The sequence below is a fragment of the Amphritea sp. genome (assembly GCF_016744155.1).
GTDB lineage: Bacteria > Pseudomonadota > Gammaproteobacteria > Pseudomonadales > Balneatricaceae > Amphritea.
In genome coordinates this window covers 1-55347 of the sequence record NZ_JADGEW010000028.1, presented here as the reverse complement: position 1 = coordinate 55347, position 55347 = coordinate 1, and the positions used below count along the sequence as shown (strand labels likewise).

49 protein-coding genes are annotated in these 55347 nt (G+C 48.0%); 25 read left to right on the top strand and 24 right to left on the bottom strand.

What is annotated here, in order from left to right; genetic code table 11:
• A partial coding sequence (locus tag QZZ54_RS16940; protein ID WP_290704684.1) for a hotdog domain-containing protein occupies window positions 1-252 on the top strand: 252 nt, incomplete at its 5' end.
• Between the two features lie 66 nt (window positions 253-318).
• Here QZZ54_RS16940 and QZZ54_RS16935 read toward each other — a convergent pair.
• Genes QZZ54_RS16935 through QZZ54_RS16925 form a run of 3 tightly spaced genes read right to left on the bottom strand, consistent with a single transcriptional unit; the run spans window position 319 to window position 2079 of the window.
• Window positions 319-891: a YceI family protein gene (locus QZZ54_RS16935; protein ID WP_290704681.1), complete on the bottom strand. Its 573-nt coding sequence runs from the start codon at window positions 889-891 to the stop codon at window positions 319-321.
• Window positions 888-1454 carry a cytochrome b gene (locus tag QZZ54_RS16930; protein ID WP_290704678.1) on the bottom strand — a complete coding sequence of 189 codons (567 nt, stop codon included), beginning with the start codon at window positions 1452-1454 and terminating at the stop codon, window positions 888-890. The genes QZZ54_RS16935 and QZZ54_RS16930 overlap by 4 nt, the downstream gene beginning before the upstream one ends.
• Before the next feature lie 49 nt (window positions 1455-1503).
• Window positions 1504-2079: a flavodoxin family protein gene (locus tag QZZ54_RS16925; protein WP_290704675.1), complete on the bottom strand. Its 576-nt coding sequence runs from the start codon at window positions 2077-2079 to the stop codon at window positions 1504-1506.
• Window positions 2080-2179: 100 nt separating this feature from the next.
• Here QZZ54_RS16925 and QZZ54_RS16920 point away from each other — a divergent pair, with 100 nt between their 5' ends.
• Window positions 2180-3091 carry a LysR family transcriptional regulator gene (locus QZZ54_RS16920; protein WP_290704673.1) on the top strand — a complete coding sequence of 304 codons (912 nt, stop codon included), beginning with the start codon at window positions 2180-2182 and terminating at the stop codon, window positions 3089-3091.
• Window positions 3092-3181: 90 nt separating this feature from the next.
• On the top strand, window positions 3182-5296 hold the full coding sequence (locus QZZ54_RS16915) for a 4Fe-4S binding protein (RefSeq protein ID WP_290704670.1): 2115 nt from the start codon (window positions 3182-3184) through the stop codon (window positions 5294-5296).
• 80 nt (window positions 5297-5376) lie between these two features.
• On the opposite strand, the gene QZZ54_RS16910 is transcribed toward QZZ54_RS16915, so the two are convergent.
• On the bottom strand, window positions 5377-5973 hold the full coding sequence (locus tag QZZ54_RS16910) for a LysE family translocator (RefSeq protein WP_290704667.1): 597 nt from the start codon (window positions 5971-5973) through the stop codon (window positions 5377-5379).
• A 158-nt stretch (window positions 5974-6131) separates the two neighbouring features.
• Complete coding sequence (locus QZZ54_RS16905; RefSeq protein WP_290704664.1) at window positions 6132-7046, bottom strand: LysR family transcriptional regulator; 915 nt, start codon at window positions 7044-7046, stop codon at window positions 6132-6134.
• Window positions 7047-7171: 125 nt separating this feature from the next.
• Here QZZ54_RS16905 and QZZ54_RS16900 point away from each other — a divergent pair, with 125 nt between their 5' ends.
• A complete protein-coding gene (locus QZZ54_RS16900) occupies window positions 7172-7453 on the top strand; it encodes a peptidylprolyl isomerase (RefSeq protein WP_290704661.1) in 282 nt (93 codons plus the stop codon).
• Here QZZ54_RS16900 and QZZ54_RS16895 read toward each other — a convergent pair.
• On the bottom strand, window positions 7450-8229 hold the full coding sequence (locus QZZ54_RS16895) for a ChaN family lipoprotein (protein WP_290704658.1): 780 nt from the start codon (window positions 8227-8229) through the stop codon (window positions 7450-7452). The two genes, QZZ54_RS16900 and QZZ54_RS16895, sit on opposite strands and share 4 nt — an antisense overlap.
• Before the next feature lie 263 nt (window positions 8230-8492).
• Here QZZ54_RS16895 and QZZ54_RS16890 point away from each other — a divergent pair, with 263 nt between their 5' ends.
• Window positions 8493-8732, top strand: a complete 240-nt coding sequence (locus tag QZZ54_RS16890; RefSeq protein WP_290704655.1) for a hypothetical protein — start codon at window positions 8493-8495, stop codon at window positions 8730-8732.
• Window positions 8733-8745: 13 nt separating this feature from the next.
• Here QZZ54_RS16890 and QZZ54_RS16885 read toward each other — a convergent pair whose 3' ends face one another.
• Window positions 8746-9168 (bottom strand): PilZ domain-containing protein, encoded by a 423-nt coding sequence (locus QZZ54_RS16885; RefSeq protein WP_290704652.1) that lies wholly within the window; start codon window positions 9166-9168, stop codon window positions 8746-8748.
• Window positions 9169-9486: 318 nt separating this feature from the next.
• Between QZZ54_RS16885 and QZZ54_RS16880 the strand changes: the two genes are divergently transcribed.
• The 7 genes from QZZ54_RS16880 (at window position 9487) to QZZ54_RS16850 (ending at window position 14221) form a co-directional block, all read left to right on the top strand.
• Entirely contained in the window at window positions 9487-10458 is a 972-nt protein-coding gene (locus QZZ54_RS16880) for an MBL fold metallo-hydrolase (protein ID WP_290704649.1), read from the top strand.
• 157 nt (window positions 10459-10615) lie between these two features.
• Window positions 10616-10738, top strand: a complete 123-nt coding sequence (locus QZZ54_RS16875) for a hypothetical protein (RefSeq protein ID WP_290704646.1) — start codon at window positions 10616-10618, stop codon at window positions 10736-10738.
• Between the two features lie 286 nt (window positions 10739-11024).
• The gene (locus tag QZZ54_RS16870; RefSeq protein ID WP_290704643.1) at window positions 11025-11990 is read left to right on the top strand and encodes a bifunctional helix-turn-helix transcriptional regulator/GNAT family N-acetyltransferase; all 966 of its coding nucleotides are present in this window, start codon (window positions 11025-11027) and stop codon (window positions 11988-11990) included.
• Window positions 11991-11992: 2 nt separating this feature from the next.
• The gene (locus QZZ54_RS16865; protein WP_290704640.1) at window positions 11993-12745 is read left to right on the top strand and encodes an AzlC family ABC transporter permease; all 753 of its coding nucleotides are present in this window, start codon (window positions 11993-11995) and stop codon (window positions 12743-12745) included.
• Window positions 12738-13058 (top strand): AzlD domain-containing protein, encoded by a 321-nt coding sequence (locus QZZ54_RS16860; protein WP_290704637.1) that lies wholly within the window; start codon window positions 12738-12740, stop codon window positions 13056-13058. Before QZZ54_RS16865 ends, QZZ54_RS16860 begins: the two co-directional genes overlap by 8 nt.
• A gap of 228 nt (window positions 13059-13286) precedes the next feature.
• Entirely contained in the window at window positions 13287-13760 is a 474-nt protein-coding gene (locus tag QZZ54_RS16855) for a peroxiredoxin (protein WP_290704636.1), read from the top strand.
• A gap of 59 nt (window positions 13761-13819) precedes the next feature.
• The gene (locus QZZ54_RS16850; protein WP_290704633.1) at window positions 13820-14221 is read left to right on the top strand and encodes an SMI1/KNR4 family protein; all 402 of its coding nucleotides are present in this window, start codon (window positions 13820-13822) and stop codon (window positions 14219-14221) included.
• Between the two features lie 41 nt (window positions 14222-14262).
• On the opposite strand, the gene QZZ54_RS16845 is transcribed toward QZZ54_RS16850, so the two are convergent.
• Window positions 14263-15456 (bottom strand): YbfB/YjiJ family MFS transporter, encoded by a 1194-nt coding sequence (locus tag QZZ54_RS16845; RefSeq protein ID WP_290704630.1) that lies wholly within the window; start codon window positions 15454-15456, stop codon window positions 14263-14265.
• A 151-nt stretch (window positions 15457-15607) separates the two neighbouring features.
• Here QZZ54_RS16845 and QZZ54_RS16840 point away from each other — a divergent pair, with 151 nt between their 5' ends.
• Window positions 15608-16468, top strand: a complete 861-nt coding sequence (locus tag QZZ54_RS16840; RefSeq protein ID WP_290704628.1) for a LysR substrate-binding domain-containing protein — start codon at window positions 15608-15610, stop codon at window positions 16466-16468.
• A 55-nt stretch (window positions 16469-16523) separates the two neighbouring features.
• On the opposite strand, the gene QZZ54_RS16835 is transcribed toward QZZ54_RS16840, so the two are convergent.
• The gene (locus QZZ54_RS16835; protein WP_290704625.1) at window positions 16524-18314 is read right to left on the bottom strand and encodes a DEAD/DEAH box helicase; all 1791 of its coding nucleotides are present in this window, start codon (window positions 18312-18314) and stop codon (window positions 16524-16526) included.
• Window positions 18315-18506: 192 nt separating this feature from the next.
• Here QZZ54_RS16835 and QZZ54_RS16830 point away from each other — a divergent pair, with 192 nt between their 5' ends.
• Window positions 18507-19316: a mechanosensitive ion channel domain-containing protein gene (locus QZZ54_RS16830; RefSeq protein WP_290704622.1), complete on the top strand. Its 810-nt coding sequence runs from the start codon at window positions 18507-18509 to the stop codon at window positions 19314-19316.
• Window positions 19317-19403: 87 nt separating this feature from the next.
• On the opposite strand, the gene QZZ54_RS16825 is transcribed toward QZZ54_RS16830, so the two are convergent.
• From QZZ54_RS16825 to QZZ54_RS16815, 3 genes are all read right to left on the bottom strand, one after another.
• Window positions 19404-21674, bottom strand: a complete 2271-nt coding sequence (locus QZZ54_RS16825; RefSeq protein WP_290704619.1) for a hypothetical protein — start codon at window positions 21672-21674, stop codon at window positions 19404-19406.
• A 91-nt stretch (window positions 21675-21765) separates the two neighbouring features.
• Window positions 21766-22053, bottom strand: a complete 288-nt coding sequence (gene yidD, locus QZZ54_RS16820) for a membrane protein insertion efficiency factor YidD (RefSeq protein ID WP_290704616.1) — start codon at window positions 22051-22053, stop codon at window positions 21766-21768.
• A gap of 101 nt (window positions 22054-22154) precedes the next feature.
• The gene (locus tag QZZ54_RS16815; RefSeq protein WP_290704612.1) at window positions 22155-23540 is read right to left on the bottom strand and encodes a PhoH family protein; all 1386 of its coding nucleotides are present in this window, start codon (window positions 23538-23540) and stop codon (window positions 22155-22157) included.
• A gap of 126 nt (window positions 23541-23666) precedes the next feature.
• Between QZZ54_RS16815 and cobB the strand changes: the two genes are divergently transcribed.
• The gene (gene cobB, locus QZZ54_RS16810; protein ID WP_290704609.1) at window positions 23667-24374 is read left to right on the top strand and encodes a Sir2 family NAD+-dependent deacetylase; all 708 of its coding nucleotides are present in this window, start codon (window positions 23667-23669) and stop codon (window positions 24372-24374) included.
• Between the two features lie 169 nt (window positions 24375-24543).
• Entirely contained in the window at window positions 24544-25926 is a 1383-nt protein-coding gene (gene ppnN / locus QZZ54_RS16805) for a nucleotide 5'-monophosphate nucleosidase PpnN (protein WP_290704606.1), read from the top strand.
• Window positions 25927-25940: 14 nt separating this feature from the next.
• On the opposite strand, the gene putA is transcribed toward ppnN, so the two are convergent.
• The gene (gene putA / locus QZZ54_RS16800) at window positions 25941-29087 is read right to left on the bottom strand and encodes a bifunctional proline dehydrogenase/L-glutamate gamma-semialdehyde dehydrogenase PutA (protein ID WP_290704603.1); all 3147 of its coding nucleotides are present in this window, start codon (window positions 29085-29087) and stop codon (window positions 25941-25943) included.
• A gap of 162 nt (window positions 29088-29249) precedes the next feature.
• Window positions 29250-30434, bottom strand: coding sequence for a beta-ketothiolase BktB (gene bktB / locus QZZ54_RS16795; protein WP_290704600.1), 1185 nt, complete (start codon window positions 30432-30434; stop codon window positions 29250-29252).
• Window positions 30435-30595: 161 nt separating this feature from the next.
• On the opposite strand from bktB, the gene QZZ54_RS16790 reads away from it, so the two are divergent.
• The 8 genes from QZZ54_RS16790 to QZZ54_RS16755 all read left to right on the top strand — a co-directional run bounded on the left by QZZ54_RS16790 (window position 30596) and on the right by QZZ54_RS16755 (window position 40961).
• The gene (locus QZZ54_RS16790; protein ID WP_290704597.1) at window positions 30596-31537 is read left to right on the top strand and encodes an AEC family transporter; all 942 of its coding nucleotides are present in this window, start codon (window positions 30596-30598) and stop codon (window positions 31535-31537) included.
• Window positions 31538-31565: 28 nt separating this feature from the next.
• A complete protein-coding gene (locus QZZ54_RS16785) occupies window positions 31566-32315 on the top strand; it encodes a TIGR00266 family protein (RefSeq protein WP_290704594.1) in 750 nt (249 codons plus the stop codon).
• Between the two features lie 117 nt (window positions 32316-32432).
• Window positions 32433-33458: a peptidoglycan DD-metalloendopeptidase family protein gene (locus QZZ54_RS16780; protein WP_290704591.1), complete on the top strand. Its 1026-nt coding sequence runs from the start codon at window positions 32433-32435 to the stop codon at window positions 33456-33458.
• Window positions 33398-33859, top strand: a complete 462-nt coding sequence (locus QZZ54_RS16775) for a polymer-forming cytoskeletal protein (protein WP_290704588.1) — start codon at window positions 33398-33400, stop codon at window positions 33857-33859. Before QZZ54_RS16780 ends, QZZ54_RS16775 begins: the two co-directional genes overlap by 61 nt.
• A 3-nt stretch (window positions 33860-33862) precedes the next feature.
• Window positions 33863-34657, top strand: a complete 795-nt coding sequence (locus QZZ54_RS16770; RefSeq protein ID WP_290704585.1) for a class II glutamine amidotransferase — start codon at window positions 33863-33865, stop codon at window positions 34655-34657.
• A 34-nt stretch (window positions 34658-34691) separates the two neighbouring features.
• A complete protein-coding gene (hrpA, locus tag QZZ54_RS16765; protein WP_290704582.1) occupies window positions 34692-38627 on the top strand; it encodes an ATP-dependent RNA helicase HrpA in 3936 nt (1311 codons plus the stop codon).
• A 463-nt stretch (window positions 38628-39090) separates the two neighbouring features.
• Complete coding sequence (locus QZZ54_RS16760) at window positions 39091-40035, top strand: porin (RefSeq protein ID WP_290704579.1); 945 nt, start codon at window positions 39091-39093, stop codon at window positions 40033-40035.
• Window positions 40036-40256: 221 nt separating this feature from the next.
• On the top strand, window positions 40257-40961 hold the full coding sequence (locus tag QZZ54_RS16755; RefSeq protein WP_290704576.1) for a VacJ family lipoprotein: 705 nt from the start codon (window positions 40257-40259) through the stop codon (window positions 40959-40961).
• 85 nt (window positions 40962-41046) lie between these two features.
• On the opposite strand, the gene tal is transcribed toward QZZ54_RS16755, so the two are convergent.
• From tal to QZZ54_RS16740, 3 genes are read right to left on the bottom strand one after another with little or no spacing between them, the layout of a single operon-like run.
• Entirely contained in the window at window positions 41047-42003 is a 957-nt protein-coding gene (gene tal, locus QZZ54_RS16750) for a transaldolase (RefSeq protein ID WP_290704574.1), read from the bottom strand.
• A gap of 20 nt (window positions 42004-42023) precedes the next feature.
• Complete coding sequence (gene dusA, locus QZZ54_RS16745) at window positions 42024-43013, bottom strand: tRNA dihydrouridine(20/20a) synthase DusA (protein ID WP_290704571.1); 990 nt, start codon at window positions 43011-43013, stop codon at window positions 42024-42026.
• Between the two features lie 19 nt (window positions 43014-43032).
• The gene (locus tag QZZ54_RS16740; protein WP_290704568.1) at window positions 43033-43248 is read right to left on the bottom strand and encodes a hypothetical protein; all 216 of its coding nucleotides are present in this window, start codon (window positions 43246-43248) and stop codon (window positions 43033-43035) included.
• 494 nt (window positions 43249-43742) lie between these two features.
• On the opposite strand from QZZ54_RS16740, the gene QZZ54_RS16735 reads away from it, so the two are divergent.
• On the top strand, window positions 43743-44138 hold the full coding sequence (locus QZZ54_RS16735; RefSeq protein ID WP_290704565.1) for a diacylglycerol kinase: 396 nt from the start codon (window positions 43743-43745) through the stop codon (window positions 44136-44138).
• A gap of 6 nt (window positions 44139-44144) precedes the next feature.
• On the opposite strand, the gene QZZ54_RS16730 is transcribed toward QZZ54_RS16735, so the two are convergent.
• The 7 genes from QZZ54_RS16730 to QZZ54_RS16700 form a co-directional block, all read right to left on the bottom strand.
• Complete coding sequence (locus QZZ54_RS16730; protein WP_290704562.1) at window positions 44145-46799, bottom strand: nitrate reductase; 2655 nt, start codon at window positions 46797-46799, stop codon at window positions 44145-44147.
• 54 nt (window positions 46800-46853) lie between these two features.
• The gene (gene nirD / locus QZZ54_RS16725) at window positions 46854-47189 is read right to left on the bottom strand and encodes a nitrite reductase small subunit NirD (protein WP_290704560.1); all 336 of its coding nucleotides are present in this window, start codon (window positions 47187-47189) and stop codon (window positions 46854-46856) included.
• Between the two features lie 16 nt (window positions 47190-47205).
• The gene (gene nirB, locus QZZ54_RS16720; protein ID WP_290704557.1) at window positions 47206-49752 is read right to left on the bottom strand and encodes a nitrite reductase large subunit NirB; all 2547 of its coding nucleotides are present in this window, start codon (window positions 49750-49752) and stop codon (window positions 47206-47208) included.
• Entirely contained in the window at window positions 49749-51185 is a 1437-nt protein-coding gene (locus QZZ54_RS16715) for an FAD-dependent oxidoreductase (RefSeq protein ID WP_290704554.1), read from the bottom strand. Before QZZ54_RS16715 ends, nirB begins: the two co-directional genes overlap by 4 nt.
• A 391-nt stretch (window positions 51186-51576) precedes the next feature.
• Window positions 51577-52467, bottom strand: coding sequence for an ABC transporter ATP-binding protein (locus QZZ54_RS16710; RefSeq protein ID WP_290704551.1), 891 nt, complete (start codon window positions 52465-52467; stop codon window positions 51577-51579).
• 32 nt (window positions 52468-52499) lie between these two features.
• Window positions 52500-53483, bottom strand: a complete 984-nt coding sequence (locus QZZ54_RS16705) for an ABC transporter permease (RefSeq protein ID WP_290704548.1) — start codon at window positions 53481-53483, stop codon at window positions 52500-52502.
• 118 nt (window positions 53484-53601) lie between these two features.
• A complete protein-coding gene (locus QZZ54_RS16700) occupies window positions 53602-55011 on the bottom strand; it encodes a CmpA/NrtA family ABC transporter substrate-binding protein (RefSeq protein ID WP_290704545.1) in 1410 nt (469 codons plus the stop codon).
• Window positions 55012-55347: the final 336 nt, after the last annotated feature.

The following is a 55347-nucleotide window of genomic DNA, read 5'->3' as shown; positions in this document are numbered from 1 at the left end:
AAGTGCAGGGTAGTAACCGTAGCGGTAGATGCGATGACGTTTCTTAAGCCCGTTTATATTGGCGATGATGTGAGTTGCTTTTGTAGTGTTGTGCGTTACGGCAAGACTTCACTGGTCGTGCATGTAGAGACCTGGGTGCAACGCCATCATAGTGAGCTGATTGAAAAAGTGACTGAAGGTAATTTTACTTTTGTTGCTATTGATGCTGATGGGCAGTCAACGCCCATAGTAAGAACGGATGAAGAGAACTGAAAAAGGGGCTTAACAAAATGTTAAGCCCCTTTTTTAAAGGAAATCGCGGGGGGACTTTTTCCTGTGTTACTTACGTACGCCTTCTACGTTGAGATCCAGAAAAACGCTGGCGGAAGCAGGCCCCAGATTGTAGTTGATATCAAAATCTTTTAACTTCAGTTCGGTAGTGCCGCTGAAACCAGCACGGTAGCCGCCCCATGGGTCTTTACCTTCACCTATTGTTGTTACAGTGATATCGACGGGTTTAGTCACACCGTGCAGAGTCAGGTTTCCGCTCAGTACTGCAGTGCCGTCAGCTGCAGGAGTGAATGCGGTACTTTCAAACTTAGCTTCCGGGAAGTCTTCTACTGCCAGGAAATCATCGCCGCGAAGGTGCTTGTCTCGCTTGGCATGGTTGGAATCTACACTTGGTGTTTTGATTGTGACGGATACAGTCGATGCTTCCGGGCTGGCTGCATCGTAGCTGAAGTTGCCATCGAATTCGTTAAAGCGTCCTTGTACCCAGCTGTAGCCTAAGTGTTGAATACGGAAGTTGATTGATGCGTGAGCACCTTGGGTGTCAATTACGTAGTCTGCGGCCTGAGCAGCGGTGAAAGAGCCCGCCAGAATAGTGCCAGCGATAATAGCTTTAAGATTCATTGTTTAGCCTCCGATTGCACGCTTAGCATGCGGGTTAGGGTTTTATCTTTATCAATGTAATGGTGTTTTAAAGCAGCCAGCGCATGTAGCCCCGCCAAGCTGATCATAAAGGTCGCAACCCAGAAGTGTACTTCGCCTGCCAGATCTTCCTGGTTATCACTGATTGCAGGAAGCGCAGGTACTTCAAACCAGTTGAATACTGATATCGGGCGGCCATCTGCAGTTGTGATCATATACCCTGACGCCACAGTGATGACCGGTAATAGATAAAGTAGCAGATGTACTGCTTTAGTGATTAGCAGGACTGGTTTAGGCTGCGGCAGAGGGGCCGGTGCTTTGTTTATTGCCCGCCAGAGAAAACGCATTGCCAAAAAAGCGAGCAGAATTATACCGATGCTTTCATGCCAGGCCGGGACGATATTGTATGCCTCATCATAATAGGTCAGGCTATCGATATAGAGGCCTAGCGGGTACATGCCAATAATAGTTAATGCGATAACCCAGTGCAGCAGAATTGACCCCAATCCAAACGTGCTTGAGTTGTCTTTAATGGGTGATGCCATAGATGCTTTTCTCTAAAAACAGGCGACCAGGCCGCCTGTTGCTTAAAAATTATTGTTTCCAGCGCTTCGCTGCAGTTGCAACCCGAGCTCCAAGAGCCTGAGCGGTATCCCGATCACATTGTGGTGGCGCAACATCCGGGCCTTCATCGGCATTACTTTGTGCCATAGCACCCAGATAACCGCCGATACGGTTTAGGCTTTGTGGATCGCCTTGACTGCTGTTATTACCGTTTGCTACACCCAGGCTTACCCAGTTCATTCCTTGCTGAGCAGCATAGACCGACATCTGGATCAGGGTGTTCAGTTTGTCACCACTAAGGCTGGACGAGTTAGTGAAACCTGCAGCCAGTTTATCTTTCCAGCCCTGCTCAAACCATATTTTAGAAGAGGCATCCATAAAGCACTTAAACGGGCCGCTGACTGAGCCCATATAGGTAGGCGAGCCGAAAATAATTGCATCAGCTTCAGCCAGAGCGTCCCAGTTAATCGTCTCAAGGTCAGCAACTGAGATCGTTATCGCTGTTGCACCAGCGTTTTCGACTCCTGCAGCAACAGCCTGCGCTAATACTTCAGTATGCCCATAACCACTGTGATAAGCGATTGCAACTTTGACCTGATCAGACATGGAATGTTCCTCAAAATTTAACAGCCGGATTTTTCCGGTGGCAGGCGTTAATGTAATAGGTAATAATGAATTCACCTAATGCATTATTGTGATTATTGTTATGCGCGAAGTGAATTTAAGGTCCGTAGACCTTAACCTGTTAGTGGTACTACAGAAATTATTGGAAACCCGTCATGTTACCCGGGCCTCAGAACAGCTGCATATGAGCCAGTCTGCTGTCAGCAGAGCGTTGCAAAGACTGCGGGATACCTTTGATGATCCGTTGCTGGTGAGAACGTCTCAGGGGTTTGATCTTAGTTCCCGGGGAACTGAAATTCTGCCAAGGCTTCAGGTTCTCATCAGTGGAATGGAACAGCTAATTGCTGAGCCTGCTTTCAACCCGGCAGATGCGGAAGATGTGGTGAGAGTTTACGGTCTTGATCTTGAAGTGGCCTGCTTTGTTTCTCCTTTGCTCAAGGTTTTGCGATCTGACGCGCCGAAAATGCGTTTAGAAGTAAGAAGCGAGCCTAGGGATCATTTTGAGCTATTGGAGAAGGGTGAGGTACATTTCTGTTTGTCCGGGATGGCGCCTCGAACCGGTGAAGGAGAATATCGACGGTTATTGATTGCCCAGTCTGGAGTTGTCTGCATGATGTCGGCGGATCATCCGCTTGCTTCTGAGAAATTATCTTTTGAATCATATCTGTCCGCTAGTCATGGGTTGGTCTCTATGACGGGGCAGGGCCCTGGCCATATTGATGATCGCCTGGCTGAATTGGGTCATAAACGCCATCTTGCGCTGCGGTTGTCTAACTTCATGACTTCTGCAGATTTTTGTGAGAACTCTGATCTGCTATTTATCCTGCCTGAAATTGTCGCACGACGTATTGCTCAAGGGAGAAACATTGCCCTGAGATCCGTACCTGATGAATTGATGGTGCCTCCAATCAATTTCTTTCTCTATTGGCATGAGCGTTATCATCGTGACCCGATGTGCCGCTGGATCAGGCAGCGTATTCTTCAGGTCATCTGACGCTAAAGTAGTGGGTAGATGGCCGTAAAGTACTATGGCTGATTGTGCACGCTTTTTGGATCATCTAAGGTCGGTCCATGGAGTCTGTATATGTCACTCTTTTCGTTTATCAGAGCCTTGATGCTTCTTTATCTGTTGTCGTTGAATAGCACTGTTTTTGCTCAGGTGTCGGATGATCAGATGCGTGCAATTTTCCCTAAGCTGACCCGGGTTGGTGAAGTATTAGAAAACTCTGTGGTCACGCCTGTTTATCAGCTTGATCAACTGTTGGGATATGTTTTCGAAACTAACGATTTGACAGATCTGCCCGGTTTTTCCGGTGAGCGGATCAATCTGCTGATCGGCATGGATGCCGAAGGTGTGCTGGTGGGGTTGAAAGTACTGAATCATCACGAACCGATTTTCATGCATGGTTTGGGTGAGCAGCCGATGATCCGGTTTATCGGTCAGTATGAGGGTATTAAAGTTGATAAACGGGTCATCGTCGATAGTCGTCACAGTGGTCAGAATCAGGCAGGCTCCACGACGGTATATATAGATGGTGTGACGAAAGCTACGGTTTCAGTGCTGGTGATAAATGATACTGTGCTGGCATCAGCATTGAAGGTTGCCCGAAGTTATCTGGAAGGTTTCACACAACCGCCATCGGTGACGGTACGTGAAGATGTTTTTGAATCGAATAATTGGCAACAGTTAGTCGATAAAGGCCTGCTGCGCCACTGGCGTTTGTCTTCTACACAGATGGCTTCAGGTTTTCCCTTGGATCTGAATGATTATGCAGATCAGGAGATGCAACAGGCGTTATCTGAATCTGAAATCCCCGGGCGCTATTATTATGCCTATTTGAATACTCCGGTTACCGGTAAAAACCTTTTAGGCGAAGAGGATTTTGAGCGTCTTAAAGCGGTGCTTAGGCCAGGGGAGCATGCCATCTTGGTGGCCTCGGCCGGTAGTTTTGGTTTTCTGGAACCGGAGTTTAGACGGGGTACTGTACCCAGCCGATTAGGGATGTCGCAAAACGGGTTACCAGTAGATATCCGTGGCCTCGACTTCTTTGATGCGCGTGAGACTAACTTACCCAGCGATGCTCCTGAGCTGACGCAAGTGAGTATATTTAGAATTAAGGCACAATCGGGTTTCGATCCATCGCAACCAGTGACCCTGAGTCTTAATCTTGATCTGGCGCGAAATCACCTGATTCGAGATCAGGCTCAGTTGGATGATAGTTATCAATTACCAATGGATCTATTTGATATTGAGGTCATAGAAGAGGTTAAACAGCTACCGTTATGGCAGCGCTTATGGCTGGATCGCTTGTTTCAGCTCGGCGGATTACTGTTGGCGCTTTTGGTGGTGACCGCTGCGTTTATCTGGCAACACCGTTTATCTGCCTATAGTCGTTTGTTTCACCGTACTCGCTGGGGCGTAATGCTATTTACACTGTTCTTTATCGGCTTCTATGCTCAAGGCCAGTTGTCAGTGGTTAATATCTATACGTTGTTGCTGCAACTTAAAAAGGGCTTTGATCTGCAGGTGTTCCTGTTGGATCCGGTGCTCTTTGTATTATGGACCTATGTCTTTATTACTTTATTTCTTTGGGGGCGGGGTGTTTTTTGCGGCTGGCTTTGTCCCTTCGGTGTATTACAGGAGATCGTAGGACAAGTTGCAAAAGTGCTGAAGCTTAAGCAGATAAAAATACCACCCGCTGTTCATGCTAAGTTGCAGAAGCTGAAGTACTTGTTATTACTGGTTTTGGTGGGCAGTGCATTCTGGTCGGTCAGTATGGCAGAGCGTCTAGCCGAGCTGGAACCATTCAAAACTGCGATTACACTAAACTTTATCCGTAGCTGGCCTTTTGTGTTTTACGCGGTGCTGTTGTTAGGAGTGGGGCTGTTTATTCACAAATTCTTCTGCCGATATCTATGTCCGTTAGGGGCTGGGTTGGCGATACTTGGGAAATTTAGTTTGTTCCGTTGGTTACAGCGTCGGACGGAGTGCGGTAGTCCATGTCAGCTCTGTAAGGTTCGTTGTGATATCGATTCCATTAACCGTGATGGCAGTATCGATTATGATGAGTGTATTCAATGTATGGAATGTATTGTGATTTTGAACAATAAAGATCAGTGCGCCATAGAGTTATCTCAGAATAAGCAGAAGCGACGTAATCGAGACGGCCGGAGAGGGATTCCTGCCCGGCAGCTTTAATAGGCTCTGTTATCAGGGCTTGTTATCAGGGCTTGTTAGTAGGGCTCTGTAATCGAACTTATCCAGAGGGCTTTTTGGGTTTACCCCAGTCCGAGTTTTATCCCCAGTAAAACCAGTCCTCCACCAATTACCCGCTCGATGGTTGTACGTGCTCGCTTGAGCCATGCCTGAATCGATGGGCGGGTCAGCAGCAGTATAATCATGCTGAGCCAGCCAAACTCTGCCGCTACCGGGGTTATACAGTAGAGTATCTGTAGGGCGATACTGGATACTTCAGCAACAATATGACTAAAGATGGCCACAAACATAATCAGAATCTTCGGATTGAACAGACTGACCATCATCCCAGCGATGAAAGGGTTATTACTGCTTTCCTGTGAGTCGGCATCATCGTTGGATGAGCGGGTAGCTATATAAACAATGCCGAGATAGATCAGATAAGCGCTTCCTAGCCAGCGGATCGCTTCGTATAGAATGGGTGTGCGTTCAATCAGGGCAGCCAGTCCGAGAACCGATAGTACGACATGAATTGCCAGTGCAGTGGCCAGCCCCAAAGCCGTTATAAAGCCATCCCGGCGAGAGCCTTGCAGGGTGTTGCGCAGAATGATCGCAGTATTGGCCCCTGGAAGCATGGCGCCCAGTAGCATAATGCCCGCGAATACTAGCCATTCAGTCATTGTTGTTCTCTTAATTAAACGTCTTTAGTTGATGGGGGCAATTGTAGTGAGGATGTAGGGGGCTGGCGAATGCTGATTATAGATAAAGGTCATAACGATTACTTATGACCTTTAGAGCGTGTAATATTTTGTTTTATTGGGGCTTAGTTGGTGGGCCTTCAGAGGGATTCATCAGTACCTAGACTATCGAACATGCGTTCTCGAAGGTAGCGATGGGCTGGGTCAGACTGCAGGCGTTGGTGCCAGATTAGGTAATAATTACTGGCGGGGATTTTCAGTTGTTCCGGTAGCTCCAGAATTTCCAGTCCATATTTAGGGCCAAGCCGAGCGGCTATCCGACTGGGCAGGGTTAATATGTAATTAGCACGGCTGGTGATAGCCATTGCTGAATGAATAAAAGGTACTGTCAGTTTCATATTTCGCTGATGCTTGAGTTTCACTAAAGCTTCATCGACCGCTCTTATTTTATCGCCGCCGGCACTTATGCCGATATGGTCAGCGTGGATGTAGTCAGTCATCGAAATTACCTGTCCGGATAGCGGGTGATTCCGGTTTACCAGGCAGCTGTAATTATCGCTACCTATCTGTTTTCCATAGATATCATTGGGTACGGTGTCGAGAATACAGGCGGCCAGATCCATCCGTCCTTGACGCAGGCTTTCCATCATTCCAGGTTCCCAGAGATGAAAATGCAGACTGATACCTGGTGCATCTGACTGTAGTTCTGCCAGCAACGGTGGCATCAGGTCATGGGTAATAAAGTCAGTGCTGGCGATGTTGAATTCACCGTGATATCCCGCCGCTTCAAACCGGTCGGGCACCAGTAAACTTTCCAGGTGATTTAGTGCTTCAGGTAGTTTTAGCCAGAGCTGTTCGCCATGGGGCGTCAACTGCATATTATTACCTACCCGTACCATTAACGGGTCATCAAATATCTTTCGCAACTGGCTTAGGTTACGGCTCATTGCGGGTTGAGTAATGTGTTGATCAGCAGCGGCTTCTGTAACACTCCTATTGCGTAACAGGTAGTACAGAGAGATCAGCAGGTTGAGGTTGATGCGGGCGAGTTCCATAGGCTAAGCATATCAGTAAAAGTTATAACGTCAATTAGATGTCGATAGTCTTTTAATGGGCTTGCAGTGACTTTTGAAAAAGGTCATCCTGTAGCGGAAAATTTTAACTGATTGAGGTTTATATTATGGCACGTGCATCGGCCCGACATATTTTGGTAAGTAGTGAGACTCAGTGCGCTGATCTTAAGTCACAAATAGAAGCGGGCGCTGAGTTTGCTGATCTGGCTAAAGAACATTCCAGCTGCCCATCCGGTGGTCAGGGTGGAGATCTGGGAAGTTTTGGTCCAGGCCAGATGGTACCTGAGTTCGATAAGGTTGTATTTTCTGCGCCTGTAGGCGAGGTTCAGGGACCAGTTAAAACTCAGTTTGGCTATCACTTGCTGGAAGTTACCAGCCGCGAAGACTAATTTATCTTCTTGTGGGAAGACTGCTGCCGTAATGACGCGCAGTAGTCTTTTTCTTCAGACCTAGGTGTGAACCAGATATAGTCCGCTACCTCTCTATCCGCTTTTGTGGATTCTTTTCCAGTTTCTCCTCCTTTATCCACTTCTGTTAGCATTATTGAGATGCTTTTTTCACTACTCAACATATTTAGATGAAGTGGCACGCCACTATCTTTTCTCACATGAAATGCTCCAGAAAAAAGTATAGCCTGATCATTGCTCGCTAACTGGTGGCTCATGGCAAAGGCCATGCTGGCGTCCCTGCTGATCTGAATCTGTGCCATTGGCCCCATCTGTTTTAGAGGAATTGCCTGACAGTGGCTTTCATATACCTGCTGAAGTATTTCTGCCTGGATGTTCTCTGGTAAAGCCTCAACTGTTGATAATCGAGGCTCATTGGGTGGGGCGTTCTTGTATATTTGCATCAGTACCGGTTTGCTAAGGTTTCCCGGTTTTAGCAAATTACCATTTGCCAGAGTCGAATTTATGAGTGGGCCGTAATCCTTCCAGGGCCAGTTACGATCATTCCAGTTAAGTAGGTTTTTAATCAGCTCTTCTTTACTGTTGCCGGTAAGCTTGTCGATATTTGATCCCTGTTGTTCATCTAACATCTCCAGCACCACACGGGTGTTACTGCCATTCTGGATATCCTGCAGTAGCTTGAGTTCGAGTTGATGATGGTGCGGGTTATCGTGTTTTTCACCCACCAGAACAAAACGGCTGGTTTTAATGTCGGCCAATAACTTAGCGTAGCTAATCTGTTTGCCGGATTGGGTTGAATAAATATTTTCTGTCAGAAGAGGATTTAGCTTTTTTTCAACTGGGGCTTGCTCAGTGTCGGGCTTGATACAGCCCTGTATAAAAATCAGACAAAAAAATGTTGAAATCGATAAAAATGACCTGAGATTGCATTGTTTTATAAACATTTTCAGTAGGACCCTTTTCAGTTGCGCAGGGCTGAGGTAACGTTAAGAAAAAGGACAGTGTGTAGGAGAAACATAGCATGAAATCTGGAATTAAAGTGAGTGTTCGCAAGAAAGGTGAGAAAACTAGCAATGAGATCTCACCTGAGATGACGCAGCGGATTGATGAGGCGGTACATTTCGTTCATGGGCTACGTAAGAAGGGCGATAATGTTAAGCAGATGATGGAAAAGTTAAACGAACACGATCATAAGCATCCGGATGGCAGTGACTGGAGCTACGATTCGCTGCATGACTTTATTGCAGAGCATAATCTTTAAGCCTTAGTCATCGCTACTGAAGCTGCTCGCTGGTGGGGAAGTCCGCTGCGTGCAGCTTTATCCATTCCACGGCAGCCTCTTCACTACTAAGCTGTCGACCGTTTCGCCTCTGATTTAAACGATAACTTTCAATCTGGCAGATCTGTTCAATCATCCTGACTGAATAGGCTTGATCTGGGTCGTCAAACCCTATTCCCATTAGGTAGCCTGTAGATTGCTTGTGGCACCAAATAACATGACCTGAAGCGGTCAGGTCGGGCTGAGAGAGAGAAATGGTGATTCTAACGGTTGAGCCAGGCGAGATGAAGCGATCTGAAAGACATGAAAGCCCTCCAGCGCTGTAATCACGGCAGGTATCTTCCAACGTTTGTGGCGGCATGTTTGTCTTAAGCAGAATAGGAATTTCTGTCGGATGTCGCAGATAGTATCGTGGCATATCCCACCTCACTGCCAATCACTTTGCTATCATTTCAGGTGCTTAATTCTAAAGACTTGTTCGCACCTTCCCTTATTATCGGCACTGCTGCAATTGAGTTGAGTTATTTTTCAGTTTCTTATTATTGTTTCTGTCTGCTGTACTCAGGCTTAATTGATTAGACTTACCGGCTCTGACCGATACTTTCAGGTTTGGCTTTATCACTAAATGCGCCTTTATGCATCTATCGTTAGCGAGGATGGTTGTTAGCATCTTTTGCATATTCTATTATCTTATATCAATATATTAAAAAATAATAAAACCTAAGGTATGTAGACCATGCAATGTAATCTGCTCGAACGGCTACCCGGTATAGCTATCTGTTTACTGTTCTCTGTTATTTCGCTATCTGCGATCGCATCACCGGCGGACCGCTATCCTGAATCTATGCTCTATAGTAAGCCGGTTAAAGTGGCAGACGGTGTCTGGTCGGCGATTGGGGCAACTCAATACTTCAGTTACGAAAACGGCGGGCATAATAATAATCTTAGCTTTATTGAAGGGCGGGATGCTGTGCTGGTGGTCAATGGCGGCTCGGCCTATCTACTGGCTAAAGCGCTACATGATGAGATCAGAAAGGTCACTGATAAACCGGTCCTCTATGTTGTTGATGAGAACGGTCAGTCCCATGCTGCTCTGGGAAATGGTTACTGGCAGGAGCAGGGCGCGATCATCATCGCCCATGCGGACGCGGTCACAGAGATTGAGCACAGAGGGGCTGATGGTCTGGAGGAGATGAGTAATATACTCAAAGAGCAGATTGAAGGCACCGAACTGGTAGTCGTAGATCGTAGTTTCAATGATCAGCTTGAACTTGATCTGGGGAATTTGAAAGTGCAGTTAGTCCGTTTTGGTCCTGGTCATAGTCCTGGAGATATCTCTGTATTGGTACCCGAACGTAATGTGCTGATTACTGGTGATATGGCATTTCATCAGCGGATGCTGCCGGTTTTTCCGGATACTGATACCGCCGCCTGGCTGGAAACCTGGCATAGTCGTTTTGAGCCTGTTGCCAAAACCATGACTATTATTCCAGGGCATGGTGAGCCCACCAGTTTTGCAGAAGTGGATAAATATACCCGGGGTTATCTTGAATATATGCGAGGGAAGGTGACTGAGCTATTGGATAATGACGGGACTCTTGAAGATGCCTATGGGATAGATCAGACCCCCTACATGCATCTTGAAACATATGAGCAGTTGGCGGGTAAAAATGCCGGCCGTATTTTTGAAGCGATGGAATTCGAGTAATGTGTCATATATGGCATTTCTTTGTCATATGTGTCTTAGATGGTCGGGATTGTAATCTGTGACATATATTTAAACTGTTGAAAGTAAAGGGGTAATTTGATCTGGCCTTGTTTGTGCTATATGGGTAGTAACAGAAATCGTAAATGGAGAATTACTCATGTCACATGAAGAGCAAGGTGTTGAAATTTTCGGTATTATCTCAACTATTTTAATGGTTGTAGGCGGTTTGCTCGTTGGTATTTCTCCAATGCTGACGCAGGTCGCGCTGCTGGTTTTATAATTCGTCCCGAGTGGGCGGGCTAGGTTTAGAAAAACTGATTTCCCTTTTTGACGATTCACCCAATCTTTCAGGGGATGTTCAATCCCCTTTTTTTTATTTCAATTACAGCCGGTGATTACCGAGCCGTTTCTCTAGTCTTTCCATAGGTGCTAGCCAAAAAAATCTACAGGTGTCTCTGTTGATGTGAAATAGCAATCAATTAGGTATCAAAAGATGCATCAGTTATTTTATTATGATAATTTACGTAACTAGTTACGTAAATGGTTTTGTTTTAGGCTGAGCACTTATGGATTACATGAAAAATTTTGGCAGCTTGTCACTGGGTAGCCGCTTGAAACGTCTGTCTGATGCACTGGTTCAGGATGTTATCCGGCTTTATCAGAGTCAGGGAATAACCCTGAATCCAACATTCTATCCACTGTTTAATCTGTTACATCAACAGGGATCAATGACGGTGACTGAGGCGGCCGAGAAGTTAGCTGTGAGCCACCCTGCGATCAGTAAGATCGCCCGAAAAATGCAGCAAGAACAGTGGTTGAGTAAAACGACTGATCCTGAAGATGAAAGGCGTCAGCTATTGGCGCTGACGTCAGAAAGTGAGCAACTGCTGGAACAGATTGCGCCTGTCTGGACAGCTATTCAGGCTCACCTTGACGCATTGATTGGGGCGCAACAATATCCACTTCTGGACTCGTTGGCAGAATTTGAATCACTGGTAGAACAGCAAGGTTTTTACGCGCCGGTACTGCAGCAGCTTGAACGGCGCAATGAAAGTCAGCAGATCGTTATTCAGGGGTGGGATGCTGAATATCGAAGTGAATTTAAACGAATCAACATGGCTTGGCTGAACCAGCATTTTAAAACGGAGCTTACCGAACGGGATTTCGAAGTGTTAGATAACCCCGAAGGTTCATATCTGGCCCGGGGTGGCTACATCTGGTTTGCCCATAATAGTGCGGATAAAAGCGTGGTGGGTTGTGTTGCGTTGGCCCGCCACGAAGGAGGACGGTTTGAAATATCTAAGCTGGGAGTAGATGAGGCTTGGCAGAATGTCGGTGTGGGCCGCAATCTGTTGATGACAACGCTGGATAAAGCCAGAGAGCAAGGCGCGTCTGAAGTGTTTCTTGAAAGCTCCAGTAAACTAGAAAAAGCGTTGCAGCTGTATCGTAACCTTGGTTTTAAGCAGGTTCCACATCCCGATGGACGCTCCTATTTTAGCCGTTCTGATGTGTATATGACGCTTAGGTTCTGAAGATGAAGAGTAATAGTTCAAACCCGGATTTGGGGATCATAAAACGAAAAGAGATGCTTGACGGTGCTAAGGCGACGCTGCCGTTAATTATTGGCGCGATACCTTTTGGTATTATCTTTGGCACTCTTGCAGGCCCCAGTGGATTATCTGCCTGGGGGGCACTGGCGATGTCGGTCATTGTGTTTGCCGGTTCAGCACAGTTTATCTCTCTCGGCTTACTGGCAGCAGGGGCCGCTATACCGGTTATTATCGCGACCACTTTTGTGGTGAATCTGCGTCATATTCTCTACGCCGCCAATCTGGTGCCTAAGGTTCGACATCTGCCACACCGCTGGCGCTTGATGATGGCGTTTGGCCTGACCGATGAAACTTTTGCTGCGGTTAGCAACCGTTTCCTGCTGCAGGCCAATACCACGCATGCACACTGGTTTTATCTGGGCTCCTGGTTGGCGATGTACAGTAACTGGGTATTCTGTACGGGCCTGGGAATAGCGCTTGGCGAGATCTTTCCAGATATGACTCACTGGGGATTAGATTTTGCTATGTCGGTCACCTTTATCGGTATGGTAGTGCCCTATCTGAAGAGTAAGCCTATGTGGGGGGCGGTTATTGTGTCAGCTGCCATTGCGATGGCTACGGTAGGCTTACCTCATAAACTGGGCTTGATGGTAGCCGCTCTATGCGGTATCTCGACCGGACTATCGTTGCATCTGCTATTGAAACAGCGGGCAGCGCAGGAGTCTTTACATGAATGAAGCTACTCTGATATTCGGTATGTTTCTGGTGACCTTTAGTGTCCGTTATATTCTTTTTGCAGTGGCAGGGAAAGTGCGCTTTCCGCCCTGGTTAACCACCGGACTGAACTTTGTGCCTCCCGCTGTGCTGACAGCCATCATTGTTCCAGCTCTCTTAATACCTCAGGGAGAGCTTTGGGTACGGGTAGATAATCCATGGCTACTGGCTGGGATATTTGCAGCACTGGTTTCATTCTGGCGCAGGGATCTACTGACAACCATCGTGGCGGGGATGCTGTTTTTTATGATATTGCGCTTTGGTTTTAATCTGTAAACAGGTGAGTTCACTTTCTATTTAAATCCATACCGGTAAGGGTTTGTTGATGAAAAGTGGTTCCGGTATTTGGTCTAAGGCCTAATGAGCGCTCAGATGAAAGCCGCTTTTAAGAGAGCACTCTATTGAAACTCTGAATTCTGCTACTCTTCCCTTATTGGATGAAATACCGGATGATCCGGGTGCTATGTTGTAAGCAGTAAATAACATCTATTTAAGGTAACTATTATGATTCAAGTGGGTGATAAAATTCCGGCGATTAGCGTGAGCGCAGTGGCTGGTGGTGAAACTTCGGCGGTAAGTGCGGATCAGTTGTTTGCCGGTAAGAAAGTTGTGTTGTTTGCGCTGCCAGGTGCTTTTACACCGACTTGCTCGGCTTCTCATCTGCCAGGTTATGTGGTGAAGGCGGATGAGTTTTTCGATAAAGGTGTTGATCTGATCGCCTGTCTCTCTGTTAATGATGCGTTTGTTATGAAAGCCTGGGCTGAGGCACAGAACGCAGAGAAGATAACAATGGTTGCTGATGGTGGTGCTGATCTGACCAATGCATTGGGTCTGGAGATGGATAGTGGCTCTTTCGGCGGCACACGCTCCCGACGTTACGCCATGATTATTGAAGACTCGGTAGTAACTGCTCTGCATCTGGAAGAACCTAAGACCTTTGATGTGAGTAGTGCTGAAGCGATGTTGGAATTGCTCTGATATAATCGCCTTCATTTTTAGCTCATGAGTGAGTTGAAATCTTTTTTAAGCGAGAAGTTATGCAAGATGTAATAGATGCACTGCGCAATGCTAATATTGAGGTAATGACTCCTCTGGATCTGCCGGACTTTGATGATGTTGTTTCCGCAGAAGAGGAAATCTGCGTACCTCTGTATCCGGATTTTAAAGATTTTCTGTTAACGGTCAGTGATGTGGTTTGCGGTTCGTTAGAGCCGGTAACCGTTGCCGATACCTCTTCCCATACTCATCTGCCTGAAGTAGCTGCCTATGCTTGGTCTATCGGTTTGTCCCGTGAACAAACCCCGATATGTGCCCATGAAGGCGGCTTTTATGCGGTTACTATTGACGGTGCTGTGGTGTTTTGGACTCCTGAAAGTGGTGAAGTAGAGGAGTGGACAACAGTGTGGGAGTGGGCCAGAGAGGTCTGGTTAGTCAGTTAGATTCTAATGCTTCCTGAAAACGGCTCACTTGAGCCGTTTTTTTATGTTTCTGTCAGAGTCAGTTCACGTTTCTGATCGGCTTTGAGTATCAGTATCATTCCAGCGCCCAATACAGAGATCGCTGCGGCGATATAGAGCGAATCAGCATAGCTGCCACCGTTATCAGCGATAATGCCTGCAATGGCTGGAGCGCCGATCTGAGCGATGCCATATAACAGGGTGAGCTTGCCCATGAGTTTTGCCGGTTTAGTGGGATAGAAACGCCCGGCCATCGCCAGCACCAGGCTAACGATACCGATGAAACTGCCGCCGTAAAGTACCGCACTGAACAGAACTAATCCGAGGTTGTCGTTCAAGGCAGGCAGAATAATGCCGACGATTTGAATAATAAAGGCGATGAATAGTGCATTTAGTTCGCCTAGTCTGCGGGCGGCTCTGTCCCATAGAATAACGGCAGGTGTTGCGCTCAGGCCGACAAATATCCAGACGAGTTGCCCGTCCCCCTGTAGGGCAGGCTGAGCTTCCACGATGGCTACCAGAAAAGTCGCGCTGATCACGTAAGCGTATCCGGCACAGAAATACATGATGCCCAGTAACACTAACCATCGTCGGCTGGGAGGGTTGTCCTGTAGCTGCTGTCCGGAGGTTGTCTGATGACTGGTATCGGGTCGGGGCAACCAGCGCCAGGCGGGGATAGCGATCAGCGAACCCAGCACACCAACGGCTAACCATTGTTCTCGCCAGTCGAGGTGACCGATCATAAGCTCGGCTGCCAGTCCACTAACAATAATACCCAGACCCGCGCCGGCATAGTGGATACCCAGCTCAGCCCGGTGACCGTGGCGTAGCAGCCAGTTCATAATCAGACCGGCGCTGATCAGCATACCGCTGGCACTGCTTAGACCTGAGAAAAAACGTAGAATTCCCCAAAGCCATAGATTGTCTGTCAGGGCCATAGCGAGTGTGGTTATCACCGCAGTGATCAGGCCTGCACGGTAGAGCATATCTTTAGTTTTGAGGTTGCTAATGGTAGCCGCCAACACCGCGCCGCACATATAACCGATGTAATTAATGGTGGCCAGATAGCCGCCGGCGAGATCGCTGAGTCCAGCCTCTGCCTGCATTGCCGGTAACAGCGTGGTGTAGCAGAAGCGAGCGATGCCGACCGTGAGAATCAGCCCCAGTAAGCCAGACCCCAGAACTTTGAAATGTTGTTTGTTATCGGTAGCTTCCATTGAACTCTTCAGTAGGCTATTGCCTGTTTTGTTCTTATTTTCGTATATCTATAAGCGTATATAGCTATAAGATTCTTTACAAACGAATTATAAAGATACTATTGTTCTCAAATTAAGAATGAGTTTTGGGTGTGATTAGAGTGAACCGAAAATGGAACTGATAGCGCTGAAAACCTTTGAAAAGGTAGCAAAAGAGGGGGGCATTCTAGCGGCTGCCAAGCAGCTGAATACAGTGCAGTCCAATGTTACGACCCGGATACAGCGGCTGGAAGAGGAGCTGGGAACTAAGCTGTTCTCCCGTAAAGGTCGAGGGTTGGAGTTGACCCGGCCAGGGAATATATTGCTGGAATACGCTGAACAGATATTGCAGCTGGAGCGCCAGGCCGGGGTAGCTGTTCGACTGTCTGAAAAAGGTGCTGCTGAAATAAAGATTGGTGCGATGGAATCTTTCACCGCTACGCATCTGCCTCAGATGCTGGGTGCGTTGCGAGCGAGCTGTCCAAAACTTCAGCCCAGAGTTACGGCAGCCACGACTGCGGAGTTAGTCCGGTCGGTACTGGATCATCATATAGATTGCGCTTTTGTCGGTGGGCCTGTTGAGCATAAAGACCTGATTACTCTGGATGTGTTTCAACAGGAGCTGGTGCTGGTGCAGCCCCGAAACCTCGAACCTTCAGATAACCTGGTGCTGTTTCGTGAGGGCTGTACCTATCGTAACAAAGCACTGCAATGGTCTCGGGATTATCAGAGTAACCGCTTTGGATTGAGTGAGCTTGGCACCCTGGAAGGGATACTGGGGTGTGTCGCTCAGGGGTTAGGTTTAACCTTGATGCCCCGGAATGTGGTGGAACTGTCGATCTATAGGGACAGCTTGAAATTTGAATCTTTACCGGATGAGATCGCGATAGTGCCGACGCAGTTTATTCAGCATCGCAGTACCCCCCGACTTAAAGTAATAGAAGGGCTGTTTGATTCGTTACGCTGGTTACCTGAGCGGGTGGTTGGAGCCTGAGTTGAATTTATGGTTTGTAACTCAGGGCTACAGCTCAAGGCTTATAGTTTAGGGCTTAAAGCTGATTCGCTTTACGGTAGTTACCCTGGTAATCGAAAATTCTTTCCTGCACGCGCCAGAACTGCCCAGACTTTCTCGCCACCACAAAGTCTGGGGCGGTAAACTGGTCAATCACAGCTAATACTGCCTCCAGTGTCTTGAATACCTTAGGTTGGGTGCTCTGTTGAAAACGCCGTCCAAAAAGGTCGTTGAAGCGCTTTCGTTGCTTTGGGTTTTGCATATCAAAGAGTTCACTTAGCTCCTCGCCCTGTTCGTCGTGATATGTCACCTTTAGCTTTTGTTTGGTCTCAATCATTGACATGCCGGCACAGCGAATCACCCGTGCATCTTTCAGTTTAAGTGCCGCTTTAAGCTGATCATCAGGGTCGATAATAGCGTGGTCACACTGGTGACAGTTACGGGCGGCAATATCATTTTCGGCATTACACTGTGGACACTCTTTAAAACGAAAGCGGAACTCACACTGTATTTTTTTATCCGGGGTTTTGCTGCCAGGTTTTTTAGAATCATTTTCGAGCATAACGGTTCCCTGGCAACGTCTGCCAAAGTGCTCCAGAATGTTCCCCTCTTCGTCGGTTTTACCCCAGAAAATATTGGCAAATTCACAGGCGGGGCAGAACACCTGAACCGGCACGCTGCTGCTATCCGGTTTGGATTGTCCCACTTCCGGTGCAAAAAGATCGAAACCATTGCCAGCGTAGTCCATGACCAGGCAATTCTGTTTGCCCTCTGCAAGCCTGAGCCCCCGACCGACTATCTGCTGAAACAGTGATACTGATTGGGTTGGTCTGAGGATAGCGATAAAGTCGACATGGGGAGCATCAAAGCCGGTGGTGAGTACCGCAACATTGACCAGGTATTTGATTTTCTTCTGCTTAAAAAGACGGATTAGCGTATCCCGTTCACTGTTTGCAGTGCCGCCGGTGATTAACATCGTTTCATGCGCTGGCAGATAACTACAAACCTCTTGGGCATGCTTAACGGTAGCAGCGAACACCATCACCCCTTGGCGATTAGTGGCTAGCTCGATAATCTGCTCACAGATGGCCCGAGTGACTCTGGGGTGGCTGACCAGTAATTGATTAACTTCAGTTTCTGCGTAGTTGCCGAAACGGTTAGGGTTCAGGGCCGAGAAATCATACTGGGCGATAGGTGCATCGATCATTGTTGGCGGAGTTAGAAACCCACGTTTAATCATGTATTGCAGTGGCAACTCGTAGATACAATGCTCAAAAGGCCGGGGCTCGCTACTGCGGCAAAACCCCCGGTAATGGTAGCGGTAGATCCAGCCCATCCCCATTCGATAAGGGGTTGCTGTTAAACCCAGAAGCTTAAGCTGAGGATTGAATTCTCTAAGCTGTGAGAAAATTTTCTGATACTGACTGTTTTCATCATCACTTATGCGATGGCACTCATCGATAATAACCAGGGAATGTTCGGTGGCGAAGTCCTGCAGATTGCGCGAGACTGACTGTACGCTGGCAAAGGTTACCTGATGATGACTCTGTTTTTGCTTAAGCCCCGCGGAATACAGCCCTCCCTCAAGGCCGTAACTGAGGTATTTATTGTGGTTCTGCTCAATCAGCTCTTTGACATGGGCCAGCACTAGAATTTTGCGGCGTGCCAGTTTTGCCAGCTCTGCAATGACCAGACTTTTACCGGCACCGGTAGGCAAAACGATCACCGCAGGCTGATCGCTGATGCGAAAATGAGTCAGTGTTGCCTCGACCGCATCCTGCTGATAGTCACGCAGTTTAAACACTGTCTGGGCCGGTGATTCGGACATTTTAAACTTCTGATTAAAGGGGCAATTAGATTAAGACTATTTTACCGTGAAAAATACTGTTTTAAATGGACTTTTTGACTATGCTTGTGTGATATTCACGGGCAGATGGTCGCTGCAGGACAGTTAATGTTCGTTTTTACGCAATTAGAGCCATCTGCAGAACAGTTTCTATGAGAAAAGAGGAAAAAATAAATGGATATGTCATTCGTTGACGTTTACGTACTGCCATGGGCTATAAATATTGCACTTGCTGCTGCAATTTTTATTGTGGGTCGTATTGTTGCAAAGTTCTTAGTCAACATGCTGGGGAAAGTTCTCCGTAAAGGCGAGATGGAAGAGATACTGGTTAACTTCATCTCTTCAATTGCCAATATGCTGCTGTTGTTGGTGGTAATTGTTGCGTCACTGGATCAGTTGGGTGTTGATACTACTTCAATGATCGCTCTGGTAGGTGCTGCAGGCTTGGCTATTGGTCTGGCGTTGCAAGGGTCTTTGCAGAACTTTGCTGCAGGTGTAATGCTGATTGTCTTCCGCCCTTTCAAAGAAGGTGACTTTATTGAAGCGGCTGGCGTAAACGGTGTTGTTGAGCATATCAGTATCTTCAATACCATTATGCGCACCGGTGATAACAAAGAAGTTATCGTGCCAAACGGAAACATCTACAGCGGTGTTATTGTTAACTTCTCAGCACGTGATACCCGTCGTGTGGATATGGTATTCGGTATCGGCTATAACGATGACCTGAAAAAAGCTAAAGCCCTGCTGGAAGAGATTGTTACCAGTGACGAGCGTGTTCTGAAAGATCCGGCACCGGTTATCGCTGTATCTGAGCTGGCTGATAGCAGTGTTAACTTCGTCGTACGTCCATGGGTTAACTCGGCGGACTACTGGGGTGTTATGTTTGATACCACTGAAAGCGTTAAACTTCGCTTCGATCAGGAAGGCATCTCTATCCCTTATCCACAGATGGATGTTCATCAGTATAAGCAAGATAGCGAATAAGCGCTTATGTAATTAAAAAACAGCCGCTGAAGCGGCTGTTTTTTTTAGCTTCCCATCTCTGATTTAATAGTCCTATTTTCCCGTATTTTATTTTGCTTCACGATTTGGCTTTGTATCCAGATCTTGGCCTGTATCTGAGTCCAGTTTTGTTTCAGGGGCTAGGTTTTTCTCTATCTTCAGCGTGCTTTCAAACTTCAGTTTAAGCGTTTCATTTTCCTGTTGGATCTTCTGGGTTTCCAGACGATAGTGGAAGATCTCCTGGTAGCGCGATTCTAGTTTCACCTCTAGATCTTCAATCTGTTTATCCTGCATTTTTATTGTTTGTTCATGTTTCTTAATCTTTTTTTGCAGATTATTGATCAGGCCGTAACTCTGGCTTCCCGTTTCGCTTTCGATAAGGTTTTCTTGACCTGGAAGGTGTTGTTGATTTAATTCTATAACCAGATGGCTGTATAGCGCTTTGAGGTCGGTGGATTCACGGTTGTTATAGCGGATGCTGGTTTCCATCGCTTTGTGAGCACTGGCAGAACCGATTGATCCTGCTAACGCATGCTCTAGCATACGATGGAACTCAAGTAGCTCTAAAATAGCGATATGGCTCTTACCGGTTACTTGTAGATCTTCGGTAATACGGTCGAGGGCTTGTTTTGTTTTGTCGGCGCTTAAGTATCCTTCCAGTAGTGATTGAGCTTCATTGAGCTTGTCATCGAGAGATATATACCGATCCAGTCCAGTGGGGCGGGCTCTCTTGGTCGGGGCCGGGTTCATTGAACAGAGAAATTCTGTGGCATGATGGCGTTCTGATTTCTGGGGGCTATAGAGCAGAGAGCCGGTTATGTAAAAGCCGATGTTAGCAATTAGTGACCAGAAAACACTATGGGGTATCGACCCCAGACCTTCTAATCCGAAAAGAGCTTCCGGGTGCAATAATGCAATTCCGAACAAGCCCTCTTTCATTATCGAGTCAGAGATCCAGCCCTGATTAACCAGTGCTGGAATCATAAGGGTGAAAGTCCAGATGAGGAAGCCCGCTAATAAACCTGAAAGAGCTCCCATACTGTTACCTCGGCTCCAGAAGATTCCCCCAAGCAGGGCGGGGGAAAACTGCAGTACCGCAACAAATGAGATAAGGCCAATGGCAACCAGAATATAAGAATCACTGAACTCGATGGCGAAACCGTAGCTACCCAATAAAATCAGTGCAGCCAGTAACCAGCGAATCTGCAACAGGAAAGGCTTGAGAAATTTGCAGGCCGGCATTCTCTCAAGCAAGGGTAGTATCAGGTGGTTGGATGCCATGGTCGAAAGGGTCATGGTCGTGATGATGATCATTCCGGTAGCGGCTGAAAAGCCACCGATAAACGCCAGCAGTGTCAAACCATCATTCCCCGCCATTTGCGGTAGCAGCAGCACATAGAAGTCTGCCGACTCTTCCGGAAGTCCCATCAAGAGGCCTCCTGCCGCGATAGGGACAACAAACAGGTTGATCAGAATCATATAGAGGGGTAACACCCAGATTGCCGTTTTGATGTGCTGGTGGTTAGCATTTTCAACGACAGCGACATGGAACATACGGGGTAGGTTCTGGATCGCAGCAAAGCTGAGGATGACGAGGGTTAGCCACATGGCTCCTGAGTTTTCAGTACTGCTGATACTGATTACCCGCTCAAAACCCTGATCAAAAAGACGCTTGGTAATATCATCAAAACCATCAAATAGAGTAAAACTGACGAACAGCCCTATGGAAATGAAGGCGACTATTTTCACCACACATTCGACTGCCAGCGCCGTCATCATCCCCTGATGACGTTCAGTAGGGTCAAGCCGCCGCATACCAAACATAATGGTGAATGCGATCATAAAAAGGGTTATGAGAAGACCAGATAGCCCCCAGCCCATGGTTGAACTTTCGTGATCGGTAATTAGCTGAAATGAACTGACTACAGCCTTTAACTGAAGGGCAATATAGGGAAGAACACCGACCAGAGCGATCAGGGTGACCAGTGCAGCAATGCTTTCAGAGCGGTTATATCGGGTGGAGATAAAGTCGGCGATGCTGGTGATGCGAAATGTCTCTTTGGCAAAGACCATACGCCTAAGGGTTATCCACCAGAAAACGATGCCAAGAATTGCTCCCAGATAGACACCTAAAAATAGCAGACCGGAACTTGCGGCAAAACCAACACTTCCATAGAAGGTCCAGGATGTATGGTAAACCGCCAGTGAAATACTATAGACCCATGGGCTTTTGAATCCCTCACCGCGAACCGCTATACGTCGTTCAACCAGTTGTGCGATACCGAACAGTACCGCCATATAGAGAGAGATGATGAGAATAACCGTAAGCGAGCTAAACATCCTGATCCTTACTTCAACAGCTAATTCATACGTGATAGTTAAGCTATAGCTGTCTTAGTTTATCAGGTCAATTAAAAGGCTACCTAAAACCTTAGTCGGTGGGTGGCTGTTTTGATGAAAGCGGATCGGGCTTGGCGGGCTGTTGTGCTTCGTCGCTGCAACAAGGCGGGACCGGATCAAAGCCTCCAGGGTGTCCTGGATGACACTTACCGATACGTTTGATCCCCAGCCAGCAACCTTTCAGAATGCCGTGGGTTTCAATTGCTTCCAGGGTATAAGTGGAACAGGTGGGATAAAACCGGCAGTTAGGTCCCAGGAATGGACTGATCAGGTATTGATAGATACGGATCAGAAAGATAAAGCAGCGTCGTAGAATCATGGCTGCAGTTTAGCGCCTGCGACGCCGGATAAACAAGCAAAACTAACAGAAGAAAAAAGCCGCTACAGGGTAGCGGCTTTGAATTTGTTTCAGGATAGTTATCAGAGGTGTTCTTCGGCGTATTCTGCCAGCCTTGAACGGAAGATGCCCTCTAAGTGGACTGTTGAAGAGCTTTCAAAGTCTTTAAACCGTTCAACCACGTAGGTCAGGCCTGAGGTCAGCGGGGTCAGATAGTTTGAGTCGATCTGAGCCAGGTTACCCAGGCAGATCATCTTACTGTCTTTGCCGCAGCGAGTCAGAATGGTCTTCAACTGCTGTGGTGTCAGGTTTTGTGCCTCATCAATCAGTACGATGGCGTTCTGAATGCTTCGGCCGCGGATGAAGTTAAGCGACTTAAACTGGATGTTCGCCTTCTCAATAGCATATTTAATGCTGCTTTGAGGCCGGTCATCCCCTTCATGCATCGCTTCCAGGTTATCGTGGATCGAGCTCAACCAAGGAGTCATCTTTTCTTCTTCGGTGCCAGGCAGAAAGCCGATATCTTCGGCAACGGGTGGCGTAGAGCGGGTGACAATAATTTTATTGTAGCGGCCCTCTTCAATCACCATTTCCAAAGCACAGGCTAAGGCGATCAGGGTCTTACCTGAACCGGCTGCACCGTTAAGAAGGCAGAGATCGATATCAGGGTCCTGAATCGACTGCATAGCAAACGCCTGATAGATGTTGATCGGGCTTATACCCCAACATTCCTGTTGCATCAGCTTTTGATGCCCCAGATCCATCAGTATGGTCTCTTCGTGATTAACTGAGACTACCCGGGCAGCAAAGTCTTTTGAGTCGTCATAGATATACTGACAGGGATAGGCTTCAGGAAGCAGGTCAGGGGTGATTTTGTGATAGGTGTTGGCCCCTTCCTGATAGCTTTTAACTTTTTCGACTTTTTCCCAAAAACTTCCATCGATATGGTGATGGCCAGAAGGCAGTAAGTCCAGATCGGAAACCAGCTGGTCTTTACGGTAATCCTCTACTCTCTGAAGTCCGGCACCCAGCGCTTTAAGGCGCATGTTGATATCTTTGGTAACCAGGATTATTTCACGGTGAGGATCACTGCCTTGCAGATGCAGAGCGCAATTGATTATATGATTGTCGTTGTTTTTGTTGTCAGGCAGAAAACCCTGACGGGCAGTTAGTTCGTGATCGGGGAAGATGCTTAGCTTGCCCAGCTTGGTTGCGTCTTCTGTTCCAGGTACCAGAATCGGTACCCCTTTTAGAATTTGAGAGGGCGTTGCAACGCTTAAGATATTGTCGATAGCGCGAATAACGTGTCGGGCTTCCTGTGCCACGCTTTGCTTACGGTCTTTGATGTTGTCCAGTTCTTCCAGGACAGTCATCGGGATAGCGACATCCTGTTCCTTGAACTCGTACAGGCAGTTTGGGTCATGCAGTAAAACATTGGTGTCGAGGATATAGAGTTTATCAGCACTCATTCGGGTTTCCTTCTCGATACGACTAAATTTTACAGCTACCGGAAATTTTTCCGGCCTGTATGGTTAGTTAAGCAGAAGTTGGCGTAGGATAAAACCCATGAGTTACCATTTTTGAGGAACTAACCAGTGCAATATCAGAATATTGTTATTCTAACCGGTGCGGGAATCTCGGCAGAGTCAGGTATCAGAACCTTTCGCGCAGCCGATGGATTATGGGAAGATCACCGAATTGAAGATGTGGCGACGCCGGAAGCTTTTATTAGAGATCCTGAGCTGGTACATCGTTTTTACAATCAACGCCGTGAGCATCTGTTACAACCAGATATTCGTCCGAATCCGGCCCATGAGGCTCTGGCCCGGCTGGAACAGGCGTTTTCTGGTCAACTTCTGCTGGTCACTCAGAATATTGATAACCTGCATGAGCGGGCGGGAAGTGAAAATCTGATCCATATGCATGGAGAGCTACTTAATCTGCGTTGTACTACTTCGGGTCAGGTGTTTCCTAATCATCACTCGGTGCAGCCGGATCTGCGTTGTAGCTGCTGTGATCGGGCTGGAACTCTTCGGCCAGATATCGTTTGGTTCGGTGAGCTGCCGATGCAGATGGAGCTTATCTATGATGCGTTAGAGCATTGCGATCTGTTTATTTCCATCGGTACCTCAGGGCATGTGTATCCAGCAGCCGGTTTTGTTGAATTGGCTAACAGTGTTGGGGCTGAAACAATAGAGATAAACCTGGAACCATCGAAAACTCAATCTGCTTTTGATCGACATATATATGGCCCTGCAAGCCGCGAATTACCGCTGTTTGTGGATGCTTTGATAAGAGGTTAATTCTTTTTTATCAACGGGTTATTGGAGTAGAGTTAAAAAACTAACTATATTGTAACCTGAACTTTATATTTTTTAGTGGGGTCAAATCTACTATGGATGGATCCGCTAAGCCCTGTTTACAGCTGGGAATCGTTCCTGTGCTGGGGTATTTGCATAGAGGGGCATGACAATGATGACAGAACAGTTTGTATCGGCAAATATTACGCCGCTTGATAGTCTTGATACGCTTTCACCACATGAAGTAGCTAAGCTGCAGGATCGCAATCAGGCGGGCTTATATCCATTATTCAGACAGTGTGCGCTGGCGGTGTTGAACTGCGGCAGTGAATTAGATAGCACCAAGCAAGTGTTGGAAAAGCATAAAGATTTTGATATTCGGGTGAGCCATAAGCACCGGGGTGTCCAATTGGAGCTGATCAACGCACCCGCAAGTGCCTTTGTTGATGGAGAGATAATTCAGGGTATCCGTGAACATATGTTCTCAGTGCTTCGAGATCTGCTCTATGTTGTGGACGAACTGGATATCTGCTGCGATGGGTTAGAAGAAGGTGAACAGATCACCAATATGGTGTTTCATATCTTACGTCATGCCAGTGCGATAGAGCCGCATATCAAACCTAATCTGGTGGTTTGCTGGGGTGGCCATTCGATCAGTAGAGATGAATATATTTACACTAAACAGGTTGGTTATGAGCTGGGCCTGCGTGGTTTTAGTGTCTGTACCGGCTGTGGTCCCGGAGCGATGAAGGGGCCGATGAAAGGCGCCACTATTGCGCATGCTAAACAGCGGGTGACCGATGCCCGTTATCTCGGCGTATCTGAGCCAGGGATTATCGCCGCTGAGTCTCCCAATCCGATTGTCAATGAACTGATAATTATGCCCGATATCGAGAAACGGCTTGAGGCTTTTGTGCGTTTGGGACATGGCATTATTGTCTTTCCGGGAGGGGCAGGTACCGCCGAAGAGATTCTTTATATGTTGGGAGTGTTGTTGCATGAGCGAAACATTAATGTTCCATTCCCATTTATTTTTACCGGGCCTCAAGGCAGTGAAGCGTATTTTGAAACGGTAGATCGATTCATTCGGGCGACTTTAGGTGATAAAGCCGCAGAGCTTTATGAGATTGTTGTGGGTGATCCCTATGATGTCGCCGTTAAAATGAAAGCGGGCTTAGCGCGGGTGACTGAGTACAGGAAAGCGACCGGCGAATCATTTCACTTTAACTGGCAGTTACATATTCCCTCTGAGTTTCAGCAACCGTTTGAGCCGACCCATGAAAATATGGCTGGTTTGGATTTGGTCTATGATCAGCCCGATTACCTGCTGGCGGCAACCCTGCGAAAAGCGTTGTCCGGAATTGTTGCGGGCAATGTGAAAGAGCCAGGTATTCGAGCGATTGAAGAGCATGGCCCGTTTGAACTCAGTGGCGAGACAGAGATGATGGAGGCGCTGGATACTTTGCTGGCCTCCTTTGTTGAACAGCGTCGGATGAAAATAAACTATGAGGAATATCAGCCTTGCTATCGTCTGGTACAGGCCGTATCCGCCTGATCAGAGGCTAACAATTAGCGCTGGTAGCTTTGGTTAAGTAGCTGCTGATTAACCCCATTTGCGCTGATATTGGTTGAGCAGGTTTTTTCCTGAGCAAAGCTCATCAGATAGTTTGGTCCACCGGCTTTCGGGCCGGTGCCGGACAGTCCCATACCACCAAAAGGCTGAGAGCTGACAATGGCTCCAATCTGATTACGGTTGATATATATATTGCCCACTCTGGCGTGATTGCAGATATGGTTGATAGTCTGGTTATTTCTGGAATGGACTCCCAGAGTGAGGCCGTAACCGGTACGGTTTATCTCCTCAATAATCCGGTCAAGGTTGTCCGCCTGATATCGGATGATATGCAGAACCGGGCCGAAATGTTCGTCGCTGAGCTCATCGATGGTATGTAGTCGGACTAGTGTCGGAGCTACGAAATAGCCAGAGTTGTACTGTTCTTTCAACTCAGCTTCGAATAGTAATCGTCTATGTTCCCGGCAATGCTCTATATGGCCAAGTAGCGCCTGCAAAGCATTAATGTTAATAATAGGGCCGATATCGGTATCTATCTCAGAAGGATCGCCAATTTTCAGGGTATGAATAGCCCCTATGAGCATCGCTTCAATCTGATCTGCAGTGTCCTCCTGAAGGTAAAGAACCCGTAATGCCGAGCAGCGCTGGCCGGCGCTATTGAAGGCTGACTCTATTACGTCTCTGACAACTTGTTCCGGCAGGGCGGTGCTATCGACGATCATGGCGTTTTGTCCGCCGGTTTCGGCAATAAAGGGGACGATTGCAGCGCCTTCTCGAAGCGCTAGTTGGCGAACTATCTCAGTTGCCCCCCGGGTAGAGCCTGTAAAAGCAACGCCAGAGAGACGAAAGTCGTTGGTGAGTTGTGAACCTATCTCCTGGCTACGCCCCGGAAGAAGCGCTATCGCATCTTTAGGTACGCCGGCGTCTAACAGCAACTGGGTTGCCCGGTAGGCGATTAGTGGGGTGCTACTGGCTGGCTTGGAAATGACTGAGTTACCCGCTAGCAGTGCGGCGACTACCTGACCGGTCCAGATGGCCAGCGGAAAGTTCCAGGGACTGATACAGACGAAAATGCCCCGGCCTTCATAGCTCAGAATGTTTTCTTCACCGGTCACTGATGGCATCGGTTGGCTGATTAATCGGGTGGTTGCTTCATGGGCATAGTAATAGCAAAAATCGATCGCCTCGCGAATTTCATTAATAGCATCTTTAAGGGTTTTACCCGCTTCACGCAGACACAGGGCAATTAACTCCTCCCGGTGTTCTTCCAGTAAGAGGGCGAAACGTTTGATGATCATCGCTCGCGCGGTGACCGGACGGTTGTTCCAGTTGATAAAACCTGCCCGGGTGACGGCGTAGGCTTCCCGCACATCCTCTTCAGTAGCGTTAAATAGCTGGCCGGTTGGTAGGCTCAGGTCAAAAGGTGAAACGGTGGTTATTGCCGGTTGGGATCGGACGGCTTCTCCATTAATCAGCGCTGCAGCTTGCCACTGGTGATCCATAAAAGGTTCGATTCTTTCTAACAGTTGTGCCACCTGCTGTTGGGAATCCAGTATCACACCAGCAGAGTTTTCCCGGTTTGGCTGGTACAGGTCGGTTGGCAGAGGAATAGCTGGGTTTCGTTTCAGTTCCAGTGCCTGTAGCTGCTCCGATGCGGTTTCAGTTAACTGCTCAGGGCTTATACTCGAATCAAACTGTTGCAAAATAAACGCACTGTTCGCGCCATTTTCCAGTAGCCGGCGGACCAGATAAGGAAGCAGTTGCTGATGAGCACCTACCGGCGCGTAAACTCTTAGCCGGGCTTCAGTGTTTTGGCTAAGAATCTCTTCATAGAGCGCTTCTCCCATGCCGTGCAGACGTTGAAACTCGAGCGGTTTGCTACTCTGTTGTGAAAGACTGATGACCTGACTGATGCTCGAGGCGTTGTGGCTGGCAAATTGCGGTTTTAGCAATGGACACTGTTCGCTCAATAGATATTGAGCACACACCTGATAAGAGAGGTCGGTCGCTTGCTTCAGGGTGTAAACAGGATAGTCACTAAGACCCTGTTGTTGGGCCTGTTTGATCTCTGTATCCCAATAGGCGCCTTTAACTAGCCGTACAGGAATAGCTGTTTGCAGCTCCTGCGCGATGAAGCTTAGCCAGGCGAGAATTGGCAGGGCGCGTTTAGAATAGGCTTGTACCGCAATGCCAAGCCCTCCCCAGTCTTTACATATATCACTGCGCAGTAAAGCTTCGAAAATCTGCAGCGTCAGTTCTTGTCGACTGCATTCTTCAGCATCGATGGTTATAGGTACATTCTCTGTTCTGGCAACTACTAGCAGGTGAAGCACGCGTTGTACGACTTCATCGATAACATGGTTTGATTTGAGAGGTTCCAGACGTGGATGCAGGGCGGAAAGTTTAATCGAAACTGAGGCAGCGGGCCGCTCTTCGAGGTTCTGTGCTGCCACGGATTCGATTGCTTCCAGATAGGCGCTAAAGTAGCGCTTTGCATCTTGCCCGGTTACCGCCGCTTCCCCGAGCATATCAAATGAGCAAGTCTGGTTACGACCCAGGTCATGGATGCGGGCAAGTCCTGTTTGTATATCAGGGCTAAAGACGAAACGCTCTCCCAGGTTATTCATAGCCTGGGTCAGGGCTTTACGGATGACCGGTCGACTGATCCGCTCAACCAGCCGGCTAAAGATCGAATCCGGTCCAGCTTGAGGGTCTATTAACTGTTGACTAAGGGCCAGTCCCCAGACGCTGGTGTTGAGCAGAATAGAGTTATTGGGGTCAAAGTAGAGCTGCCACTGAGCAGAGCTGAGCTTGTCTTCTATCAGAGCGTCAGCGGTTTTCTGGTCAGGCACTCTTAATAGAGTTTCTGCCAGTGACAACAGGAGTATTCCTTCCTCTGTTTCCAGGCTGAAGGTTTTTAGAAACTGGTCTAGATAGAGCTGATTTTCACTGTTTTCCCGGATGGTTTTTATCCAGCCGGTAGCGACCTTACGGTGTTTTGGGTCAACTGGCTGTACCAGCTCCAGTAACTGAGGCACCAATGCTGCTTCTTCAATACAGTAATGGGCTGGAATATTGTTCCACAGTTGCTTAGCAGACCATTTAACCTGCTGTGCTGAAAAATAGAGCGAGAGAGGAAACATAACCGCGCCTGTCGTTTATTTACCGTTTTAATAATAGTCTGATGATAAAGGAAGGAGAAACTATCGACACCGATCAGGTGCCAAAATGGTGGGGTTAAGCAGATTTTTCATATTAAAAAGCCCGCTGGTCTTGCGGCCGCGGGCTTTTTAAGGGGTGCATGATTACATGCGTTCGAACAGCGCAGCAATACCCTGACCGCCACCGATACACATAGTCACAACCGCATAGCGTCCGCCAGTGCGTTGTAGTTCATACAGTGCTTTTACGGTGATGATAGCGCCAGTCGCGCCGATGGGGTGGCCCAGAGAGATACCACTACCATTGACGTTGACCTTTTCCATCGGTAGTTCCAGGTCACGACAGACTGCCAGTGCTTGAGCGGCAAAGGCTTCGTTGACTTCCCAGACATCGATGTCTCCGGTGCTAAGCTCTGCATCAGCCAGTAGTTTGCGAACCGCAGGAACCGGACCGATACCCATATATTTAGGTTCAACACCAGCAAAGCTATAACCAACCAAGCGAGCCATAGGTTTCAGGCCTTTGGCTTCAGCCGTTTCAGCCGCCATCAGCGTAACAGCTGCTGCCGCATCATTAAGACCGGATGCATTACCTGCGGTAACACTGCCGTCGCGCTTAAATGCCGGACGGAGTTTTTCCATGTCAGCAGGGGTGCAGCTATAGCGCAGGTGTTCATCGGTATCGAAAAGGGTGACACCCTTACGTGATTTAAGCTCAATCGGGACGATCTGTTCTTTAAAGCGCCCTTCAGTAATTGCCCGTTCTGCGTTGTTGTGGCTTAAGACCGCCAGAGCATCCTGATCTTCACGGCTGATCTGCCATTTCTCAGCGATATTTTCAGCGGTGATACCCATGTGAGTATCATCAAACGGGCAGGTTAGTGCACCCACCATCGCATCAACGATTGCTCCGTCTCCCATGCGCTGGCCAAAGCGAGCGGATGGCATCCAGTATTGAGACTTACTCATTACTTCTGCACCACCAGCGACAGCAGCATCACAGACACCCAGTTCAATCTGCTGCGTAGCCGAAATGATCGCCTGCAGACCACTGCCGCAGAGGCGATTCATCGTGACCCCTGGCGTTTCATGAGGGAGTCCACCATTGACGGCTGCAACCCGGCCAAGGTACATATCGCGTCGCTCGGTGTGAATTACGTTACCAAATACACTGTGGCCAAAATCTTCGGCTGCTGCACCGGAGCGAGATACGGCTTCGCTGACACAGGTACTGGCCAGATCGCAAGGGTTCTGAGATTTCAAGCTGCCGCCGAAACCGCCAATCGCAGTTCGCACACCGCTGAGTACTACAACTTCTCTTTTACTCATGTTTGAGTCCTTTATATTTTCTGTATTTTTTTATTATTGTGTATGAAAGGTAGTGCAGTCAGTAGAGTTAACTTATCATCGGATAGAACTAAAGGCTCTAGCCCATTAGTGAAACATTGATAACAATTTCGCTATTTTTTATCTTTTTTTGAGAAACGCTGATGCAACTGCTGTTTGATATTGTGATACCTGTTTTTTTGCTGATGGTATTGGGCTGGTGGTGTAGCCGTTCGGGCTTGCTGGAAGAGTCCAGTGCTTCTGCATTGAATCGCTATGTGTATTACATCGCCGTACCGGCGCTGATGTTTACCTCAACTGCGTCCGTTGATATTCAGACGGTGCTGCGCTGGGACTTCATTGCCGTTTATCTGGGTGGTTCCGTTATCGCTGTGATGATGGCTTTTTTAGGTTGGCGTCGATTGAAACTCGAGGCGCCTTTAGACTGGACCGTTATTGCGCTTAATTCAGCCTGGGCAAATACCGTTTATATGGGTGTGCCGATCTTTTATTTCCTCTTTGGCGACCGTGGCACACTGCCGGTTATTATCGCAACCCTGGTTAGTAATCTGGTATTTATCCTGATATTGGCGCTGATGTCTGAACTGCAGAACAATGATGGCGGGGTGTTGAAAAAACTGAAAGCCTTAGTGGTACAAGCGCTATTGAAAAACCCTGTGATGATGGCGCCGATACTGGGTATGCTGGTTTCTGTTTCAGGTATTAGCTTGCCCACTGCGATTATTACCCCGATGAATATGCTTGCTCCGTCGGCAGCACCGGTGGCGTTGTTTGCATTGGGGATGTCGTTGAGTGGGCTGGAGGTTCGTCGAGCGGGCTTTGATCTGGCTTGGTTGAGCCTGGTCAAATTGATTATACATCCGTTGGCAACCTGGGGCCTGGCGCTGTTGTTGAACCTGGACCCGTATTGGACCGCCAGTGCGGTACTATTGTCTTCATTACCCACCGGAGCGATGGTCTATGTTCTGGCTCAGCAATATAACACCCGGGTGACACTGTCCTCGGCAACAATTATGGTAACTACAATTTTTTCAGTGATTACGCTGGCGTTTTTGTTGCCAGTGCTAAAGCAGCTGGTAGGTTAGATACGAATAGATCGATAGGGAGAACGCAATGAAATGTCACAAGGTAGATTACGAAATTATTGGTAATTCGATGCCGATGCTGGAAGTCGAGCTGGATCCCGGTGAAACGGTGATCGCTGAAGCGGGTTCCATGAACTATATGGAGCAGGATATAGGCTTTGAAACGAAGATGGGTGATGGTGCTGATCCTGATCAGGGGCTGTTCTCGAAAATGTTTTCTGCCGGCAAGCGGATGGTGACAGGTGAGTCACTGTTTATGACCCACTTTTCAAACAGCGGGGGCCAGAAACGTAAAGTTGCATTTGCCGCACCTTATCCGGGAATGGTTGTCCCTATCGATATGGCCCAGGTCGGTGAACGGTTGTATTGCCAAAAAGATGCGTTTCTTTGTGCTGCCCTGGGGACTCGTCTGTCCGTTGCTTTCTCCCGTAAGCTGGGGGCGGGTTTTTTTGGTGGCGAAGGGTTTATTTTGCAGAAGCTTGAGGGTGATGGCATGGCCTTTATTCAGGCCGGCGGCACGGTGGTTAAAAAAGAACTGAACAACGAAACATTGCGAATAGATACCGGCTGTCTGGTCGGGTTCAGTGAAGGGATAGAGTACGACATTGAGATGGTGAAAGGATTGAAGTCGATGTTCCTGGGTGGCGAAGGTCTGTGGCTGGCGACACTCTCTGGAACCGGGACCGTCTGGGTTCAGAGTCTGCCATTTTCACGGCTGGCTGATCGGATTCTTGCCGCAGCTCCTGCTATTGGTGGCTCAGATAAGGGTGAGAGCTAATCCTAAGCGGATTCAGGTCATACAATGGTGGACTTTTGATGTCGTTTTTATGACTTTTGCCCTCAATGAAGGTATATTTCACCGTTATTTATTTACTTGAATTTCGGTTTGTAGGGCATGTTGCAGAAAAAGCTGCTTATCACATTAACAACTTCACGGGGTTCCCGTCAGTATACTCTGGGCCAGCTGGCTCGGTATCTGCTTGCCCTGTTTTTAGTGATGTCGGTTTGTAGTTTTTTCGTTTCAAACTTATTACTGGTTAAAACATCTGATGAGTTGGAATATCTGGAACAAGGCATCAATTCGCTTTCTAACGAGTATGAAAACACCCTTGATTCTATCTCAAGTGAGTACGAGAGTTCTCTTGATTCTCTTTCTAACGAGTATGAAAAAACGCTAGGCACTCAAGAACTGCAGAAAGGACAATTAGATCAACTCTCACAAACCTTACTACAACTAAAAGTTGAGAGAGATCAGCTGCAGGAGGAAAATCTGCGCATTGGTGAGCTGAATGATACGCTGGATGCCAGCCTCTACGGCTTAGAAGATCTTTTAGGATTACCCGTTTCAGAGAAGATGACTAGTGATCGTGCAGATGAGTTGACGGTGATGACTAATCAGCGTTTATTTTTTCTTAGCCTGGTACCTAATGGCGAACCTATTCACGGGCTGCGTATTAATGATGGATTTGGCATGCGAATGCATCCGATACGCAAAGCGCGGGTGATGCATAATGGCATCGATTTTAAAGCTAAAGTTGGCACGCCTGTTTACGCCACAGCGGATGGTGCGGTTGAGTATGCCGGGTTTAATAAGGCCAGTGGCTTTGGTAATCTGATAATTATTCAACATGGGCTCGGGTTTAAAACCTATTATGCCCATCTGAGTAAACTAAAAATTAAAAGCGGATCTTATGTTAGCAAGGGACAGCTGATAGGTTTGAGTGGAAACACTGGGGCCTCGACGGGGCCGCACTTACATTACGAAGTGCGCCACCTTTATAGAGCGATTAATCCTGAGCCATTTGTGGCATGGAATATAGGTAATTTTGATTCACTGTTTTCAAATGTCAAAGGTGTAAAATGGGCTTCCTTACAAAAACTGTATCCGCTAAATCAGGCACTGCAAACGGCTCAGCAATAACCATCATTGCTGAAGGTAATAAGTTTAGTGGTGATATGAGCATTGTCGGAAAAATGCATATTGACGGGGCTTTTGAAGGCAATATCTCTTCTCTGGATAATATCTCAATTGGCAAGAACGGCCATGTGCATGGGGTTATTAAAGCTAACTACATCACTGTATGCGGGTTGCTTGAAGGCGAAGTTACTTGTGATGAATTGCAGATAGACCGTGGCGGTAAAGTGGTTGCGACGGTGGTGAGTAAAATCATGGCAATACATCCCGAAGGTAACTTTATCGGCGAACGTCGCATGAAAGAAGTCGGTATGATCGAGCATGCACCACAGATAGAGTCGGGTATCGACGCCATCGATTCTTTACCAAATAAAGTAACTATTTCGACTGCAGAGGAATCGGCGTAAACAATGTGTGAACTGCTTGGTATGAGCGCCAATGTCCCCACTGATATCTGCTTTAGCTTTAGTGGCCTGATGCAGCGTGGCGGTCAGACTGGGCCCCACAAAGATGGCTGGGGTATTGCCTTTTATGAGGGCAAGGGCTTGCAGGTTTTTCATGACCCAGCACCCAGTTGTGATTCCGAGATCGCCCAGCTGATCAAGAACCATCCGATCAAAAGTAAAACCGTGATTAGCCATATTCGTCAGGCCAATGTGGGAAGCATCTGTCTCGAAAACACCCACCCCTTTACCCGGGAGCTTTGGGGCTTTTGTTGGACCTTCGCCCATAACGGCCAGCTTGATCCGAAACTGTTTGATCTGCCACTGACTCACTATCAACCGGTAGGCACCACCGACAGCGAATACGCTTTCTGCTGGCTGCTGGGTCAGGTGCGTGAACGTTTTCCTCAACGGCCTGATTGTTTTTCTGACGTGATCGAATTGATCCATTGCTGTGCCGATCAGTTGCGTGAGTTAGGTGTGTTCAACATGCTGCTGACCGAATCTGAATATCTACTGGCATATTGCACCACTAAGCTTTCCTGGATTACCCGGCGAGCGCCTTTTGGTCGTGCGCGGTTAACCGATGCTGAACTGACGGTCGATTTCGGTGAAGAAACCACGCCGAACGATATTGTGACGGTAATAACAACAGAACCACTGACAGATAACGAACAGTGGCGTAAGCTGCAGACCGGCGAGATGATTGTCTTTCGGGAAGGGGTGCAAGAGCCTCTGAGCCGCTGTTTCGGTCACTCCTGATCTCTAATAATTCCTTTAATCTGAAAACTCAACTGTGACTGCCACTATCAAGCAATTCTACTCCCGGTTAGATAACTGTCTGATCGCCGATCGATTCTCTATTCGAAAAAAAATTCAGCTATTGCAGCGTCGCCTGAAAGAGCAAAAGCCTGCTGATCATTTAAAGGATGAAGTAGAGGCTCTGCTGAACCGTTCTGAAGCGCGTGTCGCCAAACGGGAATACGGCCAGAAAATTAACTATCCTGACCTGCCGGTTAGTGGTCGTCGTGAAGAGATTGCTAAAACGATCAAAGAAAATCAGGTCGTAGTGATAGCGGGTGAAACAGGCTCGGGTAAAACCACTCAGATACCCAAAATCTGTCTTGAGCTGGGATTGGGTAAAGTGGGGCTTATTGGTCATACCCAGCCCCGCCGACTTGCCGCCAGAACCGTCGCAAACCGAATCGCTGAAGAGCTGCAAACCACTTTAGGTAGTACCGTTGGTTATCAGGTGCGATTTACCGAACAAGTTGCTGATAACACCATGGTCAAGTTGATGACCGATGGTATTCTGCTGGCGGAAACTCAGAATGATCGTTATCTGGATCGTTACGAAGTTCTTATTATTGATGAAGCTCACGAACGTAGTCTGAATATCGATTTTCTCTTGGGCTATCTGCATCGAATATTGCCCAGGCGACCCGATCTCAAAGTTATTATCACCTCTGCTACTATCGATCTTGATCGTTTCTCAAAGCATTTCCATAATGCCCCAGTGATCGAAGTTTCCGGTCGTACTTATCCGGTTGAACTGCATTATCGTCCCCTTGAAGATCTGGATGAAGGCAGCGAAAAAAGCATTCCTGAAGGGATAGTGTCTGCAGCTGAAGAGTTGGTGCGGCTGGAGCGCAGCAAGGGTATAACCGGAGTCGGCGATATCCTGGTATTCCTCAGTGGTGAGCGGGAGATCAGAGAGGCGGCGGAATATCTACGTAAAGCGGTGCTGCAGGGCCGCCTAAGGCATATCGAAGTGATGCCGCTTTATGCAAGACTTAGCGTGGCGGAGCAGAACAAAATATTTTCTTCTGCACGAGGGGCAGGGCGTCGAATTGTACTCTCCACTAACGTCGCTGAAACGTCGCTTACTGTGCCGGGTATTCGCTATGTGATTGATCCGGGAATGGCTCGCGTCAGTCGCTATAGCTATCGCTCCAAAGTACAGCGTTTACCGGTAGAGTCAGTATCTCAAGCCAGTGCAAATCAACGTAAAGGGCGCTGTGGCCGGGTAGCCGAAGGTATCTGTATACGGCTCTATTCTGAGGACGATTTTATCGCTCGTCCTGAGTTTACGGATGCTGAGATTCGTAGAACTAATCTTGCAGCGGTTATTCTGCAGATGTTAAACCTGCGGCTCGGGGCTATTGATCAGTTTCCCTTTATTGACCCACCAGACTCCCGATATATCAACGATGGTTTTAAGTTGTTGGAAGAGCTGAGTGCTGTCGATGAAAAACGCAACCTGACTAAATTGGGTCGTCAGCTGAGTCGTCTGCCAGTTGATCCTAAAATTGGCCGAATGCTGGTGGCTGCGGTACAGAATAATTGCCTGGCAGAGATGATTGTTATTGCCAGTGCGCTGAGTGTGCAGGACCCTCGCGAACGGCCGATGGAAAAACAGCAGGCCGCCGATCAAAAGCATCGTGAATATGCCGATGAAGAGTCAGATTTCGTTACCCTGGTTAATCTCTGGAACCTCTATGAGGAACAGCGCCAGGAGCTGACTCAGAATCAACTGCGTAAATACTGTCAGAAACAGTTCCTGTCCTATATGCGGATGCGGGAATGGCGGGATGTGCATCGTCAGTTGCATCTGATCTGTCGTAACCTTGATTATAAAGAGAATACTCAGCCAGCGAGTTATGAATCGCTGCATAAATCCCTATTAGTTGGTTTATTAGGGAGTATGGGCTTTAAACAAGAGAATAAAGAGTACCTTGGAGCCCGTAACCGGCGGTTCCATATTTTTCCTGGTTCTATGTTGTTTAAGAAAGCGCCGAAATGGATTATGGCAGCTGAGCTAGTGGAAACTAGTCGACTCTACGCCCGAATGGTAGCCCGTATCGATCCGCTTTGGGCTGAATCTTTGGCAAAGCACCTGGTTAAACGAACCTATCTGGAACCGCATTGGGAGAAAAAGAAAGCTCAGGTGGTTGCCCAGGAACAGGTCACTCTCTATGGGTTGATTATCGTGCCCGGCCGAACCGTTCATTACGGCAGTATCGATCCACAAGTGAGCCAGCAAATTTTCATTCGCAGTGCGTTAGTCGAGGGGCAATTTAATACACAGGGTAAGTTCTTTAATCATAATCGTAACCTGCTGAACTCGATTGAAAATCTTGAAGCTAAAACCCGACGACGTGACCTACTGGTAGATGAAGATACCCTGGCAGAGTTTTACGCGTTGCGGCTTGAAGATAATAACGGCGCAGATAAGAGTACATGTGTCGTCAACGGCGCCGGGTTTGAACAATGGCGTAAAGGGGTAGAACAACAGAACTCGAAGATCCTCTTTATGCAGGAAGAGGATCTGCTGCAGCGCTCTGCTGAACACGTCACCCGTTCCAGCTATCCAGAGCAACTGGTGTTGAATGGCGCCAAACTGAAGCTCGGCTATCACTTCGAACCTGGTGCTAAAGATGATGGGGTGACGCTTCAGGCGCCGCTGGTGTTGCTAAATCAGATCTCTAAGGAGCGTCTTGAATGGCTGGTGCCGGGGATGCTGAAAGAGAAATGTGTCGCACTGCTAAAAGGGTTGCCCAAAGCGTTGCGGAAAAATTTTGTACCTATCCCTGACTATGTAGATGGATTTGTTGAGGCCGCAATCTTTGCTGAAGGTTCTTTGAACGAGGCGCTGGCGCTGCATCTGAAGAGGAAGACCGGGGTCAGAATTAGCCGGGATGATCTGGACGCTGTCGAATTGGATGATCACTACCGGGTTAATATTCGGTTGAAGGGCGAGAAAGGTAGTACGGTTAGTGAGGGGCGAGATCTGCAAGCCTTGCAGCAGGGCTTTGGTTCTCAGGCCAGGCAGGCGTTAACCAAAGCACCTTCTGAAAGCTGGGGGCGCAAAGGAATTACTGCATGGGATTTTGGTGACTTGCCTAAAGAGATAAAACTGAAGCAAGCAGGAGGTCTTGAACTTGAGGTCTATCCGGGTCTTCAGGACTGTGGTGAGAGTGTAGAACTGAAAGTCTTTGAAGATCGGGCGATGGCCGTCAGGCAAAATCGCTTAGGTCTGGCTCGGTTGTTTATGCTGCAGTTAAATGAACAGCTGCGCTTCGTTAAGAATAAGCTGCCTGGGTTTCAGCAGACTGCGATCTTCTTAGGGAAAGTGCAGAATAAAAACCAGTTACAGGATGAGTGCCTACATAGCGCGGCGCTGGCTAATTTTTTAAGCGAAGCAGAGATGATCTACTCTCAGAATGCGTTTGAAGATCGCTTAAACCGATACAGGGCTGAATACTGTAATAAAGCAGAGCAGTGGGCTAAGTTGCTGGGAGAGATTGCAAAAAGTTATCACAGTATTCTAAAGCAGCTTTCAGGTTCTGTTAACCTTCAGGCGGTCACAATACTCTCCGATATTCGCCTGCAGTTGGAAAGTCTGGTTTATAAAGGGTTTCTGATCGAAGTTTCCAGTCAGCAACTACAGGAGTATCCCCGCTATCTGAAAGGGATAGAGGTTCGGTTGGAGAAGTATCAACGGGAATTGCCCAGGCAGCGGATGCTAAGTGAGCAGTTACAGCAGCTTTATAAGAAGTACCAGGGTCGGGTTGAGCTGGATAAAAAACATAACCGATACAGTGACGCATTAGAAGAATATCGCTGGATGCTTGAAGAATACCGGGTTTCCTTGTTTGCTCAGCAGTTAGGCACCCGGGTGATAGTGTCGGAAAAGCGGTTAAAACAGCAGTGGCAGCAGATTGAGCGTTAGTCTTTATAAAGATGACTTGTTGAGTTCTTGTAGCCCGGGAATGGCCAGTTTCATTTGATCTATGTCAGTTATTGTTAACGAACAGGCGCAGAATAGACGCTAACTAGTTAAAATAGCGGCATAAATAGTTGCGAATCGCTGGTCTGCTATGCTTTAATGCGTCAAATTTATTTAAAAGTGCTCAATTTGACTTGGTTTTGACGCAAGTTCTTCGCTGGTAACAGAGTTGAAATGCTTGATAAATTAAAGAAAAATGTTTTGAGTACGATAAAGAATACTAAGGATTGACTTAGTTGTCGGTTCTTCAGAGGCGTGATATGTCAGATTTTTTTCTTGCATATCATTGCAATATTTCTGAATTATAGTATTTTTCTTGGTAGCTACGCGTAGTTGATGACGCAAAGCGATAAGAAATAATTAAAGTTTGACTACTAGTACGTTAAATATTGAAGGGGAAACATTAATGAAAAAGTCTATTATTGCTCTGGCTGTAGCTGGTGCTCTGACTGCACCAATGGTTGCACAAGCTGACGCTACTGTTTACGGTTCACTGCGCGTTCAAATTGCTGACGCTGACGGTGCTGCACTGGATATCCAGGACAACACTTCACGTATCGGTATCAAGGCTACTTCTGAGCTGTTCTCTGGTGCGACTGCAATCGCTCACTTTGAAACTTATGCAAACACTGAGTCCGGTTCTTTCGGTACTCCAGGTAAAGGCCGTCTGGCTTACGTTGGAGCTACTGGTAGCTACGGTACTGCGCTTGTTGGTCGTCAGTGGCTGCCAGCTTACCTGTGGACAGTTGGTAAGACTGACATCATGGCTGCTGCTTCTACTGAAACAACTCACAGCTACGGTACTGGCGGTCGTCAGGGTAATGCTGCTGCATACATCTCTCCAAAGATGGGTGGTCTGCAAATCGCTGCTGCTGTTGTAGCACGTGACGCTGCTGGCGTTGATGCTGGTGGTGATGCTGGTACTCAGGTTGATGCTTCTCACCTTGCAGCTACCTACTCTATGGGTGGTTTCGGTGTAGCTGTTTCTACACTGCAGTACAACGGTACTGTTGATGAAAACATCAACTCTCTGGGCGTAAACTACTCTGCTGATAACCTGTACGTAGGTTTCTCTGTTGAAGATGACGAAGTTAACGCTAAAGGCGCTGACTCTGTAATGATTCTGGCTGGTTCTTACGCTATGGGTAACACTAAAGTGCTAGGTTCTATCACAGATTTCGGTGACTCTGCTGCTGACGTAGATGGCGGTAAGCGTTACGTTGCTGAAGTTCAGCAGAAGCTGGGTAAGCAGGCATTTGTATTTGCTAACTACATCGAAGCTAGTAACAAAGCTGAAGATGCTAGCAAAGCAGTTGATGTATTCGCTGTAGGTTACAACGTAAACTTCTAATCTTTGTTTAAAGATTAAGTTTATGAAAAAGGGCCCTTCGGGGCTCTTTTTTCGTTTTTATCAATAATTTAAGCCTGCTGTTCAGCGTTAATTGGCTCTCTTACTATACTGAGTAAAGATCGCTCGCATCTTTGTTTGTTGTAGTGCACAATTTATTATTATTTTCCCAATATCCCTGTATATCATTAAGCTCTAATGGTTTGTTACTAAGGAACCTGCTTATGCGAAGCATAAAAAGACTATCTCATCTGTTATTGTTATCTTCCTTTCTAATTGTTTCTGGTGCTGTTGCTCAGGATCAGAATAGTGAGATTGATCCATGGCAGGGCTTTAATCGTCCTGTTTTCGAATTCAATGAAGTGCTGGATGGCTATCTTCTCAAACCAGCAGCCCGTGGCTACCAGGCCGTAACACCTGATATTGTCGAAACCGGGGTCGGTAACTTTTTCGGTAATCTGGCGGATGTAGGAAGTATTGTTAATAATCTGCTGCAGCTTAAGGCTGAGGCGGCTGTGCAGGATTTTTCCCGGGTAGTATTTAATACCACTATAGGTTTGGGTGGTATTCTTGATGTTGCAACGCCAATGGGGTTGCCGGAGCACAAAGAAGATTTTGGTCAGACTCTGGGGTATTGGGGAGTAGGATCCGGGCCTTATCTGGTTCTGCCGTTTTTAGGTCCTTCTAATGTGCGCGATGGCATTAGCAAGTTACCTGACTCAATGGTTGACCCGGTAGGAGAGGTTAACCCTATTCGCACCCGTAATCAGCTCTACGCACTGCGCATTGTAGATTCCCGGGCAGAGCTGTTGGCAGCTGAGCAGCTCTTGAATGGAGATCGTTATACGGCCATTCGTGATGCTTATATGCAACGTCGTGAGTTCTTAGTCAATGATGGCGAAGTCGAGTTTGATGATGACCAGTTCTAAGTAATGACTTTCTCTGTTTTACGAACATAAAAAAACGCATCAATAAGATGCGTTTTTTTGTTTTGGTGGCTGGCTGAGGCAGCTATCAGATTTGACTTAGCAGTTGTTCCAGTTTTACCTGATCCGCAGCAAAGTTGCGGATGCCTTCGGCAAGTTTCTCTGTTGCCATCGCTTCTTCGTTCATTGCCCAGCGGAATGCTTCTTCGCTGTTCAGTTGTTTCGCCTCATCGCAAACCGGATCACTGGCAAGCAGCTTCTGATCCAGAGGCAGGTTCGTGTCAGCTAGTTCGTTAATCAGCCCGGGGCTGATGGTCAGACGGTCGCAACCAGCCAATTGACGAATCTCTTCGCTGTTACGGAAGCTGGCACCCATCACTACGGTTTTGTAGCCATGCTGTTTGTAGTAGTTGTAGATGCGGCTGACCGAAAGTACACCGGGATCTTTAGGGCCGCTCAAGTCTGTGCCTTCAGGGCTATTGGCTTTATTCCAGTCAAGAATACGGCCAACAAATGGGGATATCAGGAATACTCCAGCGTCTGCGCAGGCGACCGCCTGTGAAAAACCAAACAGTAGTGTCAGGTTGCAGTTGATTCCCTGTTTTTCTAGCTGACGGGCCGCTTCAATGCCTTCCCAGGTGGATGCTATCTTGATCAGTACGCGTTCGTTGCTGATTCCGGCTTCCTGATACAGACCCATCAGTTTTTTAGCTTTGGTGATGGTCGCTTGTGTATCGAATGAGAGTCGGGCATCCACTTCGGTAGAGATGCGCCCCGGAATCAGTGAAAGGATTTCGCAGCCGGCCAGAACTGCTAATTTATCGGTCATGTTGGCGAGTTGTTCTGCTTCACTGCCTCCCTGACTCAATGCCCATGCTTTGGCTTCTTCCAGGTAGGGGCGGTAGGCAGGGTCCTGACTGGCTTTAAGTAGTAGGGAAGGGTTAGTCGTGGCATCAACCGGTTTCAGGTCGCGGATGGCGTTAATATCGCCGGTATCGGCAACAATGGTGGTCATCTTCTTTAGCTGATCCAGCTGGCTTTCCATTTTTATCTTCCTTTAATATTTTAGATAGCCGCAACTTTGGCAACGGCTTGTTTCAATACGTCTACACCCGCTCCGGACTTGTGAGCGTTTTCACTCAGGTAACGTCGGAACTGGCGTCCGCCAGGCTGGGCGTGAAAAAGGCCTAACAAGTGACGGGTGATATAGCCCAGATAGCAACCCTGTTGCAGTTGCTCCTCTATGTAAGGGTACATCTGCTCAATGATTTCTAGCCGGGATTGAGTCTGAGCATCCGGATTATAAAGAGCGTCGACTTCAGCCATCATATAGGGGTTATGGTAGGCTTCTCGGCCTATCATCACGCCATCTACCTGCTGTAAATGTTCGTGGCTCTCTTCTAATGTTTTGATACCACCATTAATCAGGATTTCCAGATCAGGAAAAGCCTGTTTTATCTGGTAGACCCAGTCATATTTAAGCGGCGGAATATCCCTGTTTTCTTTTGGGCTTAGTCCTTGAAGTATCGCTTTTCTAGCATGGATTATAAAGGTCTTACAGCCGGATTCTCTGACAATAGATACGAAATGATGAAGCTCTTCGTAGCTGTCCATATCATCGATACCCAAGCGATGTTTGACAGTTACCGGGATGCCCACGGCGGACTGCATTTTTTCCAGACACTCAGCGACTAGTTGGGGGTGAGCCATCAGGCAGGCCCCGATCATATTGTTCTGAACCCGATCGCTGGGGCAGCCGACGTTAAGATTTACCTCGTCGTAGCCAAAGTCTTCAGCCATCTGGGTGCAGGTGGTCAGGTCAGCAGGGTTGCTGCCGCCAAGTTGCAGTGCCAGCGGATGTTCCTGAGGGTTGTATTGCAGGAATCGTTCCCGGTCACCGTGTATCAGTGCGCCAGTGGTTACCATCTCTGTATAGAGAACAGCATTCTGGCTGATGATGCGGTGGAAGTAACGACAATGGCGGTCTGTCCACTCCATCATTGGGGCAACGCAGAAGGTGCGGTTAATTCGCGCGGTTTGTTTTTCAGCTGTCATTTATCAGGGCCGTTCTGGATTAGCGCTTAGAGATTTCCCGCATCAGACCGCTCAGGTCTAATCCCTGTAGGTCAGCAAGTTTCTCAATATCGGTTTGAGTGCGAGGAGGGGCTTTACTGGCAGCTTTAATTGCCTGTTTTTTTGCTGCTGTTTTTTGTTCAAGTTTTACCAGCAGGCTATTTAACTGATCCAAACTAAGGTTGCTCAGTTGGATGTCTACTTCGTTATTTTGCATTAGATAAGATCAATTTCCAGAGAAAGCGTGATATTCCATACTTATCTGCAGCTATTGTGCAGAATATAATTACGTCCTTGGAGGTCCGCAGAGTTCACTTTAAGTGTTTAGACATTAAACGTAGTTAACAAAAGTTCATTATACAAAGTTAATAAAAAGAGCTTTTATAAACAGAGTATGAATTAGCTCTTTTGAGTTAATCCTGAAACGTATAGTGAACAAGATTATTTTGTTAATAACATTTTGTATGCGAAATCTATGGCGGCAAGCAACTATAACATTCAAACAGATAGTTTTTAAACTGATATCGCAGCAATTCGTACCGCCCGGCCATTTTTTAATAGTTCAGATTCAATTACCTAGAAACCACAGCAGTGAAGCAGCTGGACAACTCTTAGGGTCGTAGCGACTACATTACCGTACCTTGCGAGTCATAGTATGGTCATTATTTTCATGTTTTAATGCCGGTTTCGCAATTGAAAGTAGCCATGCTTATGCACCAGATTAAACGGACCGGCGTTTCTCGTTTTTATTACGCCACTAAATATTCACTGCAAGGCATTAAGGCTGCATGGGTAGAAGAGCCTGCTTTTCGTTATGAGGTTAGCGCGCTAGTGTTCATGGTGCCAGCAGCTTTCTGGTTGGCCGATTCAGGTACTCAGCTTGCCCTAATGTTGGGGTGTTGTTTACTAGTGTTAGCGTTTGAGATTGTGAACTCGGCGATAGAAGCGGTAGTTGATCGTTGGGGGCCTGAATATCACGAGCTGGCAGGGCGGGCAAAAGATATGGGCTCTGCCGCGGTGTTTATGATGCTTAACCTGACCTGGGTCGTCTGGGCAGGAATCGCTTGGGACAACGGTTATCTGGACTTTATCAAAGGGCTTTTTTAAAACGATTCACAAAAGCAGTGCCCGGATTTCTGGTAAGCAGGAGCCGCAGCTACTGCCACATTTCAGCTTTTCTGCCAGCTTGTCAGTGCTGTCTGCACCCTGACGAATCGCCCTGCGGATGCTTTTCTCTCCGACTTCAAAGCAACTGCAGACGATTGCACCGGAGTCATCATTGTTATCAATGGGCTTACCCGCCAGTAGTGCCATCCGCTGAGCGGGGGACCCCGTTTTTTGATTGAACTGCTTACTCAACCAATTACTGTTAGGAAGCCTGTCAGTTGAGGCAAAAAATAGCAGTTCGGGCGTATGATCATTGAAACTAATCAGTCGGTATCTTTCGACAGAGCATAGTTCGATCCGGTCGTCTCTATCACTCAAAGTCACAACTGATTCAAGCCATACCTGCCAGCTTTCCGGCAACTGGGTACCGACAAGCTCATAGCGAAAACCATTTTGTAGAGGGACTTTGCACCAGTATTCGCAGGGCAGATCAGATAGTTCTTTTTTGGTAATCAGGATGGCCTGCCAGCAACTGTTTAGTTTATTGATACTTACCGGGCAGTGTTTCGCCTCAGGTTGCCCGGATATTGGGTCTTTAATCGACGCAAACAGACTATCCACCCGGGCCAGCGAGGCGAACTGCGCAGTCCAGTGAATCGGCATAAAGACTGATCCCTCAGGCTGTCCCTCAGTGATTTTCGCTCGAACCAGGCACCGACTAATCGCGCTACGTATCTCGACCAGATCGTTTTCAGCTATACCCTTATCCGCCGCATCCTGAAGCGATAGCTCTACATAGGGTTGATCGATATGATTAAGTAATCGGCTGGCTTTGCCGGTGCGGGTCATAGTATGCCATTGATCACGAATTCGGCCGGTATTCAGTATCAGTGGGTAGGTTTCTGATACCTGACTGATAGGTGCAGTAGGTGTGATGGGGATGAGCCGTGCACGGCCGGATAGAGTATTAAATCGACCGTCGCTGAACAGGCGAGTCGAATCAGCCTTGCTATTTTTTATCACAGGCCAGCGAACCGGCTTCATATCGTGATATTCATCTTCTGATAATGTCGAGAGTGCCGATATATCAAAGAAGCGTTTACCACTGTTTCTAAAGCCTGAAAGCGCGGCGTGTTCGGCGAATATCTCTGCTGGCGAATTGAATCTAAATCCTTCCTCAAATCCCATTGCCTGGGCAACTGAACAGATGATCTGCCAGTCATGTAGGCTATGGCCAGCGGGCTCTAGAAAGCCTTTTTGACGTGAGATTATCCGTTCAGAGTTGGTCACAGTGCCGTCTTTTTCTGCCCAGCCGGTCGCTGGCAACAACACGTCAGCGCAGGTGGTGGTATCGGTTTTTTCCATGCAATCGGAGACGACCACCAGTTCGCAGCGCTGCAGTGCTTCGCGGATAAAGTCTGCATTGGGCATACTGACGACCGGGTTGGTACCGATAATCCAGATCGCTTTTATCTTGCCGTCATGGACCGCCTGAAACATATCGACCGCTTTCAGACCCTCTTTGCGGGCCATCTTCGGGGCCTGCCAAAAGGTCTTAACCAGTTCGATATTTTCCGGATCAGTGAAATCCATATGCGCTGCTAGCTGATTGGCCAGTCCGCCGACTTCCCGCCCGCCCATGGCATTGGGCTGGCCGGTAATGGAGAAGGGAGCCGCACCGGGTTTGCCTATCTTTGCGGTCGCAAGATGACAGTTAATGATCGCATTACCCTTATCAACTCCAGAAGAGGATTGATTGATCCCCTGGGAAAACAGCGTGACAACTTTAGCTGTCTGAGAGAACCATTGGTAAAGCTGTTTAAGATCAGATTTTTCTAATCCACATAAATCTGCTGTTTGGGTTAGATCGGCTGTGAGTGTTCTGGCGGCCTCTAGAGCGTCCTCAAAGCCTTCGGTGTGATCTTTGATATATGAGTTATTCAGCGCGTTATTGTCCGCCAGGTAGCTCAACAGGCCGGTAAACAGGTATCCATCGCTACCGGGCTTGAGTGGCAGGTGTAGATCAGCAATATCACAGGTGGCTGTCCGGCGTGGATCAATGACAACGATCTTCATTTCCGGTCTGACTTTCTTTGCCGCGACAATCCGCTGGTAGATAACCGGATGTGCCCAGGCAGCATTAGATCCCACCAGTACCAGCAGGTCTGTAAGTTCCAGGTCTTCATAACAGCCGGGTACCAGGTCAGCACCAAAAGCTCTTTTGTGAGCGGCTACCGCAGAAGACATGCAGAGGCGGGAGTTGGTATCGACGTTGGCGGAGCCGATAAAGCCTTTCATCAGCTTATTGGCAACGTAGTAGTCTTCGGTAAGAATCTGGCCTGAGAGATACAGTGCGACTGAATCGGGTCCATATTTCTCTATGGTTTCACGAAAGCCTTGAGCGACATGATCAAAAGCCTTGTCCCAGCTGACGGTTTCGCCTTTGATTTGAGGTGCCAGCAGTCGTCCTTCCAGTCCTGATGTTTCGTGCAGGGCTGAACCTTTAACGCAGAGTCGGCCCTGGTTAGCAGGGTGTGCCTTGTCGCCACTTACCGCAATCAGCCGATTCTCGCTTACCTGGGCATTCACACCGCAGCCCACTCCGCAGTAGGGGCAAGTGGTTTTTACCTGGCAAGGGTCTGGGCGGGTTGCGATAGTCATCAATCAAGGTCCTGTAGATTTGTTGTGTAACGTTTGTTGAACTTATATAAAGCGCTAAAAAAACACTTGCACCTGACCATTCTCAATCCGGGCAGGCCAGGCCTGGATGTTGGTGTTTTCATCATCTAAGCAGCGGCCGCTTTTTAGACAAAAATGCTGCTTATAGACTGGCGAAGCGACGTAAAGATCATCACCTTTAGAGCCGATCAGCCCCCGCGACAGCACATTGGCTTGGCTGAATGGATCATGGTTGGCAATGGCGAATACGCTCTGCTCTTTTTGTACATAGAACAGGGCTATCTGAATATTGTTTACCAGAGCGCAGATGCCGGAGTTTGGAATCAGATCACTTTGACCGCACACCGCGGTCCAAATTGTTTTGTTAGACATAGTTATATCCTCTGTTTCAGCTAACCAGCTTGATCGGTTCGGCCCGAATGTCAGCCTTCTCTTCAGGCGTGGCAGGGCGGATCTGTTGACGTTCCTCAACGAACACAACATTACTGTCGCGGGCATTGGTGTTAACAAATTGGCGGAACCGCTTCAGTGCTTCTGGATTTTCCAGGGTAGTTTTCCACTCGCACTGATAGGTTGCAGCAACGTGAGACATTTGCTGCTCCAGCTCTTCAGCGAGGCTCAAACTGTCTTCGATGATTACCCCGCGTAGATAGTCCAAACCGCCTTCCATGTTTTCCATCCAGACTGATGTGCGCTGCAGACGATCGGCGGTCTTAATGTAGAACATCAAAATTCGGTCGATGTAGCTGATAAGTGTTTTCTTATCCAGATCGGTTGCGAACAGATCACCATGGCGGGGTTTCATCCCACCGTTACCACAGACATAAAGGTTCCAGCCATTCTCTGTAGCGATGATACCGATATCCTTGCTTTGGGCTTCGGCACATTCCCGGGTACACCCGGATACCGCAAACTTAATCTTATGGGGTGCCCGCAGACCCTTGTAGCGATCCTCTAGCTCGATCGCCAAACCTGCACTATCATCGACACCGAAACGACACCAGGTGCTGCCGACGCAGGATTTAACCGTACGCAGGGATTTACCGTAGGCGTGTCCGGTTTCAAAACCGGCTGCGATGAGCTCTTCCCAGATCGGTGGTAGTTGTTCTAAACGTGCCCCAAAGAGATCGACTCGCTGGCCGCCGGTAATCTTGCTATAGAGGTTGTATTTCTTAGCCACCTGACCGAGGGTGATTAGCTTATCGGCGGTTATCTCTCCACCGGCAACCCGGGGCACCACTGAATAAGTACCATCCTTCTGCATATTCGCCATAAAGGTGTCATTGGTATCCTGAAGGGCAACGTTCTTTTCGCTGAGAATGAAATCGTTCCAACATGAAGCCAGAATGTTACCCACGGCCGGACGACAGATCTCACAACCGTGACCGCTACCATGTTTATCTAACAGCTCATCAAAGCTACGGATCTCTTCAACTCGGATCAGGTTGTAAAGATCTTGGCGGTTGTAAGGGAAGTGTTCGCAGAGGTCACGGTTTACTTCGACTCCCATCTCTTCCAGTTCGTGGTTTACCAAGTCTGTTAGCAGTGCAGCACAACCACCGCAGCCAGTGGCCGCTTTAGTGGCACCTTTGACATCGCCCAGGGTGCAGTATCCGGTATCCAGTGCTGCCCGAACGTCACCCTTACTAACATCATGACAAGAACATATCTGGGCTGTTTCCGGCAGGGCTGCAACCCCCAGCCCGGTCTGTTGATCGTCGCCCCGGCTAGGCAAAATCAGCGTGTCCGGGTATTCTGGCAGGTGAATGCCGTTGAGCATATATTGTAATAGTGTGCCGTACTGTTCGGCATCACCCACCAGAATTGCGCCTAATAGCGTCTTACCATCTTCGGAAACAACCAGCTTTTTATAGATCCCCTCACGTTCATCAACGAAGCTGTAGTTACGCGCCCCCGGTGTTCGACTGTGGGCATCGCCAATACTGGCAACGTCAACACCCATCAGTTTCAGCTTGGTACTCATGTCGGCCCCGGTAAAGCTATCTGGGCCATTAGTTAAGTGAGAAACCGTTACTTTAGCCATCTGGTTGCCGGGGGCTACTAAGCCGAAGATCTGTTTATTCCACAGGGCACACTCACCAATGGCGTAGATAGCAGGGTCAGAAGTTTGGCAGTAATTGTTGATTACGATACCGCCGCGTTCACCGACTTCCAGTTCACACTGTCGAGCTAACTCATCACGTGGACGGATACCGGCAGAGAAGAGAATAAGGTCGGTTTCCAGTACTTCACCATCGGCAAAGTTCATCTTGTGGAAGCACTGCTCACCCTCATCGATCAGTTGGGTGTTTTTTTCGGTATGCACCGTTACACCCAGCGCTTCAATCTTCTGGCGCAGCATGGCACCGCCACCATTATCCAGTTGGACGGCCATTAAACGGGGAGCGAACTCAACCACATGAGTTTCCAGTCCCAGATCTTTTAGTGCTTTAGCGGCTTCCAGACCGAGCAGACCGCCACCGACAACGGTACCTATCTTAGAATGCTTAGCGGCTTTAGCAATGGCTTCCAGGTCATCAATGGTTCGGTATACCAAGCACTGTCCACGATCATGTCCCGGTACCGGCGGTACAAAGGGGTATGAGCCGGTGGCCAGAACAAGCTTGTCGTAGCTTAGTTCGCGGCCCTTATCGGTGGTCACGGATTTGCGGGTGCGATCTATCTCAGCTACTTTTTCCCCGGTTAGGACGTTCAGGCCCCAGCTGCGATAAACCTCGGCATTACCCATGGCCAGATCTTCAGCGGTTGAACCTGAAAAGTAGGCGCTCAGGTGAACCCGGTCATAGGCTAATCGACTCTCTTCGCAGAAAACAGTCACTTCAAAGTTTGCTAGCTGACCGCTGTCTGCCAGGCTTTGAAGAAATTGATGGCCAACCATGCCGTTACCGGCGATAACTAATTTTGTTTTACTCATGAGGTTGCTCCTGCTGACGGGCTAAGTTCCTGTGGATTTAGGATCGGAGAATTATGCTCGGGTACAGAGATTTGAATCTCTGGGATACCGCTGGTGATTGATTCGGCTTCGCAGTAGCGTCGGCCAAAGATAAGGTCTGGTGCTAAATGTTGAACGGGCTGTTGAGCCTGAATTAGTTCGAAGTACCAATTTCCATCATTTACAGCGCCGTAAAGTACTGCCCCGGTAAGTTTTTGGTCACGGAAAATGAGCTTTCGATAAACGCCATTTTTGAAGTCCTGGCAGATGATTGATTCACTGTCGGGGTTGTCTAAAAACTCGCCTGCTGAAAATAGAGCGATACCCGAAACCTTGAGTTTAGTGGCGCAAGGTTTAACACTGAAGCGTTGATCCGATGTTTCACACAGTTGATCTGCCAGTACTGCTGCCTGGTCCCACAAAGGGGCAACCAGACCAAAAGTATGTTGACCAAACTGGGTGCATTCACCCAGGGCAAATATATTCGGGTGAGAGCTCTGCATCTGGTCATTGACCAAAACTCCCCTGTCGCAATCGAGCGCACTGGCTTTCGCCAGCGAGTGATTGGGAGTTATGCCGATTGCTATGACGGCCAGTTCAGTGTTGAGAACTGAACCGTCATTCAGGGTAATTTGCTGGAGAGTTTCCTTCTGTTCAGAGTCCTTCTTTACAAAGACCTTCTTAAGAGCCTCAGAGCTTGGGTGCGCTTCGCTTTCTGAACCGCCGGGCAGAAGGGTAGAACTCTCATCGGAATATAGTGCTTGGTGACTGGAAAATTGAGTGATCTCAGCATTGAGGCGAAAGCTGATGCCGCGTGCTTCTAAGGATTGTTTAAGGAGTTCGCCAGCCGCAGGATCGAGTTGTCGATTCAGTAGCCATTCGCCGCGGTGAATAACGGTGACATCCAGGCCTTGCTGACGAAGCCCCCAGGCGGCCTCCAGACCTAATAGTCCACCACCTACGACGGTTGCATGGCTGATATCGTTGACTTTAGCCATGGTGCGATCAATATCATCCAGCCTACGGAAACTCAGAATCCCTTCCATCTGAGCGTCGCGGGCTGCGGGGGGGATAACAGGTTCTGATCCGGTTGCCAGTACCAGCTTGTCGTAGCTGAATGTAGTACCACTTTGACAACTGATAGTCTGGTTTTTAGTATCAATCCCGGTGACGGTATCGCCACTGTGTAGTGCGATATTCTGATCCTGATACCACTGTTCAGAATGGGTAACGATATCGCGGGCCTTGATCTCGCCAGCCAGTACCGGAGAGAGCATGATGCGGTTGTAGTTTGCATAACCCTCAGCACCGAATACGGTAATCCGATACATATCCGGGTCCCGCTTCAGAATGTCGTCTAGTAGACGGCCAGAGGACATGCCGTTACCGATGATGATGAGATGAGGTTTTGTCATTAAAAAATCCCAAAAAAAAAGGTGTTCATCAGCCGGTACGAATGCGTAGTACCGGAGGATGAACACCATTGTCCAAAAAAATATGAGAAGCCTAAGTTAGGCGCTTAAGCTATTGCAGAGACCGTGCCTATGTTTTATATATTCATATATTTCAAATAGTTATGTGTTTTTTGGTTTTATCCAAAGCGATTATTTGCAGAGTTGGTGCACGGTGTTGGGGCGAGGGTTTAGGCTTGTGCACAGAAAGGTGTCTCCCGGTAGAGTTTCACTTTTATAAACACCGCTTACAGCGGCCAGTGTGGGAGCGGCATCTCGTCGTGATTAAGGTCAGGTTCCACAAAAAAGCCCGGCGGGGCGCCGGGCATTTCAGTCGTAATCAAGTCAGTATCTTTCAGGCGGCTTGTTCATCCGCCAGCAGAGGTGTTGATTCCGGCTCGTGGTTAATCTGCTCAGGTATCTCTTCGGCGGTGACCGGTTCAGTCGGCACCTCCCCCGGTTTTCTCTGCTTCTCATAGAGGAAGCTCAGAACAGCGGCACGATAACGGTTATATTCAGGGTCATCGGCCAGTTCCAGGCGATGGCGAGGGCGTTCCAATTTGATGTCGAGTATTTCACCGACCGTTGCCGCCGGGCCGTTGGTCATCATCACGATTCGATCGGAGAGCAGTACCGCTTCATCGACATCGTGGGTAATCATGATCACTGTGTTATTCAGGTCTGCCTGAATCTCCATCAGCGAATCTTGCAGATGCGCCCGTGTCAGTGCGTCCAGCGCGCCAAAAGGTTCATCCATCAGCATTACGGTTGGCTCCATCGCTAGTGCACGAGCGATACCCACCCGCTGTTTCATACCGCCGGAGATCTCGTCGGGACGTTTATGCATAGCATGATCCATATGTACCAGGTGCATGTTATGTTCGATCCACTCTTTCATCTCAGCTTTAGATTTGCTGTTTTTGAATACCTGTTTAACCGCCAGTTCAACATTTTGATAGGCGGTTAACCAAGGTAATAGAGAGTGGTTTTGAAAAACGACTGCCCGTTCGGGGCCAGGTTGATTAACTTCTCTACCGTCTAAGAGTACGCCGCCTTTTGTTGCTTGATACAGGCCGGCGACAATATTCAGAACGGTAGATTTACCGCAACCGGAGTGACCGATCAGCGAAACAAACTCGCCCTGATCTATTTTCAGGTTAACGTTTTTCAGGGCTTTAAACGGGCCGCTGGGTGTTGGAAAGTCGATATCGACACCGGTTAACTCAAGGTGTGTTTTGGTCGTCATAATTTTCTCCTAACCTTTGACATCAAGGTCGCTTATCTCAGTTCTACTGACTTATCCCAGGATACTTTCTTCTGTAGTGCCAGCATGACCCGATCCAGTACGAATCCGATCAGCCCGATGACTAATACAGCAACCATTATCCGTCCCAGTGAACTAGAGCTACCGTTCTGGAACTCATCCCAGACAAACTTACCTAGGCCGGGGTTTTGTGCCAGCATCTCTGCGGCAATCAGTACCATCCAGGCGATGCCCAGTGACAGGCGTAAGCCGGTGAAGATCATCGGGATGGCTGAAGGAATAACAATCTTCATAACATGGGTCAGCCAGGCCAGGCGCAGTACCTTACTAACGTTGTTCAGGTCTGCACTGATGGTTGATACGCCTACCGCGGTGTTTAGCAGGGTGGGCCAGAGGCAGCAAAGTGAAACGGTAATCAGTGAAGTAACAAAAGATTTAGCAAACATCGGGTCATCACTAACATAGACGGCACTGACAACCATAGTCACCAGTGGTAGCCATGCCAATGGTGAAACCGGTTTGAATAACTGTATTACCGGGTTGAACGCGCTGTAGAGTGTTTTATTCAGTCCGATCACAATGCCCGCAGGAATAGCGATCAGTGAGGCGGCAAAAAAACCGGCCAAAACGGTTACCAGGCTGGTGCCAATCTGGTCAATAAAGGTGGGCTTGCCGGTGTAAGGTCGGGTTTTTATGACCGCATCGGGATTGGCTGCTAACTTCTTCGCATTACGTATATCCAAGCGTTCATAAAAGGCGACCTCTTTCTGACGTTCTCTATTATGCTCTGCGATTAGGTTCTTGCTCTCTTCGTATACCTGAGCCGGGCCAGGAAATTCACCTAAAGAGGTGTGAATGTTCTGAGCGCCGATATTCCAGATAAACAGAAATACCAGCATCCCACTCATAGGAACGACCAATGACTTAATTAGTTGAGCCAGATTAAATTTCTCTGGTAACCCTAATGGCTTTAATAGTTTTAATGCGATGCTACTCATAATGCCTCTCCAATGGGTCACTCTGATGAGTGACCCTTTGGTTTTTGGTGTGTCTTTCTAGTAGAGCTTTCTAATAGAACTTTCTAGTAAGGCTTTTCTGTCAGGCGTCAAGCAGACGTTAAAGCGTAGTGTCTGGTTGTAGGCCGATTTTAAACTTAGTCAGATACTCATTTGGCTGGGTAGCATCATAGGTAATGTTATCAATGAAGTGAGTCTGTGGTGGCTTGTAGCCTGTTTCAGTCGCGAAGTCTGGGAACTCATTTGCTTCGAGCTTGCCCTCTGTGATCAGCTCTTTAGCCGCTAAAGCATAGATGTCGGGACGGTAGACTTTTTTAGCCGTTTCCATGAACCAGTCATCGGACTTAGGTTCAGCAATCTGACCCCAGCGACGCATCTGAGTCAGATACCAGATAGCATCAGAGTAGTAAGGGTAGGTCGCGTTGTGACGGAAGAATACGTTGAAGTCAGGGACTTCGCGCTTATCGCCTTTCTCGTACTCGAATGTGCCAGTCATTGAGTTAGCGATAACATCGTAGTCTGCACCGACATAGTCAGAACGGGAGAGAATCTCTACCGCTTCAGGGCGATTACCGTTGTTATTGTCATCTAACCATTTGGCTGCACGGATCATCGCTTTAACAACTCGAATATGAGTGTTCGGGTTTGCATCAGCCCAGCCTTTGGATACACCGAACACTTTCTCAGGGTTGTTTTTCCAGATCTCATAGTCGGTTACAACCGGTACACCTATCCCTTTGAAGACTGCCTGCTGGTTCCAGGGCTCGCCTACGCAATAACCATAGATGGTACCGGCTTCCATAGTGGAGGGCATTTGAGGCGGAGGTGTCACCGAGAGTAAGGCGTCGGCATCGATCTGACCGGCAGTATCACCCTTATGGGGTGCATAGAAGCCTGGGTGGATACCACCGGCAGCCAGCCAATAACGCAACTCGTAGTTGTGGGTCGATACCGGGAATACCATGCCCATGTTGAACGGCTTGCCTTCTTCCCTAAAGGCATCGACAACAGGTTTCAGAGCATCTGCTTTGATTGGGTGGACAGGTTTACCGTCAGCGCCCTTAGGCACATGGGGTTTCATCTGATCCCAGATATCGTTGGAAACGGTGATCGCGTTACCGTTCAGGTCCATGCTGAAAGCGGTAATGATATGTGCCTGGGTGCCATAGCCGATTGTTGCGCCCAGTGGCTGACCTGCCAGCATGTGCGCGCCATCAAGTTCACCATCGATAACCCGGTCTAATAGTACTTTCCAATTCGCCTGCGCTTCTAATTGTACGTACAGGCCTTCATCTTCGAAGTAGCCTTTTTCATAAGCGATTGCCAATGGCGCCATATCCGTCAGCTTGATAAAACCAAACTTCAGATCCTCTTTTTCCGGCTCGCCAACGGCTGCCTGGGCAGAACTCATTGCCAGCAGGCTGCCAACCGCCACAGCTCCGAAAGTCTTCACCGCACCCTGCAATAGCGAGCGGCGGCCCATAAGTTTAGATAGCAATTGTTGAGACATGTGATGTGGCTCCTGAAAATGATAAATTTTTAAAAAGTGAAGCAAAAAAGTTAATCAAAAAAAAAGCGCCTGTTCCTGCCGATGGTTAGATCGGTAAGAGCAGACGCCGTTGTCTAGAGTTAAAAATTTCACTTTCAACTTTCTGAAAGTTTGCTTGTTAGATTTATTGCTTTAGTAAAAGCAGGGAATGTGCCGTCTCGTTAGAAATCTATTTAAATCAGTCTGTTAGTTTGTTTTTTAATTATTTGTAATCAAATTCATTATATTCAAACGCACTCTGCCGGGGCCTCTTAAAGGTCTCGAGCACTTAAAAGGTGCTCAGTGTTATGACTGTCT

Coding starts and splice junctions, on each gene's coding strand:
- yidD (WP_290704616.1), bottom strand. CDS start 22,053: ATGATTCTACGACGCTGCTTTATCTTTCTGATCCGTATCTATCAATAC.
- QZZ54_RS16875 (WP_290704646.1), top strand. CDS start 10,616: ATGTCACATGAAGAGCAAGGTGTTGAAATTTTCGGTATTATCTCAACT.
- QZZ54_RS16735 (WP_290704565.1), top strand. CDS start 43,743: ATGCACCAGATTAAACGGACCGGCGTTTCTCGTTTTTATTACGCCACT.
- QZZ54_RS16900 (WP_290704661.1), top strand. CDS start 7,172: ATGGCACGTGCATCGGCCCGACATATTTTGGTAAGTAGTGAGACTCAG.
- QZZ54_RS16910 (WP_290704667.1), bottom strand. CDS start 5,973: ATGACTGAATGGCTAGTATTCGCGGGCATTATGCTACTGGGCGCCATG.
- QZZ54_RS16730 (WP_290704562.1), bottom strand. CDS start 46,799: ATGACTATCGCAACCCGCCCAGACCCTTGCCAGGTAAAAACCACTTGC.
- QZZ54_RS16890 (WP_290704655.1), top strand. CDS start 8,493: ATGAAATCTGGAATTAAAGTGAGTGTTCGCAAGAAAGGTGAGAAAACT.
- QZZ54_RS16740 (WP_290704568.1), bottom strand. CDS start 43,248: ATGCAAAATAACGAAGTAGACATCCAACTGAGCAACCTTAGTTTGGAT.
- QZZ54_RS16905 (WP_290704664.1), bottom strand. CDS start 7,046: ATGGAACTCGCCCGCATCAACCTCAACCTGCTGATCTCTCTGTACTAC.
- QZZ54_RS16715 (WP_290704554.1), bottom strand. CDS start 51,185: ATGACAAAACCTCATCTCATCATCATCGGTAACGGCATGTCCTCTGGC.
- QZZ54_RS16915 (WP_290704670.1), top strand. CDS start 3,182: ATGTCACTCTTTTCGTTTATCAGAGCCTTGATGCTTCTTTATCTGTTG.
- QZZ54_RS16790 (WP_290704597.1), top strand. CDS start 30,596: ATGCAACTGCTGTTTGATATTGTGATACCTGTTTTTTTGCTGATGGTA.
- nirD (WP_290704560.1), bottom strand. CDS start 47,189: ATGTCTAACAAAACAATTTGGACCGCGGTGTGCGGTCAAAGTGATCTG.
- QZZ54_RS16705 (WP_290704548.1), bottom strand. CDS start 53,483: ATGAGTAGCATCGCATTAAAACTATTAAAGCCATTAGGGTTACCAGAG.
- tal (WP_290704574.1), bottom strand. CDS start 42,003: ATGGAAAGCCAGCTGGATCAGCTAAAGAAGATGACCACCATTGTTGCC.
- QZZ54_RS16930 (WP_290704678.1), bottom strand. CDS start 1,454: ATGGCATCACCCATTAAAGACAACTCAAGCACGTTTGGATTGGGGTCA.
- QZZ54_RS16835 (WP_290704625.1), bottom strand. CDS start 18,314: ATGTCCGAATCACCGGCCCAGACAGTGTTTAAACTGCGTGACTATCAG.
- QZZ54_RS16840 (WP_290704628.1), top strand. CDS start 15,608: ATGGAACTGATAGCGCTGAAAACCTTTGAAAAGGTAGCAAAAGAGGGG.
- putA (WP_290704603.1), bottom strand. CDS start 29,087: ATGTTTCCTCTCTCGCTCTATTTTTCAGCACAGCAGGTTAAATGGTCT.
- dusA (WP_290704571.1), bottom strand. CDS start 43,013: ATGACAGCTGAAAAACAAACCGCGCGAATTAACCGCACCTTCTGCGTT.
- QZZ54_RS16885 (WP_290704652.1), bottom strand. CDS start 9,168: ATGCCACGATACTATCTGCGACATCCGACAGAAATTCCTATTCTGCTT.
- nirB (WP_290704557.1), bottom strand. CDS start 49,752: ATGAGTAAAACAAAATTAGTTATCGCCGGTAACGGCATGGTTGGCCAT.
- QZZ54_RS16775 (WP_290704588.1), top strand. CDS start 33,398: ATGGGCTTCCTTACAAAAACTGTATCCGCTAAATCAGGCACTGCAAAC.
- ppnN (WP_290704606.1), top strand. CDS start 24,544: ATGATGACAGAACAGTTTGTATCGGCAAATATTACGCCGCTTGATAGT.
- QZZ54_RS16855 (WP_290704636.1), top strand. CDS start 13,287: ATGATTCAAGTGGGTGATAAAATTCCGGCGATTAGCGTGAGCGCAGTG.
- QZZ54_RS16815 (WP_290704612.1), bottom strand. CDS start 23,540: ATGAGTGCTGATAAACTCTATATCCTCGACACCAATGTTTTACTGCAT.
- QZZ54_RS16770 (WP_290704585.1), top strand. CDS start 33,863: ATGTGTGAACTGCTTGGTATGAGCGCCAATGTCCCCACTGATATCTGC.
- QZZ54_RS16870 (WP_290704643.1), top strand. CDS start 11,025: ATGGATTACATGAAAAATTTTGGCAGCTTGTCACTGGGTAGCCGCTTG.
- bktB (WP_290704600.1), bottom strand. CDS start 30,434: ATGAGTAAAAGAGAAGTTGTAGTACTCAGCGGTGTGCGAACTGCGATT.
- QZZ54_RS16880 (WP_290704649.1), top strand. CDS start 9,487: ATGCAATGTAATCTGCTCGAACGGCTACCCGGTATAGCTATCTGTTTA.
- QZZ54_RS16865 (WP_290704640.1), top strand. CDS start 11,993: ATGAAGAGTAATAGTTCAAACCCGGATTTGGGGATCATAAAACGAAAA.
- QZZ54_RS16825 (WP_290704619.1), bottom strand. CDS start 21,674: ATGTTTAGCTCGCTTACGGTTATTCTCATCATCTCTCTCTATATGGCG.
- QZZ54_RS16925 (WP_290704675.1), bottom strand. CDS start 2,079: ATGTCTGATCAGGTCAAAGTTGCAATCGCTTATCACAGTGGTTATGGG.
- QZZ54_RS16845 (WP_290704630.1), bottom strand. CDS start 15,456: ATGGAAGCTACCGATAACAAACAACATTTCAAAGTTCTGGGGTCTGGC.
- QZZ54_RS16760 (WP_290704579.1), top strand. CDS start 39,091: ATGAAAAAGTCTATTATTGCTCTGGCTGTAGCTGGTGCTCTGACTGCA.
- QZZ54_RS16935 (WP_290704681.1), bottom strand. CDS start 891: ATGAATCTTAAAGCTATTATCGCTGGCACTATTCTGGCGGGCTCTTTC.
- QZZ54_RS16785 (WP_290704594.1), top strand. CDS start 31,566: ATGAAATGTCACAAGGTAGATTACGAAATTATTGGTAATTCGATGCCG.
- QZZ54_RS16710 (WP_290704551.1), bottom strand. CDS start 52,467: ATGACGACCAAAACACACCTTGAGTTAACCGGTGTCGATATCGACTTT.
- QZZ54_RS16780 (WP_290704591.1), top strand. CDS start 32,433: ATGTTGCAGAAAAAGCTGCTTATCACATTAACAACTTCACGGGGTTCC.
- QZZ54_RS16920 (WP_290704673.1), top strand. CDS start 2,180: ATGCGCGAAGTGAATTTAAGGTCCGTAGACCTTAACCTGTTAGTGGTA.
- QZZ54_RS16755 (WP_290704576.1), top strand. CDS start 40,257: ATGCGAAGCATAAAAAGACTATCTCATCTGTTATTGTTATCTTCCTTT.
- QZZ54_RS16830 (WP_290704622.1), top strand. CDS start 18,507: ATGGATATGTCATTCGTTGACGTTTACGTACTGCCATGGGCTATAAAT.
- QZZ54_RS16850 (WP_290704633.1), top strand. CDS start 13,820: ATGCAAGATGTAATAGATGCACTGCGCAATGCTAATATTGAGGTAATG.
- QZZ54_RS16860 (WP_290704637.1), top strand. CDS start 12,738: ATGAATGAAGCTACTCTGATATTCGGTATGTTTCTGGTGACCTTTAGT.
- QZZ54_RS16700 (WP_290704545.1), bottom strand. CDS start 55,011: ATGTCTCAACAATTGCTATCTAAACTTATGGGCCGCCGCTCGCTATTG.